Annotated in this window: 55 protein-coding genes and 2 pseudogenes (1 of these 57 running past the window's edge); 29 read left to right on the top strand and 28 right to left on the bottom strand. The window is 75.9% G+C overall.

The window, feature by feature from the left end; all coding sequences use genetic code 11:
- On the bottom strand, positions 1-416 hold the 5' portion of the coding sequence (locus ACIQBJ_RS31515; RefSeq protein WP_400717447.1) for an arsenate reductase ArsC. The gene continues 19 nt to the left of window position 1, outside the view; only the first 416 of its 435 coding nucleotides appear in the window; it begins with the start codon at positions 414-416; the stop codon falls past the left edge of the window.
- 50 nt (positions 417-466) lie between these two features.
- On the opposite strand from ACIQBJ_RS31515, the gene ACIQBJ_RS31510 reads away from it, so the two are divergent.
- Together ACIQBJ_RS31510 and ACIQBJ_RS31505 are read left to right on the top strand one after the other, a co-directional pair.
- Positions 467-766: an ArsR/SmtB family transcription factor gene (locus tag ACIQBJ_RS31510; RefSeq protein WP_400717445.1), complete on the top strand. Its 300-nt coding sequence runs from the start codon at positions 467-469 to the stop codon at positions 764-766.
- A 28-nt stretch (positions 767-794) separates the two neighbouring features.
- Positions 795-1,532, top strand: coding sequence for an aquaporin (locus ACIQBJ_RS31505; RefSeq protein ID WP_400717443.1), 738 nt, complete (start codon positions 795-797; stop codon positions 1,530-1,532).
- A gap of 10 nt (positions 1,533-1,542) precedes the next feature.
- On the opposite strand, the gene ACIQBJ_RS31500 is transcribed toward ACIQBJ_RS31505, so the two are convergent.
- Complete coding sequence (locus ACIQBJ_RS31500; protein ID WP_400717623.1) at positions 1,543-2,016, bottom strand: GNAT family N-acetyltransferase; 474 nt, start codon at positions 2,014-2,016, stop codon at positions 1,543-1,545.
- A 56-nt stretch (positions 2,017-2,072) separates the two neighbouring features.
- Positions 2,073-2,432 carry an ArsR/SmtB family transcription factor gene (locus ACIQBJ_RS31495; protein WP_400717441.1) on the bottom strand — a complete coding sequence of 120 codons (360 nt, stop codon included), beginning with the start codon at positions 2,430-2,432 and terminating at the stop codon, positions 2,073-2,075.
- A gap of 126 nt (positions 2,433-2,558) precedes the next feature.
- Here ACIQBJ_RS31495 and ACIQBJ_RS31490 point away from each other — a divergent pair, with 126 nt between their 5' ends.
- Positions 2,559-3,917: an NAD(P)-binding domain-containing protein gene (locus ACIQBJ_RS31490; protein ID WP_400717439.1), complete on the top strand. Its 1,359-nt coding sequence runs from the start codon at positions 2,559-2,561 to the stop codon at positions 3,915-3,917.
- Here the strand turns inward: ACIQBJ_RS31490 and ACIQBJ_RS31485 are convergent.
- On the bottom strand, positions 3,905-5,119 hold the full coding sequence (locus tag ACIQBJ_RS31485; RefSeq protein WP_400717437.1) for an alpha/beta hydrolase family protein: 1,215 nt from the start codon (positions 5,117-5,119) through the stop codon (positions 3,905-3,907). The two genes, ACIQBJ_RS31490 and ACIQBJ_RS31485, sit on opposite strands and share 13 nt — an antisense overlap.
- 168 nt (positions 5,120-5,287) lie before the next feature.
- Between ACIQBJ_RS31485 and ACIQBJ_RS31480 the strand changes: the two genes are divergently transcribed.
- Together ACIQBJ_RS31480 and ACIQBJ_RS31475 are read left to right on the top strand one after the other, a co-directional pair.
- Complete coding sequence (locus ACIQBJ_RS31480; protein WP_400717435.1) at positions 5,288-6,451, top strand: sensor histidine kinase; 1,164 nt, start codon at positions 5,288-5,290, stop codon at positions 6,449-6,451.
- Positions 6,448-7,137, top strand: a complete 690-nt coding sequence (locus ACIQBJ_RS31475; RefSeq protein WP_400717432.1) for a response regulator — start codon at positions 6,448-6,450, stop codon at positions 7,135-7,137. The genes ACIQBJ_RS31480 and ACIQBJ_RS31475 overlap by 4 nt, the downstream gene beginning before the upstream one ends.
- Positions 7,138-7,168: 31 nt before the next feature.
- Here ACIQBJ_RS31475 and ACIQBJ_RS31470 read toward each other — a convergent pair whose 3' ends face one another.
- Positions 7,169-8,047: an MHYT domain-containing protein gene (locus ACIQBJ_RS31470; RefSeq protein WP_400717429.1), complete on the bottom strand. Its 879-nt coding sequence runs from the start codon at positions 8,045-8,047 to the stop codon at positions 7,169-7,171.
- Positions 8,048-8,206: 159 nt separating this feature from the next.
- Between ACIQBJ_RS31470 and ACIQBJ_RS31465 the strand changes: the two genes are divergently transcribed.
- Positions 8,207-8,638, top strand: a complete 432-nt coding sequence (locus ACIQBJ_RS31465; protein ID WP_400717426.1) for an NTP pyrophosphohydrolase — start codon at positions 8,207-8,209, stop codon at positions 8,636-8,638.
- 41 nt (positions 8,639-8,679) lie between these two features.
- On the opposite strand, the gene ACIQBJ_RS31460 is transcribed toward ACIQBJ_RS31465, so the two are convergent.
- The 3 genes from ACIQBJ_RS31460 to ACIQBJ_RS31450 all read right to left on the bottom strand — a co-directional run bounded on the left by ACIQBJ_RS31460 (position 8,680) and on the right by ACIQBJ_RS31450 (position 9,676).
- Positions 8,680-9,012 carry a hypothetical protein gene (locus ACIQBJ_RS31460; protein ID WP_400717423.1) on the bottom strand — a complete coding sequence of 111 codons (333 nt, stop codon included), beginning with the start codon at positions 9,010-9,012 and terminating at the stop codon, positions 8,680-8,682.
- Entirely contained in the window at positions 9,009-9,170 is a 162-nt protein-coding gene (locus tag ACIQBJ_RS31455; protein ID WP_400717420.1) for a hypothetical protein, read from the bottom strand. The genes ACIQBJ_RS31460 and ACIQBJ_RS31455 overlap by 4 nt, the downstream gene beginning before the upstream one ends.
- A gap of 185 nt (positions 9,171-9,355) precedes the next feature.
- Positions 9,356-9,676 (bottom strand): hypothetical protein, encoded by a 321-nt coding sequence (locus ACIQBJ_RS31450; RefSeq protein ID WP_400717418.1) that lies wholly within the window; start codon positions 9,674-9,676, stop codon positions 9,356-9,358.
- A gap of 198 nt (positions 9,677-9,874) precedes the next feature.
- Between ACIQBJ_RS31450 and ACIQBJ_RS31445 the strand changes: the two genes are divergently transcribed.
- Positions 9,875-10,327 carry a hypothetical protein gene (locus ACIQBJ_RS31445; RefSeq protein WP_400717415.1) on the top strand — a complete coding sequence of 151 codons (453 nt, stop codon included), beginning with the start codon at positions 9,875-9,877 and terminating at the stop codon, positions 10,325-10,327.
- A gap of 106 nt (positions 10,328-10,433) precedes the next feature.
- On the top strand, positions 10,434-10,946 hold the full coding sequence (locus ACIQBJ_RS31440; RefSeq protein ID WP_400717413.1) for a macro domain-containing protein: 513 nt from the start codon (positions 10,434-10,436) through the stop codon (positions 10,944-10,946).
- A gap of 95 nt (positions 10,947-11,041) precedes the next feature.
- Here the strand turns inward: ACIQBJ_RS31440 and ACIQBJ_RS31435 are convergent, their stop codons facing one another.
- Together ACIQBJ_RS31435 and ACIQBJ_RS31430 are read right to left on the bottom strand one after the other, a co-directional pair.
- Entirely contained in the window at positions 11,042-11,497 is a 456-nt protein-coding gene (locus ACIQBJ_RS31435) for an SsgA family sporulation/cell division regulator (RefSeq protein WP_400717411.1), read from the bottom strand.
- A gap of 202 nt (positions 11,498-11,699) precedes the next feature.
- Entirely contained in the window at positions 11,700-11,987 is a 288-nt protein-coding gene (locus ACIQBJ_RS31430; RefSeq protein ID WP_400717409.1) for a hypothetical protein, read from the bottom strand.
- 397 nt (positions 11,988-12,384) lie between these two features.
- Between ACIQBJ_RS31430 and ACIQBJ_RS31425 the strand changes: the two genes are divergently transcribed.
- Positions 12,385-13,560, top strand: coding sequence for a hypothetical protein (locus ACIQBJ_RS31425; RefSeq protein ID WP_400717407.1), 1,176 nt, complete (start codon positions 12,385-12,387; stop codon positions 13,558-13,560).
- 43 nt (positions 13,561-13,603) lie between these two features.
- Here the strand turns inward: ACIQBJ_RS31425 and ACIQBJ_RS31420 are convergent, their stop codons facing one another.
- Together ACIQBJ_RS31420 and ACIQBJ_RS31415 are read right to left on the bottom strand one after the other, a co-directional pair.
- Entirely contained in the window at positions 13,604-14,956 is a 1,353-nt protein-coding gene (locus ACIQBJ_RS31420; protein WP_400717404.1) for a histidine-type phosphatase, read from the bottom strand.
- Positions 14,957-15,135: 179 nt separating this feature from the next.
- A complete protein-coding gene (locus ACIQBJ_RS31415; RefSeq protein WP_400717401.1) occupies positions 15,136-16,200 on the bottom strand; it encodes a glycoside hydrolase domain-containing protein in 1,065 nt (354 codons plus the stop codon).
- A gap of 252 nt (positions 16,201-16,452) precedes the next feature.
- On the opposite strand from ACIQBJ_RS31415, the gene ACIQBJ_RS31410 reads away from it, so the two are divergent.
- The 3 genes from ACIQBJ_RS31410 (at position 16,453) to ACIQBJ_RS31400 (ending at position 18,638) form a co-directional block, all read left to right on the top strand.
- On the top strand, positions 16,453-16,899 hold the full coding sequence (locus ACIQBJ_RS31410) for a BlaI/MecI/CopY family transcriptional regulator (protein ID WP_400717397.1): 447 nt from the start codon (positions 16,453-16,455) through the stop codon (positions 16,897-16,899).
- A 3-nt stretch (positions 16,900-16,902) separates the two neighbouring features.
- Positions 16,903-17,844 (top strand): M56 family metallopeptidase, encoded by a 942-nt coding sequence (locus tag ACIQBJ_RS31405; RefSeq protein WP_400717395.1) that lies wholly within the window; start codon positions 16,903-16,905, stop codon positions 17,842-17,844.
- A 128-nt stretch (positions 17,845-17,972) separates the two neighbouring features.
- Positions 17,973-18,638: a transglycosylase SLT domain-containing protein gene (locus tag ACIQBJ_RS31400; protein ID WP_400717392.1), complete on the top strand. Its 666-nt coding sequence runs from the start codon at positions 17,973-17,975 to the stop codon at positions 18,636-18,638.
- Between the two features lie 7 nt (positions 18,639-18,645).
- Here the strand turns inward: ACIQBJ_RS31400 and ACIQBJ_RS31395 are convergent, their stop codons facing one another.
- Entirely contained in the window at positions 18,646-19,668 is a 1,023-nt protein-coding gene (locus ACIQBJ_RS31395) for a protein kinase family protein (protein WP_400717390.1), read from the bottom strand.
- 98 nt (positions 19,669-19,766) lie between these two features.
- On the opposite strand from ACIQBJ_RS31395, the gene ACIQBJ_RS31390 reads away from it, so the two are divergent.
- Both ACIQBJ_RS31390 and ACIQBJ_RS31385 read left to right on the top strand, forming a co-directional pair.
- Positions 19,767-20,345: an EF-hand domain-containing protein gene (locus ACIQBJ_RS31390; protein ID WP_400717388.1), complete on the top strand. Its 579-nt coding sequence runs from the start codon at positions 19,767-19,769 to the stop codon at positions 20,343-20,345.
- Between the two features lie 148 nt (positions 20,346-20,493).
- On the top strand, positions 20,494-21,231 hold the full coding sequence (locus ACIQBJ_RS31385; RefSeq protein WP_400717386.1) for a VIT family protein: 738 nt from the start codon (positions 20,494-20,496) through the stop codon (positions 21,229-21,231).
- A 94-nt stretch (positions 21,232-21,325) separates the two neighbouring features.
- On the opposite strand, the gene ACIQBJ_RS31380 is transcribed toward ACIQBJ_RS31385, so the two are convergent.
- Positions 21,326-22,423, bottom strand: coding sequence for a chemotaxis protein (locus ACIQBJ_RS31380; RefSeq protein WP_400717383.1), 1,098 nt, complete (start codon positions 22,421-22,423; stop codon positions 21,326-21,328).
- A 646-nt stretch (positions 22,424-23,069) separates the two neighbouring features.
- The gene (locus ACIQBJ_RS31375; RefSeq protein WP_400717381.1) at positions 23,070-23,528 is read right to left on the bottom strand and encodes a DUF2809 domain-containing protein; all 459 of its coding nucleotides are present in this window, start codon (positions 23,526-23,528) and stop codon (positions 23,070-23,072) included.
- Positions 23,529-23,591: 63 nt separating this feature from the next.
- Here ACIQBJ_RS31375 and ACIQBJ_RS31370 point away from each other — a divergent pair, with 63 nt between their 5' ends.
- The 4 genes from ACIQBJ_RS31370 (at position 23,592) to ACIQBJ_RS31355 (ending at position 27,313) form a co-directional block, all read left to right on the top strand.
- Positions 23,592-24,128 (top strand): 2'-5' RNA ligase family protein, encoded by a 537-nt coding sequence (locus ACIQBJ_RS31370; RefSeq protein WP_400717379.1) that lies wholly within the window; start codon positions 23,592-23,594, stop codon positions 24,126-24,128.
- A 147-nt stretch (positions 24,129-24,275) separates the two neighbouring features.
- Positions 24,276-25,856, top strand: a complete 1,581-nt coding sequence (locus tag ACIQBJ_RS31365) for a hypothetical protein (RefSeq protein WP_400717377.1) — start codon at positions 24,276-24,278, stop codon at positions 25,854-25,856.
- A 78-nt stretch (positions 25,857-25,934) separates the two neighbouring features.
- A complete protein-coding gene (locus ACIQBJ_RS31360; RefSeq protein ID WP_400717374.1) occupies positions 25,935-26,360 on the top strand; it encodes a dihydrofolate reductase family protein in 426 nt (141 codons plus the stop codon).
- 176 nt (positions 26,361-26,536) lie between these two features.
- Positions 26,537-27,313: a methyltransferase domain-containing protein gene (locus tag ACIQBJ_RS31355; protein ID WP_400717372.1), complete on the top strand. Its 777-nt coding sequence runs from the start codon at positions 26,537-26,539 to the stop codon at positions 27,311-27,313.
- A gap of 12 nt (positions 27,314-27,325) precedes the next feature.
- Here ACIQBJ_RS31355 and ACIQBJ_RS31350 read toward each other — a convergent pair whose 3' ends face one another.
- The 4 genes from ACIQBJ_RS31350 to ACIQBJ_RS31335 all read right to left on the bottom strand — a co-directional run bounded on the left by ACIQBJ_RS31350 (position 27,326) and on the right by ACIQBJ_RS31335 (position 29,321).
- Positions 27,326-27,706 carry a winged helix-turn-helix domain-containing protein gene (locus ACIQBJ_RS31350; RefSeq protein WP_400717370.1) on the bottom strand — a complete coding sequence of 127 codons (381 nt, stop codon included), beginning with the start codon at positions 27,704-27,706 and terminating at the stop codon, positions 27,326-27,328.
- Positions 27,703-28,446 carry a hypothetical protein gene (locus tag ACIQBJ_RS31345; protein WP_400717368.1) on the bottom strand — a complete coding sequence of 248 codons (744 nt, stop codon included), beginning with the start codon at positions 28,444-28,446 and terminating at the stop codon, positions 27,703-27,705. The genes ACIQBJ_RS31350 and ACIQBJ_RS31345 overlap by 4 nt, the downstream gene beginning before the upstream one ends.
- 75 nt (positions 28,447-28,521) lie before the next feature.
- On the bottom strand, positions 28,522-28,866 hold the full coding sequence (locus ACIQBJ_RS31340; protein WP_400717366.1) for a hypothetical protein: 345 nt from the start codon (positions 28,864-28,866) through the stop codon (positions 28,522-28,524).
- A gap of 53 nt (positions 28,867-28,919) precedes the next feature.
- The gene (locus tag ACIQBJ_RS31335; RefSeq protein WP_400717364.1) at positions 28,920-29,321 is read right to left on the bottom strand and encodes a pyridoxamine 5'-phosphate oxidase family protein; all 402 of its coding nucleotides are present in this window, start codon (positions 29,319-29,321) and stop codon (positions 28,920-28,922) included.
- A 174-nt stretch (positions 29,322-29,495) separates the two neighbouring features.
- On the opposite strand from ACIQBJ_RS31335, the gene ACIQBJ_RS31330 reads away from it, so the two are divergent.
- The 7 genes from ACIQBJ_RS31330 (at position 29,496) to ACIQBJ_RS31300 (ending at position 35,928) form a co-directional block, all read left to right on the top strand.
- Positions 29,496-30,983, top strand: a complete 1,488-nt coding sequence (locus ACIQBJ_RS31330; protein ID WP_400717362.1) for a DUF2252 domain-containing protein — start codon at positions 29,496-29,498, stop codon at positions 30,981-30,983.
- Between the two features lie 145 nt (positions 30,984-31,128).
- Positions 31,129-32,301: a hypothetical protein gene (locus ACIQBJ_RS31325; RefSeq protein WP_400717360.1), complete on the top strand. Its 1,173-nt coding sequence runs from the start codon at positions 31,129-31,131 to the stop codon at positions 32,299-32,301.
- A gap of 63 nt (positions 32,302-32,364) precedes the next feature.
- The gene (locus ACIQBJ_RS31320) at positions 32,365-32,871 is read left to right on the top strand and encodes a GNAT family N-acetyltransferase (protein ID WP_400717358.1); all 507 of its coding nucleotides are present in this window, start codon (positions 32,365-32,367) and stop codon (positions 32,869-32,871) included.
- A 141-nt stretch (positions 32,872-33,012) separates the two neighbouring features.
- A complete protein-coding gene (locus tag ACIQBJ_RS31315; protein ID WP_400717356.1) occupies positions 33,013-33,810 on the top strand; it encodes an ATP-grasp domain-containing protein in 798 nt (265 codons plus the stop codon).
- Positions 33,811-33,918: 108 nt separating this feature from the next.
- Positions 33,919-34,323: a RidA family protein gene (locus tag ACIQBJ_RS31310; protein ID WP_400717353.1), complete on the top strand. Its 405-nt coding sequence runs from the start codon at positions 33,919-33,921 to the stop codon at positions 34,321-34,323.
- A gap of 160 nt (positions 34,324-34,483) precedes the next feature.
- Positions 34,484-35,695, top strand: a complete 1,212-nt coding sequence (locus tag ACIQBJ_RS31305; protein WP_400717351.1) for a cytochrome P450 — start codon at positions 34,484-34,486, stop codon at positions 35,693-35,695.
- A complete protein-coding gene (locus tag ACIQBJ_RS31300; protein ID WP_400717349.1) occupies positions 35,692-35,928 on the top strand; it encodes a ferredoxin in 237 nt (78 codons plus the stop codon). The genes ACIQBJ_RS31305 and ACIQBJ_RS31300 overlap by 4 nt, the downstream gene beginning before the upstream one ends.
- A 20-nt stretch (positions 35,929-35,948) precedes the next feature.
- Here the strand turns inward: ACIQBJ_RS31300 and ACIQBJ_RS31295 are convergent, their stop codons facing one another.
- Positions 35,949-36,449 (bottom strand): GNAT family N-acetyltransferase, encoded by a 501-nt coding sequence (locus ACIQBJ_RS31295; protein WP_400717347.1) that lies wholly within the window; start codon positions 36,447-36,449, stop codon positions 35,949-35,951.
- Complete coding sequence (locus tag ACIQBJ_RS31290) at positions 36,446-36,769, bottom strand: hypothetical protein (RefSeq protein WP_400717345.1); 324 nt, start codon at positions 36,767-36,769, stop codon at positions 36,446-36,448. Before ACIQBJ_RS31290 ends, ACIQBJ_RS31295 begins: the two co-directional genes overlap by 4 nt.
- 290 nt (positions 36,770-37,059) lie before the next feature.
- On the opposite strand from ACIQBJ_RS31290, the gene ACIQBJ_RS31285 reads away from it, so the two are divergent.
- Positions 37,060-37,587 carry an SMI1/KNR4 family protein gene (locus ACIQBJ_RS31285; RefSeq protein WP_400717343.1) on the top strand — a complete coding sequence of 176 codons (528 nt, stop codon included), beginning with the start codon at positions 37,060-37,062 and terminating at the stop codon, positions 37,585-37,587.
- 105 nt (positions 37,588-37,692) lie between these two features.
- On the opposite strand, the gene ACIQBJ_RS31280 is transcribed toward ACIQBJ_RS31285, so the two are convergent.
- Positions 37,693-38,808: a sensor histidine kinase gene (locus tag ACIQBJ_RS31280; RefSeq protein WP_400717341.1), complete on the bottom strand. Its 1,116-nt coding sequence runs from the start codon at positions 38,806-38,808 to the stop codon at positions 37,693-37,695.
- Positions 38,809-39,342: 534 nt separating this feature from the next.
- Between ACIQBJ_RS31280 and ACIQBJ_RS31275 the strand changes: the two genes are divergently transcribed.
- A complete protein-coding gene (locus ACIQBJ_RS31275) occupies positions 39,343-40,473 on the top strand; it encodes a helix-turn-helix transcriptional regulator (RefSeq protein WP_400717339.1) in 1,131 nt (376 codons plus the stop codon).
- On the opposite strand, the gene ACIQBJ_RS31270 is transcribed toward ACIQBJ_RS31275, so the two are convergent.
- A complete protein-coding gene (locus ACIQBJ_RS31270) occupies positions 40,451-41,425 on the bottom strand; it encodes an SDR family oxidoreductase (RefSeq protein WP_400717337.1) in 975 nt (324 codons plus the stop codon). The genes ACIQBJ_RS31275 and ACIQBJ_RS31270 overlap by 23 nt on opposite strands.
- A 173-nt stretch (positions 41,426-41,598) precedes the next feature.
- Here ACIQBJ_RS31270 and ACIQBJ_RS31265 point away from each other — a divergent pair, with 173 nt between their 5' ends.
- The gene (locus ACIQBJ_RS31265) at positions 41,599-43,527 is read left to right on the top strand and encodes a S9 family peptidase (protein WP_400717335.1); all 1,929 of its coding nucleotides are present in this window, start codon (positions 41,599-41,601) and stop codon (positions 43,525-43,527) included.
- Between the two features lie 39 nt (positions 43,528-43,566).
- On the opposite strand, the gene ACIQBJ_RS31260 is transcribed toward ACIQBJ_RS31265, so the two are convergent.
- The 5 genes and pseudogenes from ACIQBJ_RS31260 to ACIQBJ_RS31240 form a co-directional block, all read right to left on the bottom strand.
- Positions 43,567-44,628 carry a LacI family DNA-binding transcriptional regulator gene (locus tag ACIQBJ_RS31260; RefSeq protein WP_400717333.1) on the bottom strand — a complete coding sequence of 354 codons (1,062 nt, stop codon included), beginning with the start codon at positions 44,626-44,628 and terminating at the stop codon, positions 43,567-43,569.
- Between the two features lie 104 nt (positions 44,629-44,732).
- A complete protein-coding gene (locus tag ACIQBJ_RS31255; protein WP_400717331.1) occupies positions 44,733-45,353 on the bottom strand; it encodes a hypothetical protein in 621 nt (206 codons plus the stop codon).
- A 162-nt stretch (positions 45,354-45,515) separates the two neighbouring features.
- A pseudogene (locus ACIQBJ_RS31250) lies at positions 45,516-46,388 on the bottom strand (DUF1996 domain-containing protein); the annotation flags it as partial.
- 57 nt (positions 46,389-46,445) lie between these two features.
- Positions 46,446-46,913 (bottom strand): annotated as a pseudogene (locus tag ACIQBJ_RS31245) (discoidin domain-containing protein); the annotation flags it as partial.
- 92 nt (positions 46,914-47,005) lie between these two features.
- Positions 47,006-50,446 carry a discoidin domain-containing protein gene (locus ACIQBJ_RS31240; RefSeq protein ID WP_400717329.1) on the bottom strand — a complete coding sequence of 1,147 codons (3,441 nt, stop codon included), beginning with the start codon at positions 50,444-50,446 and terminating at the stop codon, positions 47,006-47,008.
- A gap of 303 nt (positions 50,447-50,749) precedes the next feature.
- Here ACIQBJ_RS31240 and ACIQBJ_RS31235 point away from each other — a divergent pair, with 303 nt between their 5' ends.
- Positions 50,750-52,048 carry an extracellular solute-binding protein gene (locus ACIQBJ_RS31235; protein WP_400717326.1) on the top strand — a complete coding sequence of 433 codons (1,299 nt, stop codon included), beginning with the start codon at positions 50,750-50,752 and terminating at the stop codon, positions 52,046-52,048.
- Positions 52,049-52,211 lie beyond the last annotated feature (163 nt).

The raw sequence follows: 52,211 nt of genomic DNA, 5'->3' as shown, positions 1-52,211 counted from the left end.
GCGGCGGCAGCGGCGTCGATCTCGGCGATCAGCTCCTCGACCCGGGCCCTGATCGCGTCGCGGATCGGGCGGACCGCCTCGACGCCCCGGCCGGCCGGGTCGTCGAGCGGCCAGTCGCGGTAGTGCTTGCCGGGGAAGTAGGGGCAGGCGTCGCCGCAGCCCATGGTGATCACGTAGTCGGAGGACCGGACGGCCTCGGGGGTGAGGATCTTCGGCCGCTGCCCGGAGAGGTCGATGCCGACCTCGGCCATCGCGGCGACGGCGGCCGGGTTGACCTCGCGGCCGGGCGCGGACCCGGCGGAGCGCACCTCGACGCGGCCCCCGGCGAGGTGCGCGAGGAAGGCGGCGGCCATCTGGGAGCGGCCCGCGTTGTGGACGCAGACGAAGAGCACGGAGGCGGGCGGCGGGACGGTCATCGGCGGTCCTTTGTTCGGTCGGGCGCGCGATAACGTATCATCCCACGGTGATGTCAGCCGATGATGATGTGTGGAAGGTCCTGGCCGATCCGCTGCGGATGCGGATCGTCCGACTGCTGTCCCGCGAGGCGCTCTGCACCACGCACCTGGTCGCCGAGACCGGGGCCCGGCAGACCAACCTGTCGAACCATCTGAAGGCCCTGCGCGACGCGGGGTTGGTCGACACCGAGCCGTGCGGGCGCTTCACCTACTACTCGCTGCGCCCCGCGGCGATCGAGGCGCTGGCCGCCGAACTCGCCGACCTGGCCGCCGCCGCCCGCGACTCGGCGGGCCGCAAGCGCTCCTGCTGAGCCCCGTCCGTCCCACTACCGCCCCGGAGTGCCCGCGTTGACCACGACCGACCGGACCGAAGCCGCTACCGCTACCGCCGCGATACCCCTGGCCCGGCGGGCGGCCGCCGAGCTGTTCGGCACGGCGGCGCTGGTCACCGTCGTCGTGGGCTCCGGCATCCAGGCCACTGCCCTCACCGGGGACGTCGGGCTGCAACTGCTGGCGAACTCGCTCGCCACCGTGTTCGGCCTGGGCGTGCTGATCCTGCTGCTGGGCCCGGTCTCCGGCGCGCACTTCAACCCCGTCGTCACCCTCGCCGCCTGGTGGGCCGAGCGCGCCGACCCCGAGCGGCCGGGGGTGCGCCAGGTCGCTGCCTACCTCCCGGCGCAGTTCGCCGGGGCGGTCGCGGGCTCGGTGCTGGCCGACGCGATGTTCGGCCGGGCGCTGGTGCGGTGGTCGACCCACGACCGGTCCGCCGGACACCTGCTGCTCGGCGAGGCGGTCGCCACCGCCGGCCTGGTCCTGCTGGTCCTCGGCCTGGCCCGGAACGGCCTGCTGCGGCACGCCCCGGTCGCGGTCGCCTGCTACATCGGCGCCGCGTACTGGTTCACCTCCTCCACCTCCTTCGCCAACCCGGCGGTCTCCGTGGGCCGCGCCTTCACCGACACCTTCGCGGGCATCGCCCCCGCCTCCCTGCCGGGCTTCGTCGCCGCGCAGCTCGCCGGCGGCACCCTCGGCCTCGCCCTGGTCGCGCTGCTCCTCCCCCGCCGGGGCGCCGTCGGCTGACCGGGCGGGTTCAGCCGACCAGCGGGCTGCGGCGTTCGATCAGGAGGGTGTCGCGCCACACCCCGCGCAGGCGGGCGACGCGTTCACGGGTGCCGACGGTCCGGAAACCGGCCCGGGCGTGCAGGGCGAGGCTGGCGGTGTTCTCCGGGAAGACCGAGGACTGGACGGTCCAGATCCCGGCCCGCTCGGTGGAGTCGACCAGCGCGGCCAGCAGCGCGCCCGCCACGCCCCGGCCCCGGTGGCCGGGGTGGACGTAGACGGAGTGCTCGACCACCCCGGCGTACGCGGGCCGGGCGGAGACCGCGCCCACCGCGGCCCAGCCGAGCACCTCCCCGGCCGGGCCGAGCGCGACGTGCCGGTGCGCGGGCAGCCGGGCGGCGTCGAAGACCTCCCAGGACGGGGCCTCGGTCTCGAAGGTGGCGTTGCCCTCCTCGATCCCGGCCCGGTAGATCGCGAGCACCTGTGCGGCGTGCTCGGGCCGCATCGGCGCGAGCGGGGGAAGTGCGGCGGGCACGGAGGGTCCTCCGGAGGGGCTTCGGGTCAGCGGTCGAGGTCGAGCAGTCGGGCCAGGCCCGCGAGGGCGGCCGGTTCGACCCGGTAGTACACCCAGGTGCCACGGCGTTCGGAGCTCAGCAGTCCGGCCTCGCGGAGCTTCTTCAGGTGGTGCGAGACGGTGGGCTGGGAGACGCCGACGTCCTGGATGTCGCAGACGCACGCCTCGCCGCCCGGGTGCGAGGCGACCTTGGAGAACAGCCGCAGCCGCACCGGGTCGCCGAGCGCCTTGAACATCGCGGCCGTCCGCGCCGCGTCCGCCTCGGACAGCTCCGCCGAGGCCAGCGGCGGGCAGCACGGCGCGGCCTCCGGTTCGACCGGCGGCAGCCCGACCCTCGAATTCGACATGCGTCTATGTTGACATCCGTCGAATCCCGGTGGCAAGGTCGGACTCGACAGCACATCGACATTCGTCGAATCAAGCGGGTCGGCGGCCCTCGCCGTCCGGCCCACCGCGAAGGGGAGAGCACCGCCATGACCTCCGGCACCGCCGACCTGCCCGTCCTGGTGATCGGCGCCGGCCCGATCGGCCTGGCCGCCGCCGCCCGCCTGCTGGAGCACGGCCTCGAACCGCTGGTCCTCGAAGCCGGTCCGACGGCCGCCACCGCCGTCCGCGCCTGGTCGCACGTCCGGCTGTTCTCGCCCTGGGCCGAACTGGTCGACCCCGCCGCCGAGAAGCTGCTGACCCCCACCGGCTGGACCCGCCCCGACCCCACCGCCTACCCGACCGGCGGCGACTGGGCCGAGCGGTACCTCCAGCCGCTCGCGGACATCCTCGGCGCCCGCGTCCGCTACAGCTCCCGGGTCACCGGCGTGGCCCGCGCCGGACGCGACCGCATCGTCGACGCCGACCGCGAGCAGCAGCCCTTCACCGTCCACGTCGAGCACCCGGACGGCCGCGAGGAGCGCCTGTCCGCGCGCGCCGTGGTCGACGCCTCCGGTACCTGGGCCACCCCGAACCCGCTCGGCGCGAACGGCCTGCCCGCCCTCGGCGAGCGCGCCGCCGCCGACCGGATCTCCTACCGCGTCCCCGACCTGCGCGACCCCGCCGTCCGCGCCAGGTACGCCGGCAGGCGCACCGCAGTCGTCGGCACCGGCGCCTCCGCGTTCACCGCCCTCGCCGCCCTCGCCGACCTGGCGGAGCAGGAGCCCGGAACCCACGCGGTGTGGGTGCTGCGCCGCGGCCTGACCGGCTCCACCTACGGCGGCGGCAGCGCCGACCAGCTCCCCGCCCGGGGCGCGCTCGGCCTCGCCGCCAAGGCCGCCGTGGACGGTGGCCACGCCGACGCGCTGACCGGCTTCCGCACCGCCGCCGTCGAACAGGACGGCGAACGCCTGACCCTGGTCGCCGAGGACGGCACCCGTGCCGAGGGCCTGGACGAGGTCGTCGTCCTGACCGGCCTGCGCCCCGACCTGTCCTTCCTCACCGAACTGCGCCTCGGCCTCGACGACCGCCTCCAGGCCCCCGTGGCGCTCGCCCCGCTGATCGACCCCAACCAGCACTCCTGCGGCACCGTCTACCCGCACGGGGCAAGGGAGTTGGCGCACCCCGAGCGGGACGTCCACCTGGTCGGCATGAAGTCCTACGGCCGCGCCCCGACCTTCCTCGCCCTCACCGGCTACGAGCAGGTCCGCTCGGTCGCCGCCGCGCTGGCCGGCGACCACGAGGCCGCCGCCCGGGTCGAGCTCACCCTCCCCGAGACCGGCGTGTGCGGCGGCTCCGGCCGCTACGACGAACCCGCCGAGGACCAGAGTGGCGGCTGCTGCGGCGCCCCGGCCCTGCTCACCCTCGGCACCGCCCCGGGGGCCGTGACGGGTGGTCAGCGGGCGTAGTCGACCTCGGGGAAGTCGGGCGAGGGGCCGTCGAGCAGGTGTCCCCGGCCGCGCAGGTGGAGGTCGAAGAAGGCACGGGGGTGGGCGCGTTGGAACGCCTGGGTCCGCTGCGTGGGGATCGTTCCGACCTCGTCCTCCAGGTCGGACGGCGACATGCCCAGCAGCGGGGCGAGCAGCGGCAGGATCAGCGCGTCGTCGCCGAAGGACTGGTGGGCGGCTCCCCGCAGGGTCAGGTGCAGGCGCCAGCCGCGCAGGTGCGACCAGAAGGTGCGCAGGGCGGGGTTGTTCTCCATGCCGCCCTTGCCCGGGGTGTCCACGACCAGGAACGGGCGGTCGAGTCCGGCGTCGACCACCGGGCCCGCCGCGCCGCCGTCCAGGCTCGCCCCCGCCGTGATCCGCCCGTCGACGAGCATCGTCGCGGCGGTGGTGGCGCCGCCCAGGGAGTGGCCGAGCATGCCGACGCGCCCCAGGTCGAGCGCCCCCCGCAGGCCGGCGGGGATCGGGGTGCGGCAGACGCCGGGGCGGCCGCCCGCGCGGAGGACGGCGAGCCGGTCCAGGACGAAGCGGATGTCGGCGGTGCGGACCGTGAGGGCCGCGGCGTAGTCGTCGATCCCGCCGGGCGGGCCCGTCTCGACCCGTCCGCCGGGGAAGGCGACCGCCGCCGCGTCGTGGGTGTGGTCGACGGTGACCACCACGAAGCCGTGGCTCGCCAGGTCCTCGGCGATGCCGGTGCCGAACGAGCGCGACGCGTCGGCGCCGGGCGAGTGGAGCACGACGGGCAGCGGGCCCGGCGGGCCGCCGACGGGGGCGCCCTCGTGGCCGTGGGTGTCCCCCAGCCGCACCCGGCCGGGCGGCAGCCCGAGCCGTTCCAGGTAGCGGTCGGCCGCCGCCGGGGGCATCCAGGGGGCGGTGGGGCGGGGCGGGCGGGCGCGGGCGGGGTACCAGATGCTGATCATCAGTTCGCGGTGGGGGCGGGCGGGCGTCCAGGGGTCCGGCCGCGCGGTGTCGACCAGGTGCAGCGCGACCGTCCCGATCGGGTACGGCCCGTTCGGGGCGGGCAGTTGGAACCGCACGGGTTCCTCCTGCCCCGCCTCCGCGGCGGTGGGAACGGCGGCGGGGACGGCGGTGGCGGGGACGGCGGTGGGGAGCGCGAGGGCGGCGGCGAGTCCGGCGCCCGAGGACAGCAGTGTTCTCCGGTTCATGCGTTCCACTGTTCCGTCCGGCGGGGACGGCGGCTTCGCCCCCGGGAAGGAACCCGGGGTCAGCCCAGGAGGGTAGGGCGGGCATCGGCCGCGCGGATGACTCGGCCCGGAGGATGACGTCCTCCGGGCTGACCGGCCCCGGGCCCCCGCCCGGCTAGCGTGGTCGGCATGGGCGACGGGGAGTCTCGGCCGCTGGTGGCGGGGCGGCTGCGGGACGGGCAGTGGCACGGCGTGGACGCGGCCGCGGCCGTGCTCCTCGCGGCGGCGTTCGGCGCGAGCGGGACGCTGAGCGGCGGTTGGGGCGCGGGGGCGGTGGCGGCGGCGGTCTGCCTGCCGGTCGCGGTGCGGCGCCGACGGCCCGTCGGGGTGCTGGGCGCGGTGCTGGCCGGGGCGGTCCTCGCCATGGTGCTCACCGGGTGGGAGGAGTCCTGGGTCCCGGTCGCGGTCGTCCTGTACACGGTGGCGGCGCGGGAGCCGCGGCGCCGGTCCGTGCCGGCGCTGGGCTGCTCGCTGGGCGCGGTCGCGGCGGCCGTCGTGGCGGCGGCCGCCCTCGCCCCGCGGCCGGTCCCGCTCTCCGGGGTCGCGTCGAACGTCGTCTTCGCGTCCTTGATGACGGCGCTGCCCTGGCTGGTGGGCACCGCGCTGCGGGAGCAGCGGTCGTACGCGGCGCTCGCCGCCCGGCAGGCCGTGACGGACGAGCGGCTGCGGATCGCCCGCGAGCTGCACGACGTGGTGGCCCACCACCTGACCGTCATCACGGTCCGGGCGGAGGTGGCCCGCGCGGTGGCGGCCGCGAACCCGGAGGAGGCGGAGCGGACCCTCGCCCTGGTCGGGGCGGCGGGCCGGACGGCGCTCACCGAGATGCGCCGGATGCTCGGCGTGCTGCGGTCGCCGGGCGACGGGGCCGGGTCGGGGGCGGCGCCCGGCCTGGCGGACCTGGCCGCGCTCGCGGACGGCGCGGGCCCGCGGGTGGAACTGTCCGTCGACCCGGACCCGCCGCTCCCGCCGGGGGTGGAGCTGGCGGTCTACCGGATCGTCCAGGAGGCGCTCACCAATGTGGTCCGGCACGCGGGGTCGGCGGACTGCCGGGTGAGCCTGTCCCGGCCGGACCCGGGGGCGGTCGAGATCGAGATCGTCAACGACGCGCCGCCCCGGGCCCCGGCCCGGTTCTCCCCGCTGCTCCCGTCCCGGCGTTCCGGCGGCGGGCACGGGCTGGTCGGGATGCGGGAGCGGGCGGCGGTGTGCGGCGGGACCTTCTCGGCCGGGCCGCTGGCGACGGGCGGGTTCCGGGTGCACGCGCGGCTGCCCTGCGGTGCGGGGGCGGAGCGGTGAGCCGGCCGGTCCGGGTGCTGGTCGCCGACGACCAGGCGCTGCTGCGGGCGGGCTTCCGCCTGCTGATCGAGAGCGCGCCGGACCTCGCCGTCGCGGGCGAGGCCGTCGGCGGCGAGCAGGCCGTCGAACTGGCCCGGCGGCTGCGGCCCGACGTGGTGCTGATGGACGTCCGGATGCCGGGCACGGACGGCCTGGAGGCCACCCGGCGGATCTGCGCGGACCCGGACGCCGTCGGCACCCGGGTGCTGGTCCTCACCACGTTCGACCTGGACGAGTACGTGTACGCGGCGCTCCGCGGCGGGGCCAGCGGTTTCCTGCTGAAGGACGTCCTGCCCGCCGACCTGCTGACGGCCCTGCGGGTGGTCGCCGCCGGCGACGCCCTGCTCGCGCCCGCGGTCACCCGCCGGCTGATCCGCGAGTTCGCCGGACGCGAGGAGCAGGGCCCGCGTTCCGTCCCGGAGCTGACGGGCGTGACCCCGCGGGAGCGGGAGGTCCTCCGCCTGGTGGCCCGGGGGCTGCCCAACCCGGTGATCGCCGAGCGGCTGGGGCTGAGCGTGGCGACCGTCAAGACGCACGTCCGGCGGCTGCTGGCCAAGCTCCGCGCCCACGACCGGGCCCAGCTGGTCGTCGTCGCCTACGAGACGGGTCTGGTCACCGCGGGCGGGCGCCTCCCGGCCGCCGAGTGACGCCGCGCCGGGCGGGTCGGCCCGGCCGGGGTCACCGGCGGCGGGGCTCCGGGGTCCGGTACTCCTGCCCGGCCTGGTACTGGTACTGCTGCTGGTGCTGGGGCTGCTGCTGGGCCGGGTACTCCTGGCCGAACAGGTCGACGCGGATCGGCTCGGGGGCGGGGCGGCTGCCCGGCTCGGGGTCCTGCGGGGAGATGGCGATGGCGATGCCCGCGACGGTGAGGACCACGACGATGCCGACGGCGAGCGGGAGGACGAACTGCGAGGCGACCACGCCGGTGCCGGCGGGGCGGCCGTCGAGGGTGACGGTGACGGCGGTCATCGCGGTGTAGTGCATGGCGACCACCGCGACGCCCGCGACCAGGGCCGCGCCGAGCGCCGCCGGCAGGCCCTTGACGTGCAGGGTCATCCAGAGCGCGGCGGTGGCGGCGGCGATCGCGATGGCCACCGAGGCGACGACCGGCAGGACGGCGTAGGAGACCGCGCCCTCGACCTGCATGGCGGCCATGCCGATGTAGTGCATCGCCGCGACGCCGCAGCCGGTGAGGACGCCGCTGATCAGCAGGGTGCCGGTGCGGTTCTCCCGGTAGCCGACGTAGCCGATGCCGAGGCCGACGACCACGATCGCGACGAACAGGCTGAGCAGGGTGAGCGGGATGTCGTAGACCAGGGTCGAGGCGTCGACCATGAAGCCGAGCATCGCGATGAAGTGCATCGACCAGATGCCGCAGCCGAAGGCCCCGGCGGCGAGCGCCAGCCAGCCGAAGCGCTTGCGCGGCTCCAGCGTCAGGGCCCGGGCGGTGCAGCGCAGTCCGATCGCGGCACCCGCGGAGGCGATGACGTACGCGGCGACCGGGTTCACCCACCCGTACTGGAAGCCGTCGAGGTGCGCCATGCTGCCGTGGTTCATCAGGTGTCCGATCGAAATGCATATGTCCGTGCGAGGTGCGGAAGTGACAATACCTCCCTCCGGTTACTGGTCCGTACCAACCCCCGCACCAGCCTCCACCAGGGGGTTTTCCCGGCCTTCGGTCCGTCACCGGGCCGGGCGGGTGGCAGGCTTGACCCCATGGAGCCCCTGGAGTCCCTGGCGAACGGAGGCGGCGGCCCGGCGCCGCTGCTGGTGGTGGACGGCGCGAACGTGGTCGGCTCGGTCCCGGACGGGTGGTGGCGGGACCGGCACGGCGCGGCGGAGCGGCTGCGCGACGCCCTGGTGGCGGTCGGCCGGGACGGACTGCCGGGCGTGCCGGGCCCGCTGACGGTGGTTCTGGTGGTCGAGGGCGCGGCCCGGGGTGTCGGGTCGGTGCCCGGGGTGCGGGTGGTGGCGGCGGACGGCAGCGGCGACGACCGGATCGTGCGGGTGGTGGCCGAGGAGTCCGCGCCCGGCCACCGCTGCCTGGTCGTCACCGCCGACCGCGGGCTGCGCGCCCGCGTGGTGGCGCTGGGCGCGGAGCCGCTCGGGCCGCGCACCGTCCGGCCGGCGGGCCGCCGCGACGCCTGAGCGGGACCGGGGCGGGGCGGGCGGTCCGAGTCGAGCCGGTCTCAGCCGAGCCGGGTGCGGACGCCGCCGGGGCGGGTGCGGCCGCGGGAACTGACGGCGGGTCGGGTCGGACGCCGGTCGGGCCCGGCCGGCGCGGGGGCGGCGGACGCCCCGGGCCCCGCGGCGCGTCCGGCGAGCGTCGCCTTCAGTGCGCGGACGGCCAGCAGCACGGCCACGGCGGCCAGTTCGGCGGGTTCGGCGGTGCCGTCCGCGGCGGCGGCGCGCTGGCAGACGGAGCACCAGACGGCGCTGGCCCGGCCGCCGTCGGGGTACTCCAGGGTGACGGGCACCAGGTAGTGGCAGCCGCAGGCGACGCAGACGAAAACCAGCCTCATCGCTGCACCGCCCCGGAGCCGCCGCACACCGAGCAGGGCGACCAGTAGCTGCGCCGCACCGGCTGCTGCCTCCCCTGCGGATCGGTCTCCACGGTGTGCTCGGTCTTCTCCGTCCCGCGCGCCCCGCCGCAGCCGGGACAGGTCTGCTGCTCGGCCATCGGCCACCTCCAGCTCCAGTCCAGAGCACCGACCGTAGCGCGCCGACCCCGGTCCGCGACAGCGGTTCGCCGCCACACCACCCGCCGGGTCCGCCGAACTGCGCGCGGACGCCGCCGCGGGGGCCGCAACGAGCAGAACGGCGCAGCGGGGCGGCGGAGCGGGAGGGCCGGGACGGGAGGGGCGGTCAGGAACCGGTGCGGGGGCGGGAGTCGGGCCAGTCCGCGGGGGACGCTTCCAGGTCGTTGCCGCGCACCCAGACGGTGGAGACCCCGAGGAGCCGGCGGATCACCGCGAAGCCGCCCTCCCAGCCCCCGGGCAGCAGCAGGCGGCCGGAGCGGACGGTGCCGGCGCTGAACCGGGTGTCCCCGCTCTCCAGCATGCCCGTCCAGCCGGGGAGTCCCAGTTCCGGCACGTCGCCGGTGAGTTCGACCTGGACCGGGATCCGGAGGCCCTCGGCCAGCAGCAGGGCGGGGCCCCGGTAGACGGGTGTCGCGGGTGAGGTCATGCCTAGAAGCCTGCGGGAGCCTCCCGTACCTGCGCAAATCCCGTATTTCGGGCGGGGGCGGGGCCGTCCCGTCGGGTGGAGTACTCCGTTCCGTGGCCGAATGCTCACCTTCCGCACTCCCGCGTCATGCAATATGACATTGCACCTACCGGGACGAGCCCGGCCGGTGAGGCAATCGGAAGTATCGGGAGAACCCTCATGATCAAGCCCCTGGCCGTCCTGGCCGGTGCGGCAGCACTGTCCGCCGTCGCCGTGGTCCCGGCCTCGGCGTCGACGCCGGCCGCCACGACCTCCGCGACGTCCGCCACCGTCACCGCGTGCAGCCCCTGGGGCCTCCAGGCCGGGCTGTCCACCCGGGTCTGCGCGGAGCGCACCGGCGAGCAGGTCCGGCTCTACGGCACCGTCGGCCTGGCCGGCCCGCCGTCCCCGGGCACCCCGTGGCCGCCGCACCAGGAACTGGCCACCACCCTGACCGGCACCAACCCGGCCGGCACCCTCAACCGCTACGCGGTCTTCGCTGGCTCCACCCTGACCATCGGCGACGTCACCGGCACCGTCTCCTGCGACGGCCCGATCCGCGCCTCCTTCGCGGTCCAGTCCTACCCCTGGGCCCCGAACCCGGTCACCCTCGACGTGGTGCTCCCCTGCTGACCTCCCGTCAGCCCCGGCCGGCCCGCCCCACCCGGGGCGGGCCGGTCCCGTTCGCCCTCGGAGATACCGCCCCCGACCGGCTCCACCGCCCCCCAGGCCGGCAGCCATGACCCCCCGCCTCGTACTCGTCCTCGGCGACCTCGCCGCACAGCACGCCGACGCCCTGGTCACCGCCGCCAACGAGTCCCTGCTCGGCGGGGGCGGCGTCGACGGGGCCGTGCACCGCGCCGCCGGGCCCCGCCTCGCCGAGGCCGGCGCGGCCCTCGCGCCGTGCGAGCCGGGCGACGCCGTCGCCACCCCGGCGTTCGACCTGTTCCCGCCCGTCCGGCACGTGATCCACACCGTCGGGCCGGTCTGGGAGGGCGGTGCCCACGGCGAGGCCGAGACCCTCGCCTCCTGCTACCGCCGGGTCCTGGCCGTCGCCGACGGCCTCGGCGCCACCAGCCTCGCCGTTCCGGCCGTCTCCACCGGCGCGTACGGCTTCCCCGCCGACCTGGCCGCCCGGATCGCCGTCACCACCCTCACCGGCACCCCCACCGCCGTCGCCCTGGTCCGCCTCGTCGCCTTCGACCCCGCCACCCACGCCGCCCTCGCCGCACAGCTCCCCGCCGACCACTGACGCCCGGCCGGGTCGGACCGCGGGGCGGCGCCGGACGTCGGCGGGGCTCCGGGGCGGCCACCGGGGTCGCGGGTCGGTCCGGGGTCGGTCGCCGGTCAGGGGTCGCGGTCGAGGAGGCGGGCGACCAAGGCGTTGAGGTCGAGGTGTTCGGTTTCGCAGCCGACCGGGACGACGCATTCGGTGCGGCGGAGGAATCTTCGCAGGGCGGGTTCGGGGAGGCGTAACAGGGCGTCCTCCTCCTCACCCCGGAGGGCGAGCAGGATGCTGCCGGCGTCGGGGCCGCGGCCGGGGCGGACGGCGAGGTCGCCGAGGCCGACGGGGTGTTCGAGGCCGGCCAGCAGGAGGTCGCGGGAGAGGGCCCAGGTGACGGGGTCGGGGAGGTCGACGTGGTTGTCGAGGTGGACCACGAAGGGTTCGGCGGCGCTGTAGCGGAGGCTCGCGGCCACCGGCACGTCCAGTCCGGGGGCGACCACCACGTCGAGGACGAGGTAGAAGGTCAGTTTGGTGGAGGCGCTCCGCTGCGGGGGGACCAGGTCCTCGTCCTCGGTCATCGGGCACCCCCGGCGGGCCGCAGGTTCGGCCGCTTCCGCCTGGGCAGAAACGATTCTCCACATACCTCGCGGCAACCGACTGCGCGCCGCAGCGCCTCTCCAACGTGCACGCCAGGACAACGAGACCGGACGGAAACGGTGACACCCGAATGCGCGCACGCCCCCCGGACCCGCGCGCGCCGGGGCGCGGGGCGGCGGTCCGCTACGGCGCGGCGATCCGGCGCTCCAGTTCGGTCAGGTAGGAGTCGCCGAAGGCGTCCGCGAGGTCGTCCAGGTCGATCATCGGCGGGATGGCGGCGACGGGCTGACGCTCGGTCAGGATCGCGATGGTCTCCCGGACCAGGCGGGTCTCGTCGGTGCCGGCCAGCGCGGGCCGCTCGGCGACGGTGTCGGTGACCCGGACCCGGGTGGCGGCCTCCGTCGGGCCGTCCTCGACCCGGACCAGGTACTCGCGGTCGCCCAGCGCCTCCACCAGGATGTCAACGGCCATGGCCCCACCCGTCCTTCCCTCGGTACCCGGCCCGCGACCGCACGCGGCGGCCGGGGCGGCTCGGCTCCACCCTACGACGCACCCGCACCGTTCCCCGCCACCGCCGCCCCGACCCACCGACGGCCCACCGATCGACCACTGACCGACCACTGACCGACCACTGACCGACCGCTGACCGACTGCTGACCGACTGCTGACGGACTGCTGACGGACCGTTACCGACCGGGCCCGCTTTCGAGACCGTACGGGCCTCGACCGGCGGCCGGGGCGGCCGGAGACTCGGTCCCATGCGGATCACGGTGGGGGCGGTGCCGCGCTGGGCGGGGCATCCGGGGACGGTGCTGGCGGTGCTCTGGCGTTCAACGACCATCTGGGGAAGCGCCGGTGGCCCGGCCCGGTGACGGGCAAGCTCAGCGACCTGGCGTGGCTGGTGGCCGCGCCGCCGGTGTGCGCGCTGCTCCCGGCGCTGCGGCCGCGACTGCGCGGCGACCGTCCGGCGCTGCTGGGGCTCGCCGTCGCGGGGGCGGGCTTCGCCGTCGCCAAGTCCTCCGCCGCGGGGGCCGAACTGGCCTCCCGGGTCTGGTCGTGGACGGGCGTGCCGAGCCGGACCGTCGCGGACCGCACCGACCTGCTGGTGCTGCCCGCGCTGGCGCTGTCCTGGTGGCTGTGGCGGCATCCGGTCCGGGCCGGGTGGCGGGTGCCGGCGCTGCTGGGGGTGCCGCTCGCGGTGGCGGCGCTGACGGCGACGGGGATGTACCGGGAGCACACCCCGGAGACGCTCCGGGACGAGCCGGGCCGCGGCCCGGTGGTGAACACCCAGCAGCACCGCTGGGCCAGTGGGGACGGCGGGCTGACCTGGTCGATCGTGTCCGGGACGCCGAGCGGGGACCACGGGTCGCCCCGGGCGGAGGACGGGCAGTGCCGGCCGGAGGAGCTGCCGGGCGTCTGCTACCGCGTCCTGGGGACGGGCTGCCCGGTGGAGTCCAGTGCGAACGGCGGCGTCTCCTGGGAGGTGGCCTTCACCCCGCCGTGGCGGCCGGGGGGCGGGGTGTCCCGTGCGGCCGAGCCCGGGGCCCGGGCCCGGCCCCGGGGGGCGGAGGTGCTGGTGGTCCCGGCGGCGGCCGGGCGGTACACGGTGGTCGCGCACTGGACCGGGCACCCGTTGGCGGTCCGCCGGGCGGACGGCTTCTGGCGGCTGGTGCCGTACCCGGTCGACCCGCCGCGGGTGCCCGCCCCGCGGCCGGTCGAGGAGCGCGGGTCGCCGCTGCTGGGCCTGCCGGTGGCGGGGGCGGCGGCCTGGACGGGGCTGCTGGCGGGCTGGGCGGTGCGGATGCTGCGGGCGACCCCGCGCGGGCGGCGGGCCCGGACGGCGGTGCCGCTGGCGGTCCGTCAGGTGGTGGCCGGGTACTGGGTGGTGCTGGTGGCGTGGATCGCGCCGGGCCGGGTCCTGTGGCTGGTGCCGGGCTGGGTGCTCGCCGTCGCGGTGTCACTGCTGCTGTTCCCGGTGACCGCGGTGCTCCTGCGGCGGCCCCCGCCGGGGGCGGCGGCCTGGGCCCCGTACCTGCTCGGGTGAGTCCGGGCGGGCACGGGGCCGGGGAAGAGGAAGGCGGGTCGCGTCAGCCGCGGCCGAAGCAGCGCTCCAGTTCCTTCAGGTCGTAGAAGGCGGAGTTCCTGGCGATCGGGCGGCAGCCGTCCTTGAAGGCGGTCTCCTTCTCGTTGTAGAACATCCGGACCAGGTAGGACGGGCGGCCCTTGCCGTCGCCGTCGGCGCGGTACAGGTCCCACTGGAGATTCGCGGCCATCGGGGAGACCTCGGCGCCGCGCCACGGGTTGTTCAGGTAGCTGTAGGGCTGGTCGGCGGCGGCCTGCCGGGTGCTGCCGGGGAGACCGAGCAGGGCGGCGAGCGGTTCGATCTCCTCGGCGTGGGTGAAGCGCAGCACCGCGCCGTCGGCGCTGGTGCCGGCGGCCTTGGCCTCGGCCCGGGCGAACAGGTCGTCGAGCAGGACGCCGGCCATCTTGTAGGTGATGGTGCGTCCGGCGAAGCCGGGGCCCTTCTGGTAGAACTCCTCGGCGTCGTCGAGGTAGGCGAACCACTGGGCGTCGCGCGGGGCGAGGAAGCGGTCGAGCGCGACGCCGGGGGCCTCGACGGAGAGGTCGGGGGCGGCGCTGAACAGGGCGTAGAGCGAGCGGGCGAAGGCGATCTGCTGCGCAGCGTCGAGGGTGTCGAGGAAGCCGCGGGTGAACAGGCGCTGCGCGGTGTGGCGGGCGGCCTCGGCGGTGCGCGGGTCGGCGTCGGTCCGGGCCAGGACGGCGGCCAGCTCGGGGTCGTGGGCCAGGTAGTCCTGGTAGTCGGCGTTCTGCGGCTGCTTGTGGAAGTAGAGCAGGTTCTTGTCGGTCTTCGGGGCCTCGATCAGTGCGGCCACGGCGGGCTTCCCGGCGGCCAGGCCCGCGGTGAAGGCGTTGGCGCTGGCGGTGGCGCGGGCGACGCCGGAGGTCTCGACGACGATGGGCTCGCCCTGGGCGGCGATGGTGTCGAACAGGCCGGGCAGGCGCTGCTCCATCCGCAGCGCGGTCTGCCGGTGCTCGTCGGCGCCGCGCGCGGAGAGGTTGCCGTAGCCGATGCCGTCGGCGGCGGCGAGCAGGGTGCGGACCTGCGGGGCGAGTTCGGCGCCGAGGCCGGTGAGCCCGCCCTGCTGCCGTGCCCGGTCGAGGACGGCGAGCACGGCGTCGCCGTCCTCGCTGTCGCTCATCGCGCGGGAGCCGTGCCGGGCGACGTTCTCGGTGAAGACGGCGGTGTAGCCCTTGGGGACCTGCTGGTAGTGCCGGGCGTCCTGCTGCGGGGCGTAGGGGGTCTTGGTGCCGCGGACGTCGCGCTGCGCGTGACCGGCGGCGTCGGCGGTGCCGGCCAGGCCGACGGTGGTGGCGAGGGCCGCCGCGAGGGCGGCGGCGAAGGCGGCGGAGCGGTTCACGGTGGGGAGCCTTTCGGAGCTGATTAACCGGTATATCTCCGGTCGACCGCCGCACCTTCCCAGCCTGTTCCGAACTCCTGCCGTCCCCTGTCGTAGCAGTTGGTGTCGCCCAGGTGAACGGAGGCCCCGGCGGGTTTCCCGGTCAACCGGACGGGCCCCCGCCGGGGTCCGACGGGGCGTCAGCCGACGACCGCGACCGGCGCGTCCCAGGCGTTGCGGTCGACGGTGAGGGCGGCGCCGCCGTAGCTCTCCTTCTGGTTGATCCGGTACTGGTGGGCCCGGCGGTGGCCGGTCCACAGCTCGGCGGCGAACGGGAAGCTGCCGGTGGTGTCGGCGGCGTCGTCGTAGCGGGCGTACCACAGGGCGTCGGGCAGGTCGGGGACGCCGCGTCCGGCGGCCTGCGCGATGCCGGCGGCGCTGGACGTGGCGAACCCGTAGAACCCGGCCCAGTAGCCGGAGTTGCGCACGGCGCGGTTCCAGTTCCGGGTGTACTCGAGGACGGCGGCGGCGCAGGCGGTGTCGGCGCTGTTGTACGCCTCGACGTCGAGGTAGAGCGTGCTGCCGGGGCGCATGCCGAGGGCGGCGGCCCGGGCGACGGCGTCGCCGCCGTCGGCGGTGCCGAGCGGCGCGGCGGTGTCGGCGGTGAGCTTCTCGGGGCTGCTGCCGGTCTGGCACGGGGGCTGGGCGCCGACGTAGAGCGGGACGAGCTTCCAGCCGCCGCCGTCGACGGCCCGGACCCAGTCGGCGGTGAGCTGGGGCTGGGCGCAGCCCCGGTTCTTGCCGCCGATGTAGACGGCCGCGGCGCCGTACGGGGAGGTGCCGCGCCAGGCGTTCATGGTGGCGAGCGACGGGGCGGTGCAGGTGTCGAAGGCCAGGCCGGTGAAGGTGACGGGCGCGCTGCCGGGCCTGGCGGCGGGTCCGGGAGCGGGCTTGGCCCCGGCGGTGGCGCCGCCGGGCGCGGACGCGGTGGGGCTGCCGGGGCGGGCGCTGGCGCTCGCGGAGGCGCTGCCGCTCGCGGAGGCGCTGGGCGAGGCGCTGCCGACGGGGCTCGGCCCGGCGGTCCCGGGGGCGTCGGAGGCGGCCGCGGTGGTCCCGGGGTCGGCGGGCCGGTCGGTGGCACGGGGCTGCCCGGCGGGGCCGCCGGCGGCGAGAGCGGCCGCGCCGCCCCCGATCACCAGCACGGCGGCGGCGGAGAGCAGGACGGCGCGGCGACGGGTGGTGGCGCGGGCGCGGCGGTGGGACACGTGCTCTCCGGGGGTGGTGACGCGAGTGGGTCCGCCCACCCTAGCGAGTCCATGATCACCACCACTCCGGGAGCCCCCGGCAGCGGACGGAAGGTCCGACGGCGGGGGGCCGGGCGTCGTGCGGCGGGAGGGGTGGCGGGCCCCGTTCCGGGTGGGCCGGAATCGGGCGGACGGGGGCTCGGTGGCAGGGCCTAGGATGGGTGGGCAACAGTCCGACGTCGGGCGCGGGCCGCGCCGGAGGGAGAGTCTCCGATGGAGTTGGCGGGCCGCGGCGAGGGTGAGCAGGGCGAGGACGGTGCGCGGCGCCGTCGTGGTCAGGGCGAGTTGGCGACCGAGGTGCTGTCGGTGCTGCACCGGGCGCCGGGGCCGGTGACGGCGTCCTGGGTGCAGGAGCAGGTGGGCGGCGACCTGGCGTACACCACGGTGATGACGATCCTGTCGCGGCTGCTGGCGAAGCAGGCGGTGGTGCGCAGCCGGGCCGGGCGGGCGTACGTGTGGTCGGCGGCGGCGGACGCGGCGGGCCTGACGGCGCGTCGGATGCGCCGGATGCTGGACACCGAGCCGGACCGGGACGCGGTGCTGGCCTCCTTCGTGACGGCGCTGACGCCGCAGGACGAGCGCCTGCTGCGTTCCCTGCTGAACCCGGAGCCGCCGGAGTCCGCGGAGCGGCCCGGGGGCGGCGGACGCGGCGGGCGCTGAGCGATGGGCTTCTTCGTCTTCCTCCCGCTGGTGCTGCCGTTGACGTCGCTGCCGATCGCGCGGCTGGCCGAGCACCACCTGCATCCGCGCAACGCGGTCCGGCTGCTGACCTGGATCGGCGTGACGATGGCGGTGTGCAGCACGCTGGCGCTGGGGCTGCTGTTCGTGGTGGGCACGGCGCAGATCCCGGGCAACCCGCTGCCGGACAGCTGGTCGGACCCGGAGATCCGCACGGCGGTGCCGTTCCACGAGGAGGTCGGCACGGCGGCGGTGGTGGGCCTGGTGACGGTGCTGACGGCGTGCTCGCGCTCGCTCCGCAGCCACCTGCGGGTCCGGGCCCGGGCGCAGCGGGTGCTGGCGCCGATGCCGTTGGACTCGGACCTGGTGGTGCTGCCGGACGAGGAGCCGTACGCGTACGCGGTGCCGGGCGTTCCGGGGGCGCCGGGGCGGATCGTGGTGTCGACCGCGATGATGGACAGCCTGGACGAGGACGAGCAGCGGGCGCTGCTGGCGCACGAGCGCTCGCACCTGGCGAACCGTCACCACCGGTTCCTGCTGGCGGCGCGGCTGGCGATCTGCGTGAACCCGTTCCTGCGGCCGTTGCAGCGGGCGGTGGGGTACGCGACGGAGCGGTGGGCGGACGAGGAGGCGGCGGGTTCGGTGGGCGACCGGCGGCTGACGGCGCGGGCGGTGGCCCGGGCGGCGCTGGTGACCAGGGGCGGCGGTCCGGCGCCCGCGTTCGCGGCCTTCGCGGCGCCGGGTCCGGTGCCGCGCCGGGTGACGGCGCTGCTGAGTCCGGCGCTGGGCGAGGCGTGGCCGCCGCCGGCCTCGCCGGCCGGTCTGGCGGCGATGGTGGCGGCGGCGGGGACGGCGGTGTCGGCGGTGTCGGCGCTGAACGCGGCGGTGGCGCTGCTGCTGCTGGTGAAGGCGGCGACGCCGTGGTGACGTCCGGCCCGGTGGGGTCGGGCCCGGTGGGGTCGGGCCCGGTCACCGGACCGGCTCCGGGTACGTAAGCTCGGCCCCAGGTGTCTGGAGGCGGCCGCCGTGCGGCCGCGAACGGAAGGAGGGGCCCGGTGGCCGAACGCACCGCGAAGTGGCCGTGGGCGGTACTGGTCGTGGCGGTCCTCGCCGTCTGGGGCTACGAGCGCGGCGGCGCGGACCCGGCTCCTCCGGCGGGCGCGGCCCCCTCGCCCGCCGCGACGGCCGCTCCGTCGGTCCCGGCCCCGTCCTCCTCCTCGCCGCGCACCGCCGCCGACTACGACCCGCCGCGTTTCGCCGCCGAGGTGCGGAAGTACGCGGCCGAGGCCGGGGTGGACCCGCAGTTGGTGATGGCGATCCTCTACAACGAGTCGTACAAGCCGCACGGCCCGGACGTGGAGCGGGCCTGGCAGAAGATGAAGCCGGACGCCTCCTTCGGGGTCGCCAACATGCACCGGGCCGCGTACGAGGAGTGCAGCAAGGGCCGCCCGTTCGCGGACCGGCCGTGGGAGGACCTGCCGGACGATCCGGCGCTGGCGGTGCGGGCGGCGTCCTGGCACCTGCACGACCTGGGGGCCCAGCTGCCCGCCAAGTGGGCGGGCCCGTACAACCGCAACGAGCTGATGGCGCTGGGCTACAACACCGGCGCGGGCAACATGCTGGCCTTCGCCCGGGGGGCCAACCCCGGGCCGGAGGCCCGGTCCTACCTGGACCGGCTGCACGACAACTGGGAGAAGTCCGCGAAGGCGCTGGGCTCCTGACGTCCCGTCAGGCCGTGAGGGTCGCGGCCAGCTCCTCGGCGGGGAACGGGGTCCGCCGGTCCGCGAGCAGGCGCTGCCGGAACTCCTCGAAGGCCAGCGTCGTCCGGGCGTGCCGGTCGAGCAGGCCCGCGGCGGTCGCGGTCATCGCCGCCCGGTCCGTCCCGGCCTCCCCGGCGACCCAGGCGCGCAGCAGGTCCGTCTGCTGCTGCCGGTCGGGCCGGTGTCCGGCCAGTTGGCGCCGGACCAGCTGGCCGAGCGCGTGGTAGCGGTCGTAGTCGCGGTGCCGCTCGAAGAACTCCCGTTCGGCCGGGGAGAGTTCGAAGTCCTCCCGGAGCATCAGGCCGAAGTCCGCGAAGCACACCGTTTCGCCGTCCGTCAGCAGGTTGCCGGAGTGCGCGTCGAAGTGCACGGTGCCGTGCGCGCGCAGGAAGGCCACGCCCCGGGTGATCTCCTGCTCCGCCCAGGCGTGCGGCGCGCCCCCGGCCCGGTCCGGGTGGCCGTCCAGCCAGTCGCCGAGGGTCTGCGGCCAGTGCTCCAGGAAGACCACCAGGCTGTGCTCGGCGCTCTCGATGGCCTCCAGGCGGCGGCGCACCGCGGCGTCCCCGCCCCAGTGCTCGACCGCCCGCTCCAGGCCGCCGGCCCAGTCCATCGCGCCGGTGGGCGGGGTGTCGGGCACCACCCGCCAGTGGTACATCAGCGGGAACCCCTCGTACGCGCGGGCCAGCACCCAGTCGGTGGTGGCCTCGTGCGCGGCCAGTTCCCGCCAGGCCCCGAAGCCCGCCGAGCCGATCCCGTACTGGTAGCAGCCGGGGAGGCCGAACACGTTGGCCGTCGAGCGCTCCCGCTCGGGCGCCGTCAGCGGCACCCGCTTGACGAACACCGGCGTGCCGCCGACCTCGACCGTCCCCGTCCGGCCGCCGAGCCCGGCCGTCCCGACCTCCGCCGCCACTTCCCCGACCTGCCGGTCGTCCAGCTCCGCCAGCCGCTGCCGCACCGTCCCGTACCGCGCCGTCCGCGCCCCGTGGTCCATGCCCAGGACCCTACGTCCTGCCGGGCCCCGGGGGAGCCGCTCCGGCGGGCGCCGCTATGATGACGCACCGTCAACTCCCGTCCACTGAGAGGCACCCGGTGTCCGACGACCTGCTCATCGCGAAGATCAGCCACGGCTTCGACCATCTCGACGCGGACGGGGACGGGCGGCTCACCGAGCGGGACCACGTGCTGATGGGGCAGTCGGTGGCGCGCTCGCTGGGGCATCCGGCCGGGTCGGCGGCGGAGGTCGCGATCGTCTCGGCGTACGTGACGATCTGGCGCGAGCTGCACCTGCCGAACCTGCCCGCCGGGGCGCAGGCGATGGGGCGGGCCGAGTTCCTGGAGTCCGGGGTCGCGCTCGCCGACGACCCGCGGACCGCGGAGGCCACCCTGGGCGCGCTGGCCCGGTCCTTCCTCGCGGTCGCGGACACCGACGGCGACGGCCGGATCGACGCCGAGGAGTTCTTCGCCTTCCAGCACGGGCACTTCCCCCAGCTGCGCCGCACCGACGCCGACACCGCCTTCGCGCACCTCGACCGCGACGGCGACGGCGCCCTCTCCGCCGAGGAGTTCGTCACCGCCCTGATCGAGTACTGGACCAGCCGCGACCCCGAGGCCCCGGGCAACTGGTGGACCGGCGACCCCCTCGGCGACCCGGCCCCGACCACCCTCTGACCCTCCGTCCGGCCCTCTCCCCCACCCTCTGCCCAACCCTCTGCCCCACCCTCCCTGCGCCCCGGCCGGCTGCCCGCCCGACGTCGGGGCGGAAACGCCGGGTCGGCGGTGCGCGGGTTGCGGGGGCCGGGCGGGCAGACTGGACGGCATGAGCGCTTCCGACCAGCAGGGGCCGCCGGTGCCGCCGGATCACGACGAGGCGCACGGGGGCGCGCTCGGGAGCCGGTTGAACTGGTTGCGGGCGGCGGTGCTGGGCGCGAACGACGGCGTGGTGTCGACGGCGGGCCTGGTGGTGGGCGTGGCGGGGGCGAACGCGAGCGCGACGGAACTGCTGACGGCCGGTCTGGCGGGCCTGCTGGCGGGGTCGTTGTCGATGGCGGCGGGCGAGTACGTGTCGGTGAGCACCCAGCGGGACGCGGAGCAGGCGGCGCTGGCGCAGGAGCGCCGGGAGCTGCGGGCGACGCCGGAGGCGGAGCTCGCGGAGCTGGCGGGCCTGTACGAGGCGAAGGGCCTGGACCCGGAGCTGGCGCACCGGGTGGCGGTGCAGTTGACGGCGCACGACGCGCTGGCCGCCCACGCGGAGACCGAACTGGGCATCGACCCGGACGGGTTGACCGATCCCTGGCACGCCGCGTGGGCGTCCTTCGCGGCGTTCACGGCGGGTGCGCTGCTGCCGCTGCTGGCGATCGTGCTGCCGCCGCCGGCCCACCGGATCTGGGTCACGGTGGCGGCGGTGCTGGCGGCGCTGGTGGCGACGGGTTGGGCGAGCGCCCGCCTGGGCGGCGCGGACCCGCGCCGGGCGGTGCTGCGCAACGTCCTGGGCGGCAGCGTCGCGATGGCGGTGACGTACGCGGTGGGCACGCTGCTCGGCGCCTCCACCGGCTGACGTCCCGGTCGGTCTCCCGGCGGATACTTGGCGGCACGTGGCGGGGCGCCCGGCGCGGTGCGGTCGCGGCGGGCGCCCCGGTGGCGCGGGCGGGTCAGTAGCGGAGGTCGGCGGCGATCCGTCCGGCGTCGGAGAGGGTGCCGTCGGGCACGAAGCTGACGTCGGCCCCGGTGTCGAGGGCGCGTTCGATGACCTCGTCGACGATGTCCTCGCGGGCGCCGTCCTGGTCGGCCTCGGCGGGGACGAGGTGGTCGCCGTCGTCGCGGACGGTGGTGCGGAAGTTCTCCTCCACCACCAGGCGGGCGATCCGGCCCTCGGCGGCGGTCTGCCAGACCTCGTCCAGGCCCGCCGCGAAGGCCTGTCGGCCGCGGGCCTTGTCGAGCTGGGCGAGGGCGGCGGTGATCTCCCGGTCGGCGTGCGCCCGCAGGGCGGGTTCGACCACCCGGCGGACCGCCTCGGCGTCGGCCTGGGCGAGGCCGCCGTGCGGGAGCTGCGCGGTGGTCGACCGGGCGATCGGGCCGACGGCGTCCAGCAGGGCGAGCGCGGGCGCGTCGCCGACCACGTACAGCGGGCGCGGGTCGGCGGCGAGCACCTGGCCGAGCGCGGTGTCGGCCTGCCGCAGGAAGGTCTTGGTCTCCTCGTCGCGGAAGGTGCTGGGGGTGTCGCCGATCCGCTCCTGCCGCTCCGGGTCCGGGTTGTCGTGCACCCGCACCAGCGGGAAGCCGTGCGTGCGCCGCTCGGCGACGCGCTCCTGGTCGCCGCCCCACAGGACCACCCGGTCGGCGGCCACCGCGAGCACCCAGTAGGGGCGCTCGGCGATCTGCGCGGACACCAGGTTGCGGGTCAGGAAGGTGTCGGACAGGACCACCCGGGCGGGGGCGGTGCGGCCGAGCGACCACACCTGGTGCTCGCCGGGCGCCACCAGGATCGCCAGCCCGTCCTCGGCGTGCACCAGGTCGACCTCCGCGAGCGCCTTGTCCAGCTGCTGCAGCACGTCGATCCGGTCCGCCCGGGAGACCTCCGGGTCGGCCTGGACCTTCTCCTTCGCCTCGGCCACCAGGTTCCGCAGCCGCACCGGGTCCTGGGCGTTCTCCGGCTCCCGCCGGTGCGTGGGCATCAGGATCGACACCGCCGGGTACGGCCGGGGCCGGCGCAGCTCGGCCAGCAGGGCGGGACTGAGAGGGGGGTGCATGGGAACCCTTTCCGAAGGCGCCTCGGCCTTCTGTGCGCGTACGCGCAAAGCCTGGTACTGCTCCCGAATGTCCCAAATGTAACGATTCCCCACCCGTCCCGCCGCACCTGACGCCCACCCACCGGCCGGACGGGCGGCCCCACGACCCGCGCGACCGCTGCAGTCGCTGCTCGATGACGCCGACTCAGCACACGGGACCACCGGCCCGGCTCGCGCAGCACAGCGCGAAGCGGACGACGGAAGCTCAGCGACGGTTCGCCGTCGTCGACTCAACACGCGGGACCACCGAACCAGCACAGCGGCCGCCCCTGTCCACAGCCGTCTTCCCCCAGCCCGCGCGGCAGCGACCCGATGGCGGCCGCCGGGCTCGCGCAGCGCAGCCGGCGACGGAAGCCCAGTGGCGGCTCGACGACACCTGCCCGGTCCGCTCAGCCACAGAACCCGCACCGCAGCCCTCCCTGCCCCCAGCCGTCCCCGTCCGGCCCGCGCGGCAGCAGCCCCTCGGCGGCCGCCCGACTCGCGCGGCGCAGCGGTCCGCACAGCCACAGAACCCGCACCGCAGCCCTCCCTGCCCTCAGCCGTCCCCGTCCGGCCCGCCCGGCAGCAGCCCGTCGGCGGCGGCCCGGCTCATGCGGCGCCGGGTGGGTCAGTGGTGGTTGCGGAGGCGGCGGAGGGCGAGGTGGGCGGTGGTGGTGGCGACGGCGCCGAGGAGGTAGCCGAGGAGGTCGGAGGGGTCGAAGGTGGTGCCGAGGGCCAGGCGGGCGAGGCGGCTGTGGGCGGCGAGGTCGGCGGGGATGCGGCTGATCTGGCAGAACTCGACGGCCCAGCTGGCGGCGAGCGCGGTGGCACCGGCCGTCCGGGGGCCGAGCCGGGGTGCGGCGGCCATCAGGAGGGTGTGCAGCAGCGCGGTGTAGAGCGCTCCGCCGAGCAGCGCGGCGAGCGCGGCCGGGGCCAGGGCGGGCGCCAGCAGCCCGAGCGCGACGACGACGGCGGCCGCCAGCAGCCACCCGGCCCGGGCCCGCCGTTCGGACGCGGCGGACACGGCGGGGGCAACGGGCGCGACGGGCTCGGCGGGCGACGGCGGGCGCGGTTCGGCGGTTCGCATCGGAACAGCCCATCACACGGGGCGGCGCGGTCCGCGCGGGGGGCGGGTTCTACCGTGGAGGGCATGCGGACCATCGAGTTGACCTGCGATCCGGCGCTGGACCGGGCGGTGCGGACGGTGTGGCGGCAGCTCGCCGACGGCGGGGTGGACTCGCTCGCGGACAATCCGCACCCCGCGCACCGTCCGCACCTGACGCTCGCGGTGTGCGCGGCGATCACCCCGGAGCAGCAGGCGGCGGTCACCGAACTCCTGGCGGGGGCGCTCCCGTTGGCGGTGCGGTTCACCGGTCTGCTGTCCTTCGGGGCGCGCAGTCGCCGCCGGGTGCTGGCCTGGGGCGTGGTGCCCGCGCCGGAGCTGGTCGACCTGCACCGGGAGGTGTGGCGGCGGCTGGCGGACGCGCCGGAGCCCGACCCGCGCCACCTGCCGGGGCGCTGGATGCCGCACCTGGGGCTGACCCGCCGGGTGGAGCCGGCCGGGCTGGCGCTGGCGCACGGCGTCCTGGGCCGGCACCCGGACCTGACCGGCGTCTTCGACGCGGCCCGCACCTTCGACTCCGCCACCCAGGTGACCGCCGCGCTGGCCCAGCAGCCCTCGAACTGACGGGCCGTCAGCCGGTCCGGTGTTCCGTTTATCCGTTGTCCATCGTGTCGCGCAAGGATGCGGGACGTGCTCCGGGGCTCCGCTTCCGACCGTCCTGCCCCGGTTGCCTCCTCTCCCGTGCCCGCGCAGCGACCCCGAAGGACCGCCTTGAACGAGCGTCTGACGCCCGCCCAGAAGCAGACCCTGGAGGCCATGGCCGTCCAGATCGACCGGATCGCCGGGCTGGCCTCCCCGGCGGCACTGGTCGCGACGGGGGTGCTGAACGGGGCGGCGCAGGGCAGTGCCGAGATGACGCGCTTCCACCGGCGCTTCCAGCAACTGGCCCCGGTGCTGCGGGGGTTGGGCACCAAGGCGGTGACGAGTTCCGAGCTGCCGCCGGGCGCGGGTGCGAACACCCAGATCGCCCCGGGGTCGGCCGGGAAGCTGCTGAACGTGCAGCTGACCGCCGAGTTGCTGGCGCCGCCCTCGTTCACGCTGACGGACCGGACGCTGACGCTGGTCCACGAGCTGTCGCACGCCGTGGAGGAGAAGGGCGGTTACCCCGTCAAGGACTACGCGTACCGCCGGGGCTGGGCCTGGAACCACCTGACGCCGGAGCTGTCCGCCGACAACGCGGACTCGTACGCGGAGGCGGCCGCGCAGCTCGGCGCGCAGGTGGAGAAGCGTCCGGGGACGTTCCAGGCGACCGGCCGGGTGCCGTCCCAGCGCGACGCCCTGGACCGGGTCCGGGAGGGCACCGACCTGGGGGCGGCGCTGGCCTGGGTGGACCTGGTGGTGAACCGGGCCTGGCTGCGCGGCCTCGACAGCGTGGGCATCACGGAGGAGTCGTTCATCGCGTTCAACTGGCCCGGGAAGCTGAAGGAGTGGCAGGCCGACCCGTACTGGGCGGGGCTGCTGCGCTACGAGGACGCGCTGCGGGACGCCGGGCTGATCCGCGGCCGGTACGGCACCGTGCAGGTCGGGCTGGAGGAGGCGGACGGCAAGCTCATCGGCAGGATCAGCAAGGCGCTGACCCTGCTGAAGCAGTCGCTGGACGACCTCCTGGTGCTCCCGGTGTCCGGCGGCCCGTCGACCGTCGTCTACTCCAGGGCCGCCCGGACGCTCACCGTCCCGCTGGAGGCGACCGGGAAGGGCGCCGTCGACCTGGGGCGGCAGATCCTGGCCGCGCTGATCGCCGGCCTGGTCCCGCCGACCGCGCCCGCGCCCGCGCCCGCCGTCACCACGACCACCACCACCACGACAACGACCACGACGACCACCGCGGCCACGGCCGGCACCTCGTACGTCGATCACCTGGAGGCGCTCGTCCACTGCCTGGTGGCGAACGACCGCGAGCCCGAACTGTCCGCGCTGGCACCCCTGTTCGCGGCGTTCGCGGCCCGCCGCGCGCCCCGGCCGACGGTCGCGCAGTGGACCGAGCTGGCCCTGGACCTGCGGCGGGCCGAACTGGCGGGCACGGCGGCGCTGTGGCAGGTCGTCGCCGCCGACGCCTTCCTGCTGGCCGAGCTCCCGGCGGAGCGGCGCGGCGCCCTGGCGACCCTGCACGAGTCGCTGAACGCCGACCTCGAACACGTGGTGGCGATCGGCCGGCTGGGCCTGAACACGCGGGAGGAGTTCCAGTCCCTGATCGCCGCCCAGGGGATGCTCGCCTCGGCCGTCGTCCACGTCCACCCGGAGCTGATGCCCCAGTACCAGGCGTTCCGCGAGCGGCTGACCCCGTTCGCGTAGCGCGGCCCGGCCTGCCGCGCCCGGCGGGGTGGGGACCGTAGGGTCGGGGGTCCACGGCGGAGAGAGCGGGGACTTCCGATGCGCAGGGTGACCTACTCGATGGGCCTCTCGCTGGACGGCTACGCGATGGGGCCGGACGGCGGCTTCGACTGGGCGGCCCCGGACGAGGAGGTGTTCCGCTTCCACATCGAGGAGGCGCGGGGCCTGGGCGTGCACCTGATGGGGCGTCGGCTGTACGAGACGATGCTGTACTGGGAGGAGCCGGGGGTCGCGGCGGACGCGGCGGAGCGGGAGTGGGCGGAGGTCTGGAACCCGCTGCCCAAGGTGGTCTTCTCCCGCACCCTGACCGAGGTCCGCGGCGGGGCGGCCCGGCTGGCCGCCGGCGGCCTGGCCGAGGAGATCGCCCGGCTCCGCGCCGAGCCCGGCGAGGGCGACATCGCCCTCCTGGAGACCCGCACCTTCACCTCCCGGGCCCTCCACCTCCGCTACCGCGTCACCCGCTGAGCCCCGGGTGCGCGACGGGCCGGGAGGGCGGGCGGGCAGAAGACGCGCATGTCCTCGGCCGGCGGCGGGGCAGGGCGCCCGGCTGCGCCGTTGCACCCCTGCCGACCCGGCGTGCGCCCCTTGTCGGGTGTGCGGGCGCTTCCCTCGGTGGGGCCGGGTTTGATTGACTGCGCGTCATGACCTCCCGTGTGTTCGAGACCGTGCCGCCAGATCCGATCGCCTACCTGGATCGGCTGGCCGTCTCCGAACTCGGCCGGGAGTACAAGGCGGCGATGCTGGCGGCGCTGACGGTCGGGGCCGGGCAGACGGTGGTCGATCTGGGGTGCGGGCCGGGCACCGATCTGGCGGCGCTGGCCGACGCGGTCGGCCCGGGCGGCACGGTGCTGGGTGTGGACCACGACCGGGAGGCCGTCGACGCCGCGGCGGAGCGCACCGCGCACCTGTTGCAGGTCTCGGTGCGGCTCGCCGACCTGCACGAGTTGCCGCTGGCGGACGCGAGTTGCGACCGGGCCCGCACCGACCGGGTGCTGCAGCACGTCGCGGACCCGGCGCTGGCGCTGCGCGAGGCCCGCCGGGTGCTGCGGCCGGGCGGCCTGCTGGTGCTGGGCGAGCCCGACTGGGGCACCCTGACGGTGGACCACCCGGACGCGGCACTGACCGCCGCGTACACCCGGTACGTCACCGACCACGCGGTGCGCAACGGCCGGATCGGCAGCCAACTGCCGCGGCTGGCCGCCGAGTCCGGGCTGGAGGTGGCGGGGGTGCGGCCGATCACGCCGGTCTTCCGCGAGGTCGGCGCCGCGGACCGGGTGCTGGGGTTGCAGCGGGTCACCCGGCGGGCGGTCGCGGCCGGCTACTTCTCCCCCGTCGACGCCGACCGGTGGCTCGCGCACCTGGCCGACGGCCCGTTCCTGGCGACCGTCACCTTCCACGTGGTCACCGCCCGCGCCTGATCGGCCGGGGCCTCAGGCCCCTCCGGCGTCCTCGATCTGCCGGATCAGGCGCTTGAGTTGGGCGACCTCGTCCCGCAGGGCCTGTGTCCCGGCCGGGGTGAGGGTGGCCCAGGTGCGGGGGCGGCGGCCCTCGTAGCCCTTCTCGACCGCGAGCAGGCCGGCCTTCTCCAGCACCGTGAGGTGCTGGCCGAGGTTGCCCGCGGTCAGGTCCAGGGTGCTGCGCAGCAGGCCGAACTCGGCGCGGCGGGCCTGGTGGACGACGGTCAGGATGCCGAGCCGGACGCGCTGGTGGACGACGTCGTCGAGCGCCTTGACGGGGTGCGGCCCGGTGTCCTCCACCGTGTCCGGTCCGGTGGCGTCCGCCGCGTCCGGTCCGGTCCCGGTGCGGCTCATCCGGCGGCCTGCGGGGTGCGGGCGCGGCGGGCGGCGAGGGCGAAGGCGGCGGCGCCGAGCAGCAGGTAGAGCGCGGCGGGGCCGAGGCGGTCGGCCGCGGACCAGGGGCCGGAGGCCACGCCCCACCAGCCGAAGGTGACGGGCAGCAGGTCGAGCGCGAGGTAGCCGGCGGTGAACAGCAGCAGGGCGCGGCTGCGTTCGATCCGGGCCAGCAGCAGCAGCGGGACGCCGATCGCGGCGGCCTCGCCGAGGAAGTGCTGGACCAGCAGCGTGCCGGGCGCGTTGGCCGCCAAGTGCCATCCCCACAGGTCGAGTTCGGCGCCCGGCCCGGCCTGCGAGGCGCCCCACCAGGTGGTCGCGGCGAGGGCGGCGACGGCCGCCGCCCCGGCCAGCGCGTAGGGGCGGACGGGGGTGTCGACGCCGCGCCGGCGGGCCCGGCGCAGGTACCACCAGGTGGTGGCGGCGTAGGCGAGCAGCAGCCCGGCCGTCCAGTAGGCGGGCGAGCCCTGCCGCATCAGCGTGCACGTCCCGCCGGGGGTGTCGGCCCCGGGTGGGCAGGGGACGTCCTGCTGCTGGAAGGTGAGCCGCCCCACCAGGATGCCGCCCGCGGTGAGCAGGCCGAACAGCAGCAGGGGTATCCAGGCGTCGCGCTGGAGGGCGCGCACCCGGCGGGTCAACTCGCCGAGGCCGGACAGGACTTCGCGCGGGGTGCCGTTCATCGGCACGGCAGAATCTGTCATGCAGTCAGCTTTGCATCACAGACCATTTTCGACAAGAGACCCGATGTGGAAGGGCGGGGTCCGGTCGCCGGGGGCTCAGCGGAGCAGGAGCCGGGCGATTTCGAGGGCCAGTACCTGGACCCCGGCGACGACGGCGAGCCCGGCGGTCCGCGACCGCCGGCTCCGCTCGCCCGGGCCGAAGCGCCAGAGCACGGCGCCGATCGAGAGCACGATCAGCGCCGGTCCGGCGACCAGCCCCGGCAGCGCGTTCGGCGCCACCGGGCCGTGCGCCGTCCGGGTGTTGATGTCCGCCAGGGTGGCGAGGGCGAGCACGAGCAGGCCGAAGCACCCGACCCCGGCAACCACGAGGACGGAGCAGCACGTCAACAGGACCGCCCACCACGGGTCGCGCCCCGGCTGCCGCTCCGTCTCCTCGTCCATCGCCTCCATGCTGCCCGGAACTCCGGCCCCGCACGCTCCCCGGGGCCGCCGGGTCAGGCGCGGCCCAGGGCGCGGTCGACGGCGATCTCGATCACCACGCGGGCGGGGTTCTCCCGGGGCTGGCGGTAGCGCTCGGTGTAGCGGCGGACGGCGTCGGCGACCGCGTCGGCGTCGGCGCGGATCACGGCCCGGCCCTCCAGGGTGGCCCAGCGGGCCCGGTCGACCTGGCAGAGCGCGACCCGCAGGCCGGTCCCGCCGGCGGCCAGCACGTTGCGGACCTTGCGGCTCTCCCCGCTGCTGATCACCCGGGCGGTGCGGGTCTCCGGGTCGTAGGTCGCGCCGACCGGGACGACGTGCGGGGTGCCGTCGGGGCGCAGCGTGGTGAGGGTGCAGATGTGGCGTTCCCGCCAGAAGTCGAGGTAGGCCGGGTCGAGGTGGTGGAGGTCGTGTGCCATGTTCCGCATCGTACGGGCGGGTGCGGTGCGCGCCGGGGCGGACCCGCTGGCGTCCCGGGTCGGGTCGGGCGGTAGCGTCACCGCTGGTGGGGGCGGTCCCCGCCGGGTGTCGTGCCGGGTGTCGCGGTGCGAGGGAGGAGTGCCGGGGTGTCGTCGGTCGGGACGTGGGGGGCCGTGGAGGACGCGGCGGAGGGCGCGGAACTGTCGTCGCGTTCCCGGGAGTTCGCGGTGGACGGGTTCGCGGGGGACGCGTCCGCGGTGCCGGCGCACCCGTCCGCGGCGCTGCTGGAGCTGGACCCGGCGAAGCTCCCGGAGGGGCCGAAGCAGCGCGGGAAGCTGCTGCGCGAGCGGGTGCCGCTGGACTGGCACGCGCGGCTGCTGCCCTCGGCCTCGCGCCCGGAGGTGGCGGCGGCGGTGGAGTCCGCGAACGCGGGGCGGCTGCCGCACCTGGTGCCGATCCGGGTGGGGCGGATGGCGGCCTCGCCGTTCGCGTTCCTGCGGGGTTCGGCCGGGCTGATGGCGCACGACCTGGCGACCACGCCGGTCAGCGGGATCGCCGCGCAGCTGTGCGGCGACGCGCACGCCGCCAACTTCGGCCTGTACGGCGACGCCCGGGGCCGGCTGGCGCTGGACCTGAACGACTTCGACGAGACGGTCTCGGGCCCCTGGGAGTGGGACCTGAAGCGGCTGGCGGCGAGCCTGGTGCTGGCCGGGCGGCAGGCGGGCGCGGACGAGCACGCCTGCCGGCAGGCGGCGTTCGACGCGGCGGCGACGTACCGGCGGACGGTGCGGCGGCTGGCGAAGCTCCCGGCGCTGGACGCCTGGAACGCCTGGGAGGCCATCGCGGACCACCAGTTGGTGGAGTTCGCGGGCGCGCACGAGCTGAACCAGGTGCTGACGGCGGTGTCGGAGAAGGCGCTGCGCAACACCGGCGCGAAGTTCGCGGCCCGCTCCACCGTCCGTACCGGGGACGGCGGTTGGCGTTTCGTGGCGGCGCCGCCGGTGCTCGGTGCGGTGACGGACCGTCAGGCCGAGCTGGTGGCGGGCTCGTTGGCGTCCTACCGGCACACCGTCCCGGCGGAGCTGCACCCGCTGCTGGCCCGGTTCCGGGTCCAGGACGTGGCGTTCCGGGTGGTGGGCACCGGCAGCGTCGGCACCCGCTCGTACGTGGTGCTGCTGACCGACCGGCGGGGCGGCCCGCTGGTGCTGCAGGTGAAGGAGGCCCGGCCGTCGGCGCTGCTGCCGCACCTGGTGCGGGCGGGCTTCCCCGTCCCGGCCGAGGGCGGGCACGAGGGACGCCGGGTGGTGCTCGGCCAGAAGCGCATGCAGGTGGTCTCCGACCCGCTGATGGGCTGGACGAGCGTGGCCGGACTCCCTTACCAGGTGCGGCAGTTCCGCAACCGCAAGGGCAGTGTCGACCCGGCGGCGCTGACGCCCTCCCAGCTCGACGACTACGGCCGGCTGACCGGCGCACTACTCGCCCGGGCGCACGCGCACACCGCCGACGCGGCGCTGATCGCGGGCTACTGCGGCAAGGACGACCGCCTGGACGACGCGGTCGCCCGTTTCGCGGTCTCCTACGCCGACCAGTCGGAGGCCGACCACGCCGCGCTGCTGGCGGCGGTCCGCAGCGGCCGGCTCCCGGCCGAGACGGCGGTCTGACGCCCCGTCGCCCTTCCCCGGCGTGTTGCGGTTCCGTCTCCGTTCGACCGCGGCCCGCCCGCGCCCGGACACGGTGTGTCACCTTGGGTGGGAACACCCCGGACGGCACGTCCGGGGACCGGGGGCGGTGGGGACGGGGGCGGCGATGGTGTCGAAGGACGGGACTTCCGGGGCGGACGGACCGGCGGGCGGGTCGGCGGACGGCCCGGCGGACGGACCGGTGAGCGGCCCGGCGGGCGGCCCGGCGGGCGGGTCGGTGGCCCTGCTGGTGGCGGCTCTGGTGCAGCCGAGCCGGGCCGAGGGCTGGCCGGGGCCGGAGCTGCTGGCGCGGGTGGTGCGGGAGTTGCACCGGCTGCCGCGCTGGCAGCACGCCCTGCTCGCGGCCGGGGCCGCGCCGCTGGACGTCGCGGCGCGGTCCGCGCTCACCGAGACGGTGACCGAACTGCTGGTCCTCGACCCGCTGCTGGCCGCGGCCCTGGCCGCGCCCGCACCCGCGCCCGCTCCCGTGCCCCCGCCGCCGGTCCTCCCGCCGCCGCCGACCGCTCCCCCCGTGCCCGCTCCCCCGTACGGGCCGCCGCAGTTCGGGCCGCCGCCGTCCGGGCCGCCGTCCGCCGCTCCGGCCTCGCCCGCCTCCCCGTTCGACGCTCCGCAGTTCGGGCCGCCGCAGTTCGGGCCGCCGCAGTTCGACGCGCCGCCGGTGCCCGAGCACCCCTTCGGGGCCGGGACGATCGTGCGGCGGCGGGGGCCGGGCCGGCGGGTGTGGCTCTCGGCGGGGGCGGTGCTGGTGGCGGGGGTGCTGATCGGGGCGGGGGTGTACGTCCTGGGCGGTTCGGACGCCCCGCAGCTGCCGGGGTCGGTGGAGGGCGACCGGCTCCGGGCGTCCTCGGAGCGCGGGGACTACCCGGACTGGTCGCGGGCGAGCGGACGGTTGGTCTCCGGCGGCATGGTCGACCCGCACGCCGCCCTGTACGGCTCGCTGCCGGACATCACTGCCAGCACCGAGTTCGGCGGGTCCGACCGGGAGGCCCGCTGGAACGTGGTGGTCGGGAAGCCCTCCCCCGCCTTCGAGCGCACGATCCAGGACAGCCTGGCGAAGTCCCACGGCGACCACGCCCCGCGCCGGGTGGCGACCTCGCTGCCGGGCACGCTGGTCTGCGACTCCTACGCCGCGGACCTGACGGAGAAGGAGCGTGCGGAGGAGTCGCTCACCTGCGTCTGGTACGACGCGGAGCACGCGATCGTGGTCGAGGGCACGGGCGTCCCGGAGGGCCTGCCCGCCGCCGTGCTGGTGCGGGTCCACGAGAACGTCGAGCGCTGAGCACTGACGGCCCGCCGACCGCCGGAGTTGACGTCCGTGCCCGGGGCCGGGCTGAATGGGGCCATGCGCGTGCGTGAGGTCCGGCCCGGGGAACTGCCCCTGCTCCAGGAGATCGAACGGGCGGCGGGGGCCGTCTTCCGCGAGGTCGGCATGGACTGGGTCGCGGACGACGAGCCGTTCTCGGTCGAGGAGTTGACGGCGTACCTGGGGGCCGGTCTGGCCTGGGTGGCGGTGGACGGCGCGGACCGCCCGGTCGGCTACCTGGTCGCCGAGCGGATCGACGGGGCGCTCCACGTCGAGCAGGTGTCCGTGCACCCGGACGCGGCCCGCCGGGGCGTCGGCCGGGCCATGATCGAGCACCTCGCGGACCTGGCCCGGGCCGAGGGCGTGCCCGCGCTGACCCTGACCACCTTCGCCGAGGTGCCCTGGAACGCCCCGTACTACCGGCGTTGCGGGTTCTCCGCCGTCCCGGAGGCCGAGCTGACCCCGGGGCTGCGCCTGGTCCGGGCCCGCGAGGCGGCGCACGGTCTCGACCGCCGGCCCCGCCTGGCGATGCGCCGCGACCTCTGACGCGCCCTCCGACGCGCCCCGACGCGCCCCGACGCGCCGCCCGACGCGCCGCCCGGTGCGACCCCCGTCACGACCTCCGGCGCACCGTCGGGTCCGGAAACCCCGTCGCCCGCGGCCCGGCGAAGGGGGATGATCGGCGGCATGACCACCGACACCGCCACCCTGCTGCTCGCGCCCCGGATCAACGAGACGGGCCTGCAGTTGCGCACCGCCGCGGGGCGGCGCGGGCTGCGGGCGTTCACGGCGCCGTCCTGGCGGGCCCCGGCGGAGCTGCTGGGCGGGGCGGTGCACCTGTACGGCGGGCCGCTGTTCGCGGACGCGGTCGGCGGGGTGTTCGGGCTGGGGCTGCTGGAGCCGGCCGCGGACTGGCTGGTGGCGCTGCCGCGCGAGCTGACCGGCCGCCGGGTGCGGTTCGGCACGCTCGCCGAGGCCCGGGCGCTGCGTTCGCCGGCGTTCGTGAAGGCCCCGGCGGACAAGCACTTCGCGGCCCGGGTGTACCGGGACGGCGCGGGGCTGCCCGGCCCGGAGCTGCTGGACGGGGACACGCCGGTGCTGGTGAGCGAGGTGGTGCGGTTCGCGTCCGAGTTCCGGCTGTTCGTGCTGGACGGCGCGGTGCGGGCGGTCTCCCGGTACGCGGTGGACGGCGACCTGGCGGTGGCCGGGCCGGGGGCGGAGGGGCCGGAGGTGCTGGCGTTCGCCGCCGAGGTGCTGGCGGCGGCCGCGGCCGTCGCCCCGCTGCCGAGCGCCGCGGTGGTGGACGTCGGCCGCACCGGGTCCGGCTGGGCGGTGGTGGAGGCCAACGCGGCCTGGGCGAGCGGCGGTTACGCCTGCGACCCGGACGCGGTGCTGGACGTGGTGCTGCGGGCGGGCGGGCCGCGCGACCGGCTCGGCGCCGCCGACCTGCCGTTCCTCCGCGAGCTGCCGGCCGTCGAGGGCTGACCCGGCGTCGAGGGCCGGCCCGCCGCCGAAGGCCAACCTGCTGCTGAAGGCCGACGCAGCGTCAAAACGGGGTGCGGCGCCCGGGCGCGGCGGGCGAGGATGGGGACCATGAGCAGCTCTCACCTCACCCACATCACCGAACCGCCGGGCGTCGCGCCGGGCACCGGCTACACCCAGGTGGTCACCGGCACGGGCCGGCTGGTCCAGGTCTCCGGGCAGGTCGCCTTCGACGAGGAGCGGAAGCTGGTCGGGCCCGGCGATCCGGAGGCGCAGGCCCGCCAGGTGTTCGAGAACCTGCGGCGCTGCCTGGCGGCGGCCGGCGCGGACTTCTCGGACGTCGTGAAGCTGACCGTCTTCGTCACCGACATCGCCTTCCTCCCGGCGGTCCGCAAGGCCCGGGACGCGTACGTGGACACCGCCCGGCCGCCGGCGAGTTCGGCGGTGCAGGTGGCGGCGCTGTTCCTGCCGGAGGTGCTGATCGAGGTCGAGGCCCTGGCGCTGGTCGCCGAGTAGCCCCGCCTTCGAACGAACATCCGCCCGGGGAACGGGTGTTGACGTGTCACGGGTGGCCGGTTTACGTCCTACTCGGGAGGGCGGTGGGCCGCATACCGTCGGGGGAGGGACCGCCGGTCGTCGGCGGTCCCGATCCGCGGGCCCCCTGCCAGGAGGACGGATGACCACCGACACGCCCACCGATGCCCCCGATTCGCCGCCGCTGGCGCCGCTGCACTGCATGCTGCGCGCCGAGCCCGGCCCGCCCCGGCTGGCCGCGCTGCCGACCGGGACGCCGGTGTGGGTGCTGACCAGGCACGCGGACGTCCGCCAGGCACTGGCCCACCCGGACCTCGGCCGGTCCTCGCTGTACGCGCCGGACGCGCCGCCGATCACCCTGACGCCGAACATCCTGGACGACCCGTCCTCGATCCTGAACAGCGACGGGCCGGACCACCAGGCGATCCGGCGCACCGTCCAGCGCGCTTTCACGCCACGTGCGATCGAGCGCTGGCGGCCGTGGGTGGACGCCGTGGTGCGGGAGCTGGTGGACGACCTGGCCGGCTCCGGTTCGCCCGCCGAGGTGATCGGGGCGCTCACCAAGCCGCTGCCGGTGCGGGTGATCAGCCGGCTGATGGAGCTGGAGGGGCTGGACGTCGAGCGGATCAGCTGGTGGAGCGACCACGCGCTGTCGACCACGGCCTACACCGCGGAGGAGATCGGGGCGGCGCTGCGCGAGTTCGGCGCGTTCGGGTACCAGCTGGTGCAGGCCCGGCGGAAGAACCCGGGCGAGGACCTGGTGAGTTCGCTGGTGCAGGCCGCCGACCAGACCGGCGGCATGACGGAGGCCCAGATCACCTCGCTCACCATCGGGTTGGTGATCGCCGGCCACGAGACCACCATGACCAGCTTCGGCAACGCCCTGGTGTACCTGCTCGACCCGCAGCGCGGCGCGGCCTGGCGGCGGATCGGCACGGACCTGGCGGCGGCCACGGCGGCGACCGAGCAGCTGCTGCGGACCATTCCGCTCGGCGACCGGACCAGCGGGCCGGGCGCGCTGCGCCGGGCCACCGCGGACCTGGAGATCGGCGGGGTGACCATCCCGGCGGGCGCGATCGTCGCGGCCGACATGATCACCGCCAACGCCGACCCGGAGGTCTACCCGCCGGGGCCGCTCGACCTGTTCGCGCCGCTGGGCACCCCGTCGCTGACCTTCGGCGCGGGCCCGCACCACTGCCTGGGCGCCTGGCTGGCCCGGATGGAGCTCGAACTCGGCCTGCACCACCTGGCCCGGGTGCTGCCGGGGCTGCGGCTGGCCGGCCCGGTCGAGGAGATCGAGTGGCGCACCGGCCTGGTCACCCGCAGCCCGCTGCGGCTGGAGGTGGCCTGGTGACGGACGCGCCCCGGCTGGTGGTGACGGTCGACCAGGTCCGCTGCATCGGCAGCGGCCTGTGCGCCCGCACCGCCCCGACCGACCTGCTGCTCGCCGCCAACGGCCGTGCCGCGCCCGCCCGTTCGGAGACCGGCCCGTCCGAGGAGCTGACCGAGGCCGCCGAGCTGTGCCCGGTCGAGGCGATCGCCGTCCGCGACGCCGCGACCGGCGCGCTGGTCGCCCCGGTCTGGTAGGGCCGACCGGCCCCGCTCGGCTACGGCGCCAGCTCCTTGCGCATCAGCACGCACACCGTCTCGTACCGCCGCAGCGTGCCGTCCTCGCCCTCGACGTCCCAGCCGTCGGGGGCGCGGCCGTACGCCCGGTAGCCGAGGCGTTCGTAGAGGGCGCGGGCGCGCGGGTTGTCCTCCTCGACGCCGAGTTCGGCGCGGGTGAGGCCGCGGGCGGTGATCCGCCGCTCGGCGGCGCGGACCAGCAGGGTGCCGATGCCGCAGGAGCGCAGCGCGGGGTGGACGCCGAGCTGCCAGAGCGTGCCGGCGCCGGGCGCGGGGGCGTAGTCCACTCCCCCGAGCGCGACGGGGTGCCCGGTCGGCGTGCACACCGCGAGGTAGTCGATCTCCCCGGCCTCGGCCCGGCGGACCTTCCCCGCCAGCTCCCGGACGTGCTTGGGCGAGCCGGCCCAGTCGCAGAACGGGACGTCCGCCAGGGTCAGGTCACGCACCGTCAGGGCCAGCCGGACCTCGGCCGTCCCGCTCACTCCTGCTCCCCCGCCCCGGAGTGCCGGAGCCGGAACGACGGGCCCTGGGCGGTCGGCGTCCAGCCCTGCGCCCGGGCGGCCCGGATGCCCGCGGCGACCTCGCGCGGCAGGACCAGCTCGGCGGGTACCGGGGAGGGCGGGTGGACCTGCGGGCGGCCGGTCTCCACCACCAGGGTCGTGCCGGGGGTGGCGGCGTCCTCCACCGCGTACCCGAGGGTGGTGGTGTCGTAGGCGCAGCACCAGTGCGGACTGCTGACCCGCCAGCGGTACTCGACACCGTCCACGACGATCCGTCGCGCGCCCTTCTTCGGCAGTGCCATGCCCCGTCCTCCCCGTGCTCCCCCGCGTTCCGCCCGTGCGCCGCCAGTCTCCTGCCGGAGGACGGGGGTTGTCACCGGGAATTCGGGCCGGGGAAGCGGGGTCGGTCCTCGACCGGGTCGGTCTCCCCCGTCGGTGCGCCGGACCAAGGCGCCCGCCTCGCGGATCTCCTCGGCCGGCTCCGCCCCTCCTGCTGGCGGGCGCTGTCGACGTCCCGCGCCCGCACCTGCTCCACCTGCCGCGCCGCGCCCGCCCGGACCGGGGTGTCGGCGCGGGGCCGTAGCCTGTGGGCATGCAGAGCGACGAGACGCGGGCGTTCCCCGCGGCCCTGGCGGCCGCGCTGGCCGACGAGTTCCCCTACCTGGACGGGGAGGGGATGGACCTGGAGGCGTTCGACGCCTTCCTGTCGGCGGCGGAGACCACCGACTGGCTCCGGTCCTGGACGGGCAACGAGGAGCTGACCGGCGACCTGTTCCGGGTCTTCGCCCAGGACGGGACGGGCGGGTACGCCGCGCTCTGGCTGGTGCGCGAGGGGCGGGAGTTGGCGGAGCAGCCGGTGGTGTTCCTCGGCTCGGAGGGCGAGACCGCCGTCGTCGCCCGGGACCTGCCCGACTTCCTCTGGCTGCTCGCGGCGGGCCTCGGCCCGGCCGAGCTCACCCTGGGCCTGCGCGACCCCGAGGACGTCCGCCCGGACGCCCCGCGCACCGCCGTCGCCGAACAGCACGCCCCGGACCGCCGCCGCCCGGCCGCCGAGATCCTCGCCGACGCGGCCCGCGAGTTCCCCGGCTTCCCGGAGACCGTCGAGGAGTGGTGCCGCTAGGCCCTCTCCTTCGGGTCTCGTCCGGGCGGGCGGGGCCAGGTGCCCCCGGTCGGCCGTTGCCGACCTGCCGCTCCGGGACGTGCTGTCGACCGGGCTGCGGTCCGATCAGGCCGCCAGCGGGAGGGCGGCCGACAGCACCGTGCCCTCGCCGGGCGCCGACTCCACGGTCAGCGTGCCGCCGAGCCGGGAGGCCCGGGTGCGGATGGCCGGCAGCCCGTGGCCCCGCACCCCGCCGTCCGGACGGACGGCGGTCGGGTCGAAGCCCCGGCCGTCGTCGGCGACGTCGAGGACCACTTGCTCGTCGAGGTAGGTCAGGGTGAGCACGGCGTTACGGGCGTCCGCGTGCTCCCGCACGTTCGCCAGCGCGCCCTGCGCGATCCGCAGCAGCGCCGACTGGACCCGCTCGGGCAGGGGGTGGGCCGGAACGCCCTCGATGTGGCAGCGGACCGTCAGCCCGGTGGCGGACTCCCGGCGGGCCAGGGTGCGCAGCGCCTCGTCCAGGCCGCCGCCCCCGGCAAGGTCCGCGGGGGCGAGATCGTGGACGAAGCGGCGGGCCTCGGTGAGGTTGTGGTCGGCGATCGCACCGGCCGCGCGCACGTGCCGGTGGGCCGTCTCCGGGTCCGAGCGCCAGGTGCGGTCGGCGGCCTGGAGCAGCATCCGCTGGCTGGACAGGCCCTGCGCGAGGGTGTCGTGGATCTCCATGGAGAGTCGCTGCCGCTCGGCGAGGGTGCCCTCGCGGCGCTCGGTCGCGGCGAGTTCGCGCCGGGTGCGGACCAGGTCCGCGACCAGTTCGCGCTGCCGCGCGGTCTGCTGGTCCATGCGGACGAAGACGGCGACGCAGATCGCGGCGACGGCGGGCGGGGCGAGCAGGACGTCGAACTCGAAACGGCCGGCCAGCCGCAGCTGCGCGGTGACCGACACCACCGTGAACAGGCCGATGCAGCAGGCCGCGGCCGGCGGGCGCAGATTGCGCAGCGCCAGGTAGAAGAGGGGGATCGAGCACCAGGCGAAGCTCGGGGCGAGGAACACGACCGCGATCCAGACCGCCGAGCAGGCCCCCAGCCAGAGGTACCGGCGGGTGCGGTCGGTGGCGGGCGCCGGCTCGGCCGCGTACAGCACCGCCAGGACGGCGGCGAGCGCGACCACCCAGGGCGCGGTCCCGCCGGTGTGCCGCATCAGGAAGCGGGCCAGCGAGGAGCCGAGCAGCAGGAGGAAACCCACGCGGAGCAGGGTCCGGAACCAGCGGGCCTCGTCGTCCGGCGCCCTGGTGTCCCGCTTCGGGCCCGCCGCCTGCGTACCGCCCCACCGTCCCATGCCGTGCCGCACCTCTCCGCCCGCCGATCTGGATGAACAGGACAAACCTCTCATATCAGCAGCATGGGGCGGGTCCCGGGCGGACCGGCCCGCTCCGCGACGGCGGCCTCGACTGCCCCGAACCGGACCTCCGCGGGCGGGGACGGTGTTCCGGTGCCTGTCCGACCGGACGTCCGGGGGCGACGACAGGCCCCAGCGGCGCCACGCCTCGACGGTCTCCGCGAAGCCGGAGAACCTGCGGGCCGCGTCGGCGACGACCCCGACGGCCGGGACGCGCTGCGGCTGCACCCCCGGTGCCCGCCCCCAGTGCCTGACGCCGACGCCGCCTGCGGCCCCGCGGTGGCCGGTGCGTGCTCTCGGTGTGCCGGGAGCCGTGGGGTGGGCGGGCCCGAAGACGGGCCCTGGGCGCGGGGCGGGGTGCGGATCGGGGATGCTGGGGCGATGCGTGCTGCCCGGTTGATTCGTATGGCGCTCCTGCTGCAGTCGGCTCCCGGGCTGACGGCGGCCGAGGTGGGGCGGGAGCTGGGGGTGTCCGGGCGGACGGTGATCCGGGACGTGCAGGCGCTCCAGGAGGCCGGGGTGCCGGTGGTGGCGGAGCGGGGACGAGCCGGGGGCTACCGACTCGCCCCCGGGCACCGGACCAGGCTCACCACCTTGCGTCCTTCCGAGGCCGAGACGCTGTACCTGTCCGGGCTGCCGGGCGCGCTGCGCGACCTCGGGCTCTCGGACGCGGCCGACACCGCCCGGTTGAAGCTGTCCGCCACGCTGCTGCCCTCGCTGCGGGCGGCCGCCGAGTCCTCGGTGCGGCGCTTCCACCTGGACGCGCCGGCCTGGTTCCGCGAACCGTCCGCGCCCGAGCTGCTGCCGGAGCTGGCCCGGGCCGTCCGGGCGGACCTGGCGGTCGAGTTGGCCTACGCCCGCCCGGGGCGCGAGCCGGGACCGGCCCGCCGGGTGGAGCCGTACGGGCTGGTGCTGAAGGCGGGCGTCTGGTACCTGGTGGGCCGGGTGGGCGATGCCCCGGACGGCGCGGGCGATGCCGGGGGCGGCGCGGGCGAGGGCGCGGGCGGCACGGGCGAGGGCGCGGGCGGCGCGTTCCGCAGCTACCGCGCGGACCGGATCACCGTGCTGCGCACGCTCCCCGACGGACCGTTCACCCGGGACCCAGCCTTCGAGCTGGCCGCGTACTGGCAGGAGCAGCGGGCCCGGTTCGCGCTCTCCCTGCTACGCGCCGCCGTGACGGTGCGGCTGTCCCCGGAGGGTGCGCGGCGGCTGCCCGAGGTCACCGACCGGGCGGCGGCGGAGCGGGCGCTGGCCGCCGCCCCGCCGCCGGACCGCACCGGCCGGGTCACCCTCGACCTGGCCGTGGAGTCGGAGGAGATCGCGTTCGCCGAGCTGGCCGCGCTGGGCGCGGAGGCCGAGGTGCTGGCCCCGCCCGCACTCCGGACCCGCTTCGCCCGGCGGGCCCGGGAGCTCGCCGCGCTGTACGGCAACGAACCGGAGGGCAGCGACGAACCGGAGGGCCCGGGCCCCGGCGGACCTCAGCCGGACCTCAGCGGTAGTCCTCGACCCTGACCTGCTCCCCCGACCCGGCAGCCGCTTCGAGCGCGTCGAAGTACGCCCAGGCGTCCGGTCGGCTGCCGTCGGTGTCGGTGAGGCCGTAGACCCGGGCGAGTTCGGCGCTGGAGGTGGACTTCCGGTTCCACCGCTCGGCCCGGTCCGGGTCGGCGGCCAGCGCGGCGACCCCGCGGGCGAGGTACTGCGGGGACTCGGCGACGGCGAAGGTCGGTTCGACGGCGATGACGTCCCGCCAGGTCTCCTCGGTGGCGCCGAAGTGGGTGAGCATCTGTTCGGAGCGCAGGAAGCCCGGCGTGACGGACACCGCCGCGCCGCCGTACTCGGCCAGTTCCTGGCCCAGCCCGTAGGCCATCCGGATCGGGGCGTTCTTGGCCAGGTCGTAGTACAGGTTCTCCCGGTAGCGGCGGTTGGTGGCGGCCGTGCCGTCGGTGACCTCGACCAGCAGCGGCGCGGCGGAGCGCACCAACAGCGGCAGGCCGAGCGCGGCCGTGATCACGTGCGAGCGGACGCCGAGTTCCAGCATCCGCAGGCCGTCGGCGAGCGGCGTCTCCCAGCTCTTCTTCCCGAAGATCGACCCGGCCGTCAGGTGTTCGGCGCCCCACAGGTCGTTGACCAGGACGTCGAGGTGTCCGTGCTCCTGCTCGATCCGCCGGAACAGCGCGCGGACCTGTGCCTCGTCCAGGTGGTCGGTGGGCACCGCGATGCCCGTCCCGCCGGCCGCCGTCACCAACTCGCCGGTCTCCTCGATGGTCTCGCCGGGCCGGCCGACCTCGCTGACCCGCTCGCGGGTGGTCCGCCCGGTCACGTAGACCGTCGCGCCGGACCGGCCCAGTTCGACCGCCAGGGCCCGGCCCGCGCCCCGGGTCGCGCCCGCGACCAGGGTGATCCGGCCTGCCAGCGGGCGGGCGGGGCGGCTGTCGCGGGGCGGGGTGTGGTTCGTGTTCTCCATGGCTTCAACGATCGGCGCCAAAGGTGACAGAACCCGTCACCTTTTCCTTCTTCACGACACGTCCACATGCCGGGGGGCGCCGGACGGCTCCGATCAGGAGGATTTCCCGGCAGCCGACCTGACGATCCGACAGGATGTGTGCCCACCGTCCCGCCGCACGAGAGGCCGCCCGCATGCCGCACCCCGCACCCGAGCCGACCGCCGAACTGGTGGTGGACGCGGCCGCCGCCGTCGCCCCCGCGCTCTCCCCGGACGGCCTGCTGGTCGCGTACGGGGTGGTCGGGCACGGCGGACGGCCCGGGCGGCCGTACGGGTCGGTGTGGGTGGTGGCGGCCGACGGCGGTTCGGCCCCGCGCCGACTGGCGGAGGGGGCGTCCCCCGACCTGGCGCCGAAGTGGGCCCCGGACTCGGCGACGCTGTTCTTCGGCGCCGAGGACCCGGGGCGGAGCACCGTCCGGCTCGCCCGGATCGGCCGGGACGGCGGCGCGGTGCAGGAGTTGACGGACCGTCATGTCGCCGTCCTCGACCACTGGCCGCTGCTCGACGGCCGCACCGTCGCCCTGCTCGCCGAGGACGGGCCGACCGCCGAGCAGGAGCGCCGGGCGGCCGAGGGCGACGACGCGACGGTCTGGGGCCGGCGCCTGCCACCGGCCCGGCTGCGGCTGCTCGACCTGGGCACCGGCGGGCTGCGCACCGTGGCGGGCCTCGGCGACCGGCACGTGGTGGCGCTGTCCCAGCGGCCGGACGGCGGCCCGCTGGCGGTGCTGAGCCTGGCCACCGCCGAGCCGGGCGCGGGCGCCCTGACGGCGCGGCTGGACCTGGTCGACCCGGGGTCGGCGGCCGTCCGGGAGCTGGGGCCGGTCGGGGTGGAGGCGGGCTCCCCGGTCTGGTGGCGGCACGAGGACGGCTGGCACCTGGCCCACCTGGCGGTGACGCCCCCGCACCTGGTCGGCGGGCTCGCCGTACTGGACACCCTCGTGCCGGAGCACGGTCCGGCCGCCGGGCACCGCAACCTCACCGCCGGGCTGCCGTACTGCCCGGCCGAGCTGGCGCAGGTCGCGGACGGGCCGCCGCTGGCGCTGTTCGCCGACGGGCTGGACACCGCGCTGCACCGGCTCGACCCGCGGTCGCTGCGCTTCCGGCGGCTCTCGCGCTTCCCGGGCCTGCTCGCGGGGCTCACCGCGAGCCGCTCCGGGGCGGGCGTCGCGCTGCTGGCGAGCACCGCGTACGCGCCCAAGGACGTCCACGCGGGGGCGCCCGGCGGGGAGTTGACCCGGCTCGCCGACACCGCGCCGGAGCTGCGGGCCGTCCGCTGGGGCGTCCAGGAGCGCCTGGAGTACCGGGCCCGGGACGGGCTCCGGCTGGACGGCCTGCTGATCCGGCCGGCCGGAACGGGCCCGGCGGACGGGCCGTTCCCGCTGGTCACCGTGGTGCACGGCGGGCCGTACGGCCGCTGCGCCGACGAGTTCGCGCTCAGCCCGGTGGACTGCGGCCAGTGGCTGGCGACCGCCGGGTACGCGGTCTTCCTGCCCAACCCCCGGGGCGGGTCGGGGCACGGCCACGCCTTCGCCGCGACGGCGGCGGGCGCGGTCGGCGGCGACGAGTGGCACGACGTCCTGGACGGGATCGACCTGCTGGTGGCCCGGGGCGTCGCCGACCCCGGGCGGCTGGGCATCTCGGGCTGGAGCCACGGCGGCTTCCTGGCGGCCTGGGCGGTCGCCCGCAGCGACCGGTTCGGGGCCGCCGTGATGGGCGCGGGCATCAGCGACTGGGGCATGCAGGCCGGCACCGGCGACTGGGGGCTGCTGGACGCGGAACTCGGCGGCAGCACCGGCTGGGAGGGCCCGGGCCCGCACCTCCACGACCGGAACAGCCCGATCTCCTACGCCGCCGCGATCCGCACCCCGGTCCTGCTCCTGCACGGCGAGCAGGACACCAACGTCCCGCTCGGCCAGGCCGTCCACTTCCACCGCGCCCTGCGCCACTTCGGCGTCGACCACGAACTCGTCGTCTACCCCCGCGAGGGCCACGGCCTGGACGAACGCGCCCACCGCCTCGACGCCCTGCACCGACTCCGCACCTGGTTCGCCCGCCACCTCTGACGCCCCGCGGGCCTCCCGGCGGGGCGGCCTCCCGGCCGGTCAGGCGGAGCGGCGTTCGATCAGGACGGGTTCGAACAGGACGGTGGTGGCGGCCCGGGCGGGGCGGGCGAGGTGGTCGAGCAGGACGCGGGTCATCTCGGCGGCCATCTCCTCGACGGGCTGGCGGACGGTGGTGAGGTGGGGGCGGCCGGCGGTGGCGGCGGAGGAGTCGTCGAAGCCGATCACCGCGACGTCCTCGGGGACGCGGCGGCCGTGCTCGGCGAGGACGGCCAGGGCGCCCTGGGCCATCAGGTCGTTGGCGGCGAAGACGCCGTCCAGGTCGGGGTAGCGGCGGAGCAGCGAGGCCATCGCGCGCTCCCCGTCCTCGCGGGTGAAGTCTCCCTCGACGTGCGGGAGTTGGTGGATCTCGTGGTCGGCCATCGCCTCCCGGAAGCCGGACAGCCGGTCGCGGGCGGCGCGGACGCCGAGCGGGCCGGAGATCGCGGCGACCCGGCGGCGGCCGCGGGCCAGCAGGCGGGCGGCGGCGAGCCGGCCGCCCTCGCGGTTGTCGAGGTCGACGCAGGACAGCGAGAGCGGCGTCGGGGGGCGGCCGAACAGGACGGTGGGGATGCCCGCGGCGAGCAGTTGGGCGGGCAGCGGGTCGCGGCTGTGGGTGGAGACCACCATCGCGCCGTCGGCGTTGCCCTGCCGCAGGTAGCCGAGCGCCTTCTCGCGGGCGTCGGGGCCGTCGGCGAGCATCAGCACGGGGTGCAGGTCGAGCGGTCGCAGGCCGGTGAAGACGCCGCTGACGACCCGTCCGAAGAACGGGTCGGCGAAGATCTCGGCGCCGACGTGGTGGTCGGGGCCCTCGGCGGCGTCGCTGCCGGAGATGACCAGGGCGAGCGCGCCGGTGCGGCGGGTGACCAGCGAGCGGGCGGCGCTGTTGGGCACGTACCCGGTGCGGGTGATGGCCTGCCGGACGGCGTCCTGGATGGCCGGGTCGACGTTGCGGACGCCGTTGATGACGCGGGAGACGGTGGCCCGGGAGACGCCCGCGACCCGGGCCACGTCCTCCAGGGTGGTGGAGCGGTTGGCGGCCGGCTTGAGGGCTTCGCTGCTCATGGCCCTCTTTATAGCACGCTGGGAGAGCGCTCTCCCAGTGGATTCGAAGCCTGCGGGGCTTCTGTCCGACAGGTCGGCCGCCGGGCCGCCCGCACCACCCGGCATCAGGAGTGCTCCTGCCAGCAGGTCATCACGGTGGTGGCGGTCAGCACGGCGGCGTCGGCCCGGCTGCGCGGCGGGGTGCCGAAGGTCTCGGGGAGCCGGGCGACGTCGACGGTGAGCACGAAGGCGTCCTTGCGGACCACGGTGGTGCCGTCGGCGCGCCGGTAGGCGGCCTGGCCGAGGCCGTTGAGGTCGGTGACCGCCCCGGCGCTGCCGCGCAGGCCGTCGTACTGGGCGGTGGCGGTGGCCAGGTCGGGCAGTTCCTTGACGGAGAGCGTCATGGTGCCGGTGGCGTACCGGTAGTCGCAGCTGTAGACGTGCGCGACCCAGGTGGGGGCGAGGGGCTGGGCGATGTCGGTGCCGAGCGCCCCGGCCAGCTCCTGCCGGAAGTAGGGGTTGCAGATCATCGAGGCGGCGTCGGACGGGCGGTCGGGCGGGGTGGCGGGCGCGGCGGGCCGGGCGGAGGCGGAGAGGGGGGCGGAGGCCGAGGGGGGCGGAGGCGCGGCGGCGGGGGCGGCGCAGCCCGCGGCGGCGGCGAGCACGGCCGGCACGGCCAGCGCGGCGAGCAGCGGGCGCAGTGGCGGGCGCAGTGGAGGGCGTCCGGTGCCGGGTCGGTTCCTCATCGGTGGTCCTCCGGGTGTGGGGGTGCGGACCGGCCCCGCCGCCGGGTGGGGCCGGGCGGCGGGGCCGGGGTTCGCGGCCAGTGTCACGGCAGGCGGCCACTGCCCGTCAAGGGGCGGCGGTGCGAGGGGCGTTGCCTGCCGTGCCACCGGGGGCGCGGTCTCTCAGGGCAGAAGGTACTGCTCGTTGAGCGCGGCGCCCTTGGCGGGCTGGGTCTCGTCGTAGCCGCGGGCGTTGCACTGGAGGCCGCCGACGATGCAGTGGTTCACCAGGGCGGCCAGGGTGGGCGCGTCCCAGGCGTTGAAGAAGTCGTAGTGGAAGGAGAAGCCCCGTCCGCTGGAGAGGTGGAGTTGGGCGAGGTGGCCGAGGTCGGCGGGGAAGGCCATCTTGAACTCGATCATCGGCAGGGCGACCGGGTGGTCGGCGGGGCAGACGCCGTTGATCGGGTAGGCCATGTGACTCTTGTGGTCGGGGGTGTCGAGGTACAGGCCGTTCCAGCAGCTGGGGGCCTGGAAGCGGACGTTGACCTGTCCGCCGCCGGGGCAGGAGACCGGGAGGTCGGCGGTGTTGTAGCTGGTGCCGCACTCCCAGCCGGCCACGTACCCGGGGTGGGTGGTGAAGTCGGTGGCGCTGTCGGCGGGGCTGGCGACGACGAACCGCAGGCCGGGCGGGAACGGCCGGACGGCGGTGTAGTCGTTGATGGCGCTCTTGTAGTAGATGGTCTGCAGGCCGACCGGGTCGACGGGCGTGCTGCCGTCGAGCATGGTGGGCATCCAGTAGCCGGACTTGTCGCCGGGGGCGAGGCAGCTGGTGGTGCCGGCCTGCAGCGACTCCAGCGTGGAGTTGGCGTCGGTGTTGAGGGCGCCCATGAAGGTGTGCAGGTGGGAGGCGCCGGGCTTGCCCGGGTAGACGATCGGGTCGTCGGGCAGGTCGTGGGTGGCGGTGCAGTTGGCCTGGAACTCGTGGAAGTAGGCGTGCGCCGGGTTGCCGGTGGCCGGGGTGGCGCCGGTGACCTGGGGGTTGGCCGGGATGTAGCCGGTGGTGGCGGTGGAGACCTGGCCGTAGACCTTGAACTCCTCCACCGAGTAGCCGTAGCCGGTGGCCCGCTTGGTGAGGTTCAGCCTGATGTACCGTCCGCTGCCGGCGAGGTCGATCTGCTCGGTGCCGCCGGTGCCGTTGGCCTTGGTGTAAACGGTGTTCCAGGTGGTGGCGTCGTTGCTGGTCTGCAGCTGGTAGCCGCTGGCGTACGCGGCCTCCCAGTCCAGTTCGACGTGGCTGATGCTCGCGGTGGCGCTCAGGTCGATCTGGACCCACTGGGAGTCGGTCCAGGCGCTGGCCCAGCGGGTGGCGAGGTTGTTGTCGGCGACGGCCGCGGCGGGGAAGCTCGCGCTCTCCACGGACGAGGCGGTGACCGGCTTGGACTGGCTGATCAGCGGGTCGGTCGCCGCGACGGCCTGCTGGCCGAGGACGCCGCCGGTGAGGGCGCCGGCCGCGAGGATCGCGGCGACGGTGCCGGCGAGCGCGGCGCGGTGGGGCGCGCCGCGCGTCGTGCGGTGTTTCATCGGACCTCCGGATGAGGAAGGGTGGGTGGGGCCCGGTGCCGCGCGGCGCTCCCTGCCGCGCGGCACCGGGGGCTCTGGGTGGTGCGGGACCGTCAGGCGTAGACGCCGAACTCGTACAGTGAGTCGCCGTAGGCGGTGCCGCGCTGGGTGATGGTGACCCGGACGTAGCGTCCGCTGCCGTTGACGTCGAAGTCGTCGACGCCGCCGGTGCCGGCCGCCTGGGTGTACACCGTGGTCCAGGTGGTGCCGTCGGTGGAGGTCTGCACCTGGTACGCCTTGCCGTAGGCGGACTCCCAGCCGAGCTGCACGTGCTTGAACGCGGTGGTCTGCCCGAGGTCGACCTGGACCCACTGCGGGTCGGCCCATTCGCTGGCCCAGCGGGTGGACCAGTTGCCGTCGGTGGCGTTGGACGCCGGGTAGGGCGCGCCGTTGCCGGTGGCCTGGTAGGTCGAGGCGGTGGTCGGCTTCCCCTTGGCGACGTTCGTCCCGCTCGGAGTGGGGGCGACGGTGCGGAAGGACCTCGACTCGATGCCGACGTTGCCGTGGCCGTCGTAGGCGTAGACGTAGACCTTCCAGACGCCGAGGGTCTTGGGCGCGGTGGCGGTGAACCGGCCGTCGTCGGTCTGGGTGAAGCGGACCTGGGCGAAGCCGGTGCCGCCGTCCACGTACTTGGAGCTGTAGTACAGCTGGTAGCGGACCAGGTCGCCGTCGGGGTCGGTGGCGGGCGCGGCGATGGTGAAGGTGCCCCCGGCGGGGACGTCGGCGGTGCGGCCGAGCGTCACGTTCGGCATCACCGGCGGGGTGTTGCCGTTCTGCGCGCTGCCGCCGTAGGACTTGGCGACGGCGTAGTAGGCGGGCTGCTTCCAGCCGCCGGGGATCAGGTTGAACCAGGTCCCGCCGAAGTCGTTCTCGGTGCCGTAGTTGAACAGGGTGGCGCCGAGCGCGACGCCGGTGTGGCCGGCGATGCAGTTCCAGGCGCCGGTGTAGCCGTCGCGCTTCTGGGTGTCGGTGGGCTGGGTGGGGACGCCGTTGGCGTCGTTGGGGACCTCCCACTCCCCCGCGTCGCCGGACTCGGTGACGATGTAGGGCTTGGTGTAGCCGCCGTTGATCCAGTCCTGCTTGACGTTGCAGACCGCGCCGTAGGAGTTGACGGCCAGCAGGTCGAGGCTGGGGGTGTACTGCTTGTAGTACGTCCAGGCGCCGGTGTAGGCGTCGGTGGAGGTGACCGGGTGGTCGGGGTCGATGGCGTGGATGGCCTGCGCGACCTGCTCGACGAACCGGGCGTAGGCGACCCGCTCCTGCTCGACGGTGGCGCCGTTGTAGGCGTGGTCCTGGGTGGTGAGGATGACCTCGTTGCCGACGTCCCACATCAGGGTGCCGGGGTGGTCCTTGTAGGTGGTCACCCACTGCTTGATCGAGTCGAGGGTGCTGTTCTTGTAGGCGGTGTCGTTGACGTAGTCGGCGCCCTGGTTGAGCCAGAAGCCGTTGACCACCTTGAGCCCGTACGCGGCGGCGGCGTCGAGCAGCGGCTTGCTGGCCGCGTCGGTGCCCCAGGTGCGGACGGTGTTGACGCCCATCGCCTTCAGGTCGCGCATGTGCGCGTCGGCGGTGGACTGGGCCGGGCCCCAGGTGACGCCCTTGAGCTGGTAGGGCTGCCCGTTGACGCTCAGGCCCCAGTTGCCCTGGCCGCCGGTGACCTTGACGGTGCTCCTGCCGGTGGGGACCGGCGGGTCGGCGAGCGGGGCGGGGGCGGTGCCGGTGGTGGTGGCGACGGTGACAGTGCCGATGGAGAGCGCGCCGCCGGAGGTGGTGGTGGTGGTGGCGGGCGTGGTGCAGCCGCAGACGCTGTCGGGGTAGGAGCCGCCGATGCCGAGGTTGAACACCAGCTTGAAGCCGTGGTCGACGGCGTTCTTCCAGTCGGCGGTGCCGACCTGGGACTCGTTGACCTGCCAGATCTGGCGGCCGTCGAGGTACCAGCGGATCTGCTCGTCGCTGACGGTGCGGTCGATGACCTGGCTGTAGGTGCGGTAGTCGCTCTGGCAGCCGGGGCAGGAGGCGAGTCCGGCGGTCATGCCGTTGTACTCGTTGCAGTTGCCGCCGGGGGCGGTGCCGCAGTGCAGGGTCGCGGAGGTCTGGCTGCGGCCGTTGACGTCCTCCATCAGGTCGGTCTCGCCGGTGCCGGGCCAGCCGCCGCTGCGGTCGTTCGCGCCGACGGCGCGGAAGGACGGCCAGTAGCCGGTGCCGTCGGCGACGCCGGGCTGCTTGAGCTGCGCGGAGATCAGCAGCTGCCCGCCGGCGGGGGCGGCGAAGTCGGTGCGGGCGCTCTCCACCCGGCCGGACGTCCAGTGGCCCGCGCCGTCGCGGACGGCCGTCAGGTCGAGGTGACCGTTGCCGTCGAGCGCGACGTTGGCGGGGTCGGCGGTGTCGGTCTGGACCTCGCCGGTGCCCCAGTTCGCGGGGCCGCCGGGCTCCGAACTGCCGTTGCGCACCGTCCAGTTCGCGGTGGCGGGTGAACTCCCCCGGCTCCCGGCGAAGTTGTCGCTGAACACGGTGGTCCAGTTCCCGGGCGGGGTGGTGCCGGTGGGCGGCGGGCTGCTCGGGCCGGAGCCGCTGAACACCTGGAACTCCCAGACGGAGTAGCCGTATCCGGTGGCCCGGGCGGTGCCGTACAGGCGGACGTAGCGGGCGGTGCCGGAGACGCTCTGCTGCTCGGTGCCGCCCGCGCCGTTCGCGGTGGCCCAGGCGTCGGTCCAGTGGGTGCCGTCGGTGGAGAGCTGGATCCGGTACGCCTTGGCGTAGGCGCTCTCCCAGCTGACGGAGGTGCCGCAGACGCTCTGCGCGGAGCCGAGGTCGACCTGCAGCCACTGCGGGTCGGCGGCGGCGCTGGACCAGCGGGTGCCCGCGTCGCCGTCGACGGCGTTGGACGCGGGGGTGCCGTAGTTCTCGGTGCTGGACGCCGTCGCGGCCTTCCCCTGCGCGGCGTTCGCGGTGCCGCAGCCCTGGTCGCCGCTCCCGGCGGTGCCGTAGACCTGGAACTCCCAGAGCGAGTAGCCGTATCCGGTGGCCCGGGCGGTGCCGTACAGGCGGACGTAGCGGGCGGTGCCGGTGACCGGGACGGTCTCGGTGCCGCCCGCGCCGGCGGCGGTCGTGTACGCGGTGGTCCAGGTGCTGCCGTCGGTGGACAGCTGGATCTGGTAGCCCTTCGCGTAGGCGGCCTCCCAGCGCAGGACGACCGAGCCGAGCGCGGCGGGCGCGCCGAGGTCGACCTGCAGCCACTGCGGGTCGGCGGCGGCGCTGGACCAGCGGGTGCCGGTGTCGCCGTCGACGGCGTTGGACGCGGGGGTGCCGTAGTTCTCGGTGCTGGAGGCCGTCGCGGTCTTCCCCTGCGAGAGCAGGACGGGCGCGGCCTGGGCCCGGCCGGCGGGCAGCAGCAGGAGCAGGGCCGCGACCAGCGCGGCGGCGAGGGCGGCGGCCAGCGCGCGGGTGGGGGAGGCGGCGGGCGCGCGGGTGGGGACGCGGGGTGGTGCGGGCATCGGGGCTCCCGATCGGGTGGGGGGGGGGGCGGCACCGTCGAGGGCCGGTGCCCGGATCAGGGAGAGCGCTCTCTCACTCGCCAGTGATGGTTGCCCCGTTGTTTCATCCGTGTCAAGAGACGCGACAACTGATTCGTTGTCGGAGTACCGGTAAACACCGTGCAGAGGAAGGACTTTCTCCCGTCCGACCTCTTGACGCGGCCCGGCCGCGGCGGCCAAGCTCCGGTAGCCGAACCGGGAGAGCGCTCTCCAAAAGCGTGGTCCCGGCGCCCCACCCAGCCGTCCCCCGCGAGGAGCCGATCCATGTCCGTTTCCCTGCCCCGCACCGGCCCGAGAGGCCGCCTGCTCGCCGGCGCCGCCCTGCTGGTGCTGGCGCTGACCGCCTGCTCCAGCGGCGGCGGCACCTCCGCCGAGGACGCTCCGGACGCGAAGGTCACCCTGACGGTGAACCTGTTCTCCGACTTCGGCTACGCGGACCTGTACAAGCAGTACGAGCAGCTGCACCCGAACGTCACCATCAAGGAGAACCGGGCCGACCTGGGCGCGCACCACCAGAACCTGCACGCCCACCTGCTGGCCGGCTCCGGCACCGCGGACGTCGAGGCGATCGAGATCGGGCAGGTCGCGGGCTTCCAACCGGACGCCGGGAAGTTCCTCAACTTCCTGGACAACGGCGTCTCCAAGGACCAGTGGGTGCCGTCGAAGACCGCGCCCGCCTCCAGCCCGGACGGCAAGGTGCTGTTCGGCCTGGGCACCGACATGGGCGGCATGGCGCTGTGCTACCGCAGCGACCTGTTCAAGGCGGCGGGCCTGCCCACCGACCGCGACCAGGTGGCGGCGCTGATGAAGGACTGGCCGTCCTACCTGGCGGCGGGCAAGCAGTTCCTGGCCGCGAGCCCGAACAAGGACGTCCGCTGGTTCGACAGCGGCGGCAACCTGTTCAGCGCGGTCGTCGCGCAGGCCCCGGTCGGCTTCTACGACGCCTCCGGCAAGGTGGTGGTGACCGACAACCCGGCCGTGAAGCAGTCCTTCGACCTGGTCGCGGGCGCGATCAAGGACGGCGAGTCGGCGGGCGTCCAGGCGTTCACCCCGGCCTGGGACACCGGGTTCCAGAAGAGCCAGTTCGCCACCGTGGCCTGCCCGGCCTGGATGAGCTACGAGTTCAAGGCCAACCCGCCCGCGGACGGCGGCACGTGGGACATCGCCCGGATTCCGGGCGGCGGCGGCAACTGGGGCGGCTCGTACCTGACGGTGCCGAAGTCCGGCAAGCACACCAAGGCCGCCGCCGAGCTGGCCAAGTGGCTGACCGCGCCCGAGCAGGAGGCCAGGCTGTTCAAGGAGAAGGGCTACTTCCCGTCCGACCAGGCGCTGTGGACCCAGCCCGACATCGCCGGGCACACCGACCCGCTGTTCAACGACGCCCCCACCGGGAAGATCTTCTCCCAGTCGGCCCGCGACCTGGCCCCGCAGCCGCTCGGCGCGCACGGCGCCGAGATCGGCACCGCCCTCGGCAACGCCCTGACCTCGGTCGAGCAGGGCAAGGCCGACGCCGCCGCGGCCTGGAAGCAGGCCCTGAAGGACATCGACAACATCGTCGGCTGAGGCCCCGCTCCCCCCCATGCCCGCGGGGGGGGGGGGGGGCCGGCGCCCCCCCCCCCCCCCCCCCCCCCCCCCCCCCCCCCCCCCCCCCCCCGGCGCCCCCCCCCCCCCCCCCCCCCCCCCCCCCCCCCCCCCCCCCCCCCCCCCCCCCCCCCCCCCCCCCCCC

Origin of the sequence: Kitasatospora sp. NPDC088391 (genome assembly GCF_044753345.1) — a bacterium.
Classification (GTDB): Bacteria; Actinomycetota; Actinomycetes; order Streptomycetales; family Streptomycetaceae; genus Kitasatospora.
The sequence above is the reverse complement of the archived record's forward strand: the minus strand, read 5'-3'. Positions and strand labels throughout refer to the sequence as shown.

Excerpts from the sequence above, each read along its gene's own strand:
- ACIQBJ_RS31480 (WP_400717435.1), top strand. The coding sequence starts at position 5,288 with ATGGGCGACGGGGAGTCTCGGCCGCTGGTGGCGGGGCGGCTGCGGGAC.
- ACIQBJ_RS31265 (WP_400717335.1), top strand. The coding sequence starts at position 41,599 with ATGCCGCACCCCGCACCCGAGCCGACCGCCGAACTGGTGGTGGACGCG.
- ACIQBJ_RS31395 (WP_400717390.1), bottom strand. The coding sequence starts at position 19,668 with ATGGACCACGGGGCGCGGACGGCGCGGTACGGGACGGTGCGGCAGCGG.
- ACIQBJ_RS31430 (WP_400717409.1), bottom strand. The coding sequence starts at position 11,987 with ATGGCCGTTGACATCCTGGTGGAGGCGCTGGGCGACCGCGAGTACCTG.
- ACIQBJ_RS31355 (WP_400717372.1), top strand. The coding sequence starts at position 26,537 with ATGACCTCCCGTGTGTTCGAGACCGTGCCGCCAGATCCGATCGCCTAC.
- ACIQBJ_RS31235 (WP_400717326.1), top strand. The coding sequence starts at position 50,750 with ATGTCCGTTTCCCTGCCCCGCACCGGCCCGAGAGGCCGCCTGCTCGCC.
- ACIQBJ_RS31240 (WP_400717329.1), bottom strand. The coding sequence starts at position 50,446 with ATGCCCGCACCACCCCGCGTCCCCACCCGCGCGCCCGCCGCCTCCCCC.
- ACIQBJ_RS31455 (WP_400717420.1), bottom strand. The coding sequence starts at position 9,170 with ATGGCCGAGCAGCAGACCTGTCCCGGCTGCGGCGGGGCGCGCGGGACG.
- ACIQBJ_RS31405 (WP_400717395.1), top strand. The coding sequence starts at position 16,903 with ATGGGCTTCTTCGTCTTCCTCCCGCTGGTGCTGCCGTTGACGTCGCTG.
- ACIQBJ_RS31510 (WP_400717445.1), top strand. The coding sequence starts at position 467 with ATGTCAGCCGATGATGATGTGTGGAAGGTCCTGGCCGATCCGCTGCGG.
- ACIQBJ_RS31485 (WP_400717437.1), bottom strand. The coding sequence starts at position 5,119 with ATGAACCGGAGAACACTGCTGTCCTCGGGCGCCGGACTCGCCGCCGCC.
- ACIQBJ_RS31270 (WP_400717337.1), bottom strand. The coding sequence starts at position 41,425 with ATGGAGAACACGAACCACACCCCGCCCCGCGACAGCCGCCCCGCCCGC.
- ACIQBJ_RS31340 (WP_400717366.1), bottom strand. The coding sequence starts at position 28,866 with ATGGACGAGGAGACGGAGCGGCAGCCGGGGCGCGACCCGTGGTGGGCG.
- ACIQBJ_RS31450 (WP_400717418.1), bottom strand. The coding sequence starts at position 9,676 with ATGACCTCACCCGCGACACCCGTCTACCGGGGCCCCGCCCTGCTGCTG.
- ACIQBJ_RS31260 (WP_400717333.1), bottom strand. The coding sequence starts at position 44,628 with ATGAGCAGCGAAGCCCTCAAGCCGGCCGCCAACCGCTCCACCACCCTG.
- ACIQBJ_RS31435 (WP_400717411.1), bottom strand. The coding sequence starts at position 11,497 with ATGACCGAGGACGAGGACCTGGTCCCCCCGCAGCGGAGCGCCTCCACC.
- ACIQBJ_RS31315 (WP_400717356.1), top strand. The coding sequence starts at position 33,013 with ATGACCACCGACACCGCCACCCTGCTGCTCGCGCCCCGGATCAACGAG.
- ACIQBJ_RS31470 (WP_400717429.1), bottom strand. The coding sequence starts at position 8,047 with ATGAACCACGGCAGCATGGCGCACCTCGACGGCTTCCAGTACGGGTGG.
- ACIQBJ_RS31495 (WP_400717441.1), bottom strand. The coding sequence starts at position 2,432 with ATGTCGAATTCGAGGGTCGGGCTGCCGCCGGTCGAACCGGAGGCCGCG.
- ACIQBJ_RS31370 (WP_400717379.1), top strand. The coding sequence starts at position 23,592 with ATGCGGACCATCGAGTTGACCTGCGATCCGGCGCTGGACCGGGCGGTG.
- ACIQBJ_RS31380 (WP_400717383.1), bottom strand. The coding sequence starts at position 22,423 with ATGCACCCCCCTCTCAGTCCCGCCCTGCTGGCCGAGCTGCGCCGGCCC.
- ACIQBJ_RS31320 (WP_400717358.1), top strand. The coding sequence starts at position 32,365 with ATGCGCGTGCGTGAGGTCCGGCCCGGGGAACTGCCCCTGCTCCAGGAG.
- ACIQBJ_RS31360 (WP_400717374.1), top strand. The coding sequence starts at position 25,935 with ATGCGCAGGGTGACCTACTCGATGGGCCTCTCGCTGGACGGCTACGCG.
- ACIQBJ_RS31465 (WP_400717426.1), top strand. The coding sequence starts at position 8,207 with ATGGAGCCCCTGGAGTCCCTGGCGAACGGAGGCGGCGGCCCGGCGCCG.
- ACIQBJ_RS31350 (WP_400717370.1), bottom strand. The coding sequence starts at position 27,706 with ATGAGCCGCACCGGGACCGGACCGGACGCGGCGGACGCCACCGGACCG.
- ACIQBJ_RS31500 (WP_400717623.1), bottom strand. The coding sequence starts at position 2,016 with ATGCGGCCCGAGCACGCCGCACAGGTGCTCGCGATCTACCGGGCCGGG.
- ACIQBJ_RS31490 (WP_400717439.1), top strand. The coding sequence starts at position 2,559 with ATGACCTCCGGCACCGCCGACCTGCCCGTCCTGGTGATCGGCGCCGGC.
- ACIQBJ_RS31385 (WP_400717386.1), top strand. The coding sequence starts at position 20,494 with ATGAGCGCTTCCGACCAGCAGGGGCCGCCGGTGCCGCCGGATCACGAC.
- ACIQBJ_RS31345 (WP_400717368.1), bottom strand. The coding sequence starts at position 28,446 with ATGACAGATTCTGCCGTGCCGATGAACGGCACCCCGCGCGAAGTCCTG.
- ACIQBJ_RS31290 (WP_400717345.1), bottom strand. The coding sequence starts at position 36,769 with ATGGCACTGCCGAAGAAGGGCGCGCGACGGATCGTCGTGGACGGTGTC.
- ACIQBJ_RS31375 (WP_400717381.1), bottom strand. The coding sequence starts at position 23,528 with ATGCGAACCGCCGAACCGCGCCCGCCGTCGCCCGCCGAGCCCGTCGCG.
- ACIQBJ_RS31285 (WP_400717343.1), top strand. The coding sequence starts at position 37,060 with ATGCAGAGCGACGAGACGCGGGCGTTCCCCGCGGCCCTGGCGGCCGCG.
- ACIQBJ_RS31325 (WP_400717360.1), top strand. The coding sequence starts at position 31,129 with ATGGTGTCGAAGGACGGGACTTCCGGGGCGGACGGACCGGCGGGCGGG.
- ACIQBJ_RS31255 (WP_400717331.1), bottom strand. The coding sequence starts at position 45,353 with ATGAGGAACCGACCCGGCACCGGACGCCCTCCACTGCGCCCGCCACTG.
- ACIQBJ_RS31275 (WP_400717339.1), top strand. The coding sequence starts at position 39,343 with ATGCGTGCTGCCCGGTTGATTCGTATGGCGCTCCTGCTGCAGTCGGCT.
- ACIQBJ_RS31310 (WP_400717353.1), top strand. The coding sequence starts at position 33,919 with ATGAGCAGCTCTCACCTCACCCACATCACCGAACCGCCGGGCGTCGCG.
- ACIQBJ_RS31445 (WP_400717415.1), top strand. The coding sequence starts at position 9,875 with ATGATCAAGCCCCTGGCCGTCCTGGCCGGTGCGGCAGCACTGTCCGCC.
- ACIQBJ_RS31305 (WP_400717351.1), top strand. The coding sequence starts at position 34,484 with ATGACCACCGACACGCCCACCGATGCCCCCGATTCGCCGCCGCTGGCG.
- ACIQBJ_RS31335 (WP_400717364.1), bottom strand. The coding sequence starts at position 29,321 with ATGGCACACGACCTCCACCACCTCGACCCGGCCTACCTCGACTTCTGG.
- ACIQBJ_RS31460 (WP_400717423.1), bottom strand. The coding sequence starts at position 9,012 with ATGAGGCTGGTTTTCGTCTGCGTCGCCTGCGGCTGCCACTACCTGGTG.
- ACIQBJ_RS31410 (WP_400717397.1), top strand. The coding sequence starts at position 16,453 with ATGGAGTTGGCGGGCCGCGGCGAGGGTGAGCAGGGCGAGGACGGTGCG.
- ACIQBJ_RS31440 (WP_400717413.1), top strand. The coding sequence starts at position 10,434 with ATGACCCCCCGCCTCGTACTCGTCCTCGGCGACCTCGCCGCACAGCAC.